Below are 57,671 nucleotides of genomic sequence, written 5' to 3' on the forward strand. Positions count from 1 at the left end.
CGACGCTCAGGTTGCTGGGCTTGGCGGACTGGCAGCCGAGCACCGTGAGGGTGCTACCGCCGCCGCCACCGCCGCCACCGCCGGTGGGGGTCTCCAGGGACTGCAGGTCGAGAAGGACCATGGGATTGCCTCACTTCTTTTGGGAACCGATATCGGAGAAACCGGGTTGCCTAGTGGCAGAGGACGACGCTCAGGTTGCTGGGCTTGGCGGACTGGCAGCCGAGCACCGTGAGGGTGCTGCCACCACCGCCACCGCCGTGACCACCGGTGGGGGCCTCCAGGGACTGCAGGTCGAGAAGAACCATGTCGTTACACCTCCTTCTGTGTGTCGTGACGGGGGCCAAACCGCCCGGCGGATCCGTGCGCGGACACCCCTTACGGGGCGTTCGTGCCGCCGGGCGGCTCGATGAAGGGGAGGAACACCGGCCGGTCGTGCAGCACGGCGCTCATCGCGAACAGGACTCCGGCCGTACCGGTCGCGAAGTCCATCGAAAGCCTGAGCAGCTGGTTGCCGGGGAAGGCCAGCCCGCCGCCGTGGGGCAGCGCGTGCCAGTCCAGCCCGCGGAGCTGCTCGGCCAGGTCTGTGTGGCCTGTGTGGTCGGCCCGTTGCTCGGGTCCCAGGCCCCAGCCGAGGCCGCCGATCATGCCGCTCCGGCCGGTGAACAGGCCGGACTGCACGAAGTAGCGCCCCCGGGTGACGCGCCGGCAGCCGTCGAGCGCGGCGCGGAAGTCCTCGTCCTCGCGGTGGGCCAGGTAGCGGGCGAGGACCAGGCCGATGCCCACCGACCCCTCGTCCAGGTAGGGCAGCGTGCGCCAGCCCTGGTCGACCTGGAGGGTCCCGTCCTCGCCGGTGACGCAGCGCCGCAGGTCCTGCCGGAGCGCCACGGCCGCCCTGTCGAGCATCGACGCGTCGCCGGTGCGCTCGTAGGCGTGCAGGAAGAGGAGAGCGGGCCCGGAGGAGCCGTACATCAGCCCGGCGCGGGGGTGGCTGCCGCCGCTGACCTCCGGTACGTCGTCGGGTCCGCCCAGCCTGTCGGAGCAGATGCCGGTGATCTGCAGTGCCACCTCGGTGAAGGTCCGCTCGCCGGTGGTCCCGCCAAGGTGGAGGAGGTTCAGGCCCATGCCGGCCAGGCCGCCGAACAGCCCGAGCTCCTGCGATTCCCACTCCTGGCGCAGGCACAGGTCGGCGGTGTCGATCGCGTCCTGGCGGTGCCCGAGCAGGTCGAGGACGTAGGCCACGCCGTGCAGGCCGTCGTAGAACCCGATCCCCGTCCCCGGGTCGGGGGCGAGCGCCTTCGCGCGCAGCCAGTCCTCGTACTCGGGGCGGCGCTCGGCCCCGGTCGCGGCCAGCGCGTAGAGCACGCCCGCCGCGCCGTACGCGAGGTTGACGCCCCCGCCGGGCTGGAACTGGGCGACGTCGCCGGGGAAGAGCCGGTCCTCGCGCTCGGGGGTGGCGCTCGCCAGGATGGCCCTGGTCATCGCCTCCCTGAGCCGGGGCCAGTCGTCGAGCCCCGGCTTCGGGTACGGGGTGGCCGCCTTGGGTTCGGGACCCGTGACGGTCAGGACCGCCTCGTCGAGCACCTCGCGCGGCACGGGGAAGGTCTCGCCGATCAGCCTGGCCAGGTCGGTCACCTTGGCGCGGTCGAGCGGCAGCATGATCGTGAGCTGGGGGGCGAACAGCCCGAGGCAGAGGCAGGCGAGGGCGTACAGGTCGACGTCGACACCCTGCCGGTCGGCCGGCGCGCCGAACGCCGGGTGGGCGAGCGCCGCGCGGCCCCGGTCCTCGGTGAGGGTCGCCACCTCGTAGTCGATCAGTGCCAGGCGGCCGTCCTCGGTCACGAGGATGTTGTTCGGGTGCAGGTCGCCGAAGACCACCCCGCGCTCGTGCAGGGACTCCACCGCCCGGCGCACCTTGGGGAGCGTGTCGAGCACCCAGGCGGTGTACTCGGCGAGGGCCTCGTCGTCGCAGGTCGCCCTGGTCAGCGGGTACCTGTGCACGAGCTGCCGCTGGAGCGGGTTGCCGTCGACGAACTCCTCGACCAGGAAGTGGTGCCCGCCCAGCGTGAAGTAGTCGATCAGCGCGGGCACCGCGTCCAGCCCGGCCAGGCGCTCCAGCATGTCGCGCTCATGCGCCAGCCGCGCCACCGCGTCCCGGCCGGCGGCGTCCAGGCCGGCGTGCGGGCGGGCCTCCTTCAGCACGACCCGCTCCCCGGTGCGCAGGTCCTCACCCAGATAGACGCCGCCGCCGTTGGAGAACTGCATGACGCTCTCGACCCGGTACGGCAGGCCCTCGGTGGTGACCGCGTTGCGGGCGGCCACGTGGGATTCGAGGAAGGCGGGCAGCGTCACCCAGGACGGCACGCCGAACGCGGGCTCCCGCACGTCGGGGACGAGCCGCCCCTCTCCGTCCTCGATGGCCAGCACCAGCTCGCCGTTGTCGGCCAGGCAGCGCCGCCCGGCGAAGCCGCCGTACCGCACGAAGAGCGGGCCCTGGCCGTAGCGGAGGTCGCTGAGGATGTACGGGCCCTCGACGCCCCTGAGCAGCTCGTCGAGCTCCTTGAGCGTGAGCTCCAGCTGCGCCTCGTCCACCGGGTAGATCGTCACGAGCTTCCCGCTGGCGCCACGGGGGGCGGCCTTGGAGTTCAGCATGGTCATGACCGGCAGGCTGCGCAGGAACTTGAACGCGATGTCGCGGGGGACGCAGTAGTCCCAGACCGCCTCTATGGCGCGGTCGGCGTCCTCGGCGCGGGCCGAGACGTGGATCTTCCAGCCCTGGGCGGGGGTGCGGCCGGCGAGCGGCGCGTAGTGCATCCAGGTGTCGGTCGCCTGGTGCTGCCAGCTCTCCGGGACATCCCGGGCAGCGAGCGCGAAATCGGGGTGATCTCCCCGGCGGCCGTCAAGCGTGTCATAAAAAAGCGGGTCCGCCAGGCAATAAAGCTCATACTGGTCATCCACGGCATTCTCCCCTGCTGTCTTCCATAAGAGAGAATTACGGATAACCCGAGAAACCACTAGTTACAAACTGAACCACTCGTATATGCGAAACTCACAACGCCAACCGTGACGGTGTGCGTTACCTGCGCTTTCGTGCCGGACATGAAGGTTATTCGGAAAAATTATCAGGAACCTCGGCGATCAGGGTGAACCACCCATCCGTACCGCCGACCACCCAAACCGTGCCACCCAGCTCACCTGCCCGGTGGTCCAGGTTGTCCACTCCGCTGCCGGTGGAGGGGGTCTCCCGCCGGGGGGCTCCGTCGTTGACGACGGTGAGGCGCAGCCGGCCGTCGTGCTCGACCAACTCGATCGCGCACCGCTTCACCTGGCTGTGCCGCAGCATGTTCGTCACGCCCTCGCGGACCACGGCGCCCAGTGTGGCGCTCACGGCCTCGGGAAGCTCGTCCACGTCCACCCGGACCGAGCAGTAGGCCCCGAAGCCCTCCATCAGGGCCCTGGCCCGCGCGGCCTCGCCGGGGAACGACAGCCGGCGGCGGGCCTCCGACACGTTCCGCACGGCGTGCGCGGCCTGCCGCACCGCCCGCAGCACCTCTTCCAGGTCCTCGCGCAGGCGCGCGTCGCCGTTCGCCCTCCGGTGGGCGAGCTCTCCCCTGATGGACGCGAGCCAGAGCCAGTGCCCCACGATGTCGTGCATGTCGCGGGCGAACCCCTCGTACGCCCTGGTGAGCGCCTTCTCCCGCTCGGCGCGAAGCCGCCTGAGCCGCAGGACGAGCACGAGCGTCACGCCCAGCGAGGCCAGCAGGACACCCGCCCCGGCCGCTCCTGCGAGGTAAGCGGGGTGGTACATGGAACGCCTCTCGCAGGAGAAATGATATTCTCAATAATAGACTCAAAAAAGTCGTTATATGTCAATAAAGAGGCGCGGCTTCGTGGCCTGATGCGGAAGGTCAAGGGGTGCCGCAAAGTCAGCACGAAATATCGTGATTGGCGCGTCTAATACTGTTGCCGTGAATCGTGACCGTTTTGTTGCGGGGTCTCTGGCCGGTGGTGGCGGCGGTCGCGGGACCTGACGCGACGGCGGTGCGGTGGCGGTGTGATGACGACGTGATGGCGGTGTGATAACGGCTTATCCGGCCTCTTCGGCGCCTCCGGCGCGAGAGCCGGCGGGCGGCGAATCGGCCGGGGCCTTTCAGCCGGAGCCTTTCCCGGCAGGCCCGAGTTCTCGGCAGGCCTGGGTTCTCGACAGGCTTGAGTTCTCGGCAGGCCCGAGTCCCCGACAAGCCCGAGTTTCCGGCAAGCCGGGGTTTCCGACGGGCCCGAGCCTCGAACAAGGCCGAGCTCCGAACGGGCCTCAGGTAAGCCCGGGCCTCAGATGAGCCTGAGCGCCGAGGGCAGCAGCAGGTAGGCCCCGGCCACCAGGCACGCGCCCGCCACCACCAGGAACAGGAACACCCAGAACCCGCCGGGCAGGAAGGTGAGCCTGGCGAGCTGGTCGGCGTCGGAGTCGGGCGCCTGGTGGCGGCGCCGCTTGCGCTGGAGCTCCACGATCGGCCGTACGCCTCCCAGCAGCAGGAACCACACGGCCAGGTAGGCCAGGACGGCGTCCATGTCGGGCGCCGCGTACCAGGTGAAGGCGAAGATGGCGCCCCCGGTGGCGAGCAGGCTCACCACGCCGAACAGGTTGCGGATCATCAGCAGCATGCAGAACAGCAGCCCGATCACGAGCGTGATCAGCACCGCCACGTAGCCGGAGGCGGTCAGCCACGCCCCGCCCAGCCCCAGCAGGGACGGGGTGACGTATCCGGCGGCGGCGGTCAGGATCATGCCGAACCCGCGAGGCTTTCCCCTGGTCAGGGTCACGCCGGAGGTGTCGGAGTGCAGTCGGATGCCCTCCAGCTTGCGCCGGGTGAGCAGCGCCACCAGCGCGTGCCCGCCCTCGTGGGCGATGGTGATCAGCCCCCGCGACAGCTGCCACGAGGTGGACCACGACACCACGCCCAGCGCGACCAGGGCGGACAGCAGCACGACCCACAGGGGCGGCCCGGAACGGGTCGTGGTCAGGGTCACCCAGAGGTCGGACAACGCTCGTTTCTCCTTCGCGGTGTGAGAGCAAAGCGTCCCACGACTGCCGGTGTGCTGGCGATAAAGTCGAAACCGTGCCGAACAGGATTCCGGAACTCGCGGACGCGGGCGTCCCCGCCTGGTGGCGAGGGCTGGGCCTGCCCGGTCTGGCGGACGTGCACGTCCACTTCCTGCCAGAGCGGATGGAACGCCGAGTCTGGCACCATTTCGAGCACGGCAGCCCCCTGATGGGGAAAGGGTGGCCGATCCACTACCGGTCGCCCCCGGAGGAGCGGATCGCCAGGCTGCGGGCACTCGGCGTGAAGGTCTTCCCCGCGCTGGCCTACGCGCACCGGCCGGGCATGGCCGGGAGCCTCAACGAATGGACGCTCGACTTCGCCGCCCGTACCCCGGGATGTCTTCCCTCGGCCACCTTCTACCCCGAACCTGGAGCCCTCGGCTACGTCCGGGACGCGCTCGGCCGAGGGGCGCGGATCTTCAAGGTCCACCTCCAGGTCGGCGACTTCGACCCCCGGTTCAAGGAGATCGACGACGTGTGGGGGCTGCTTGCCGAGCGGGGCGTGCCCGTCGTCGTGCACGCCAGCTCGATCCCGCTGCCCGGCCGCCACACGGGGCCGGGGCCGATCGGCGGGGTGCTGGACCGCCACCCGGCCCTGCCGGTGATCGTCGCGCACCTCGGCATGCCGGAGTACGACGCGTTCTTCGAGATGGCCGAGACCTTCCCGAACGTACGGCTCGACACCACGATGACCTTCACCGACTTCGCCGAGCGCGGCATGCCGTTCCCGGCGCGGCTCCTGCCGCGCCTGCGCGACCTCGGCCTGGCCGGAAAGGTCCTGCTCGGCAGCGACTTCCCGAACATCCCGCACCCGTACGCCCACCAGCTCCACGCGCTCGACCGGCTCGGCCTCGGCGACGAGTGGCTCCGCGCGGTGTGCTGGCACAACGCGGACAATCTCCTCGACCTGTCCGCGCACTACACTCGGTCCGCAGGACATTGATGACCGGGAGAAACTCGTGAACGATCGGAACGCCGAGCTCATCAAGACGTTCTACGACGCCTTCGCGCGCCGCGACGCCGACGCGATGGAGCTCTGCTACCACCCCGACGTCACCTTCGGTGACCCCGTCTTCCAGGACCTCGAAGGGCGCGACCGGGTGATGGGCATGTGGCGGATGCTGCTCGGCCGCAGCGCCGACCTCACCGTGACCGTCCGCGACGTCACCGCCCGCCCGCACGAGGGCACGGCGCACTGGACCGCCCGTTACACCTTCGGCAAGACGGGCAGGAAGGTCGTCAACGAGATCGACGCCCTCTTCCGTTTCGAGGACGGCCTGATCGTCCGCCACCACGACGACTTCGACCTCAGGCGCTGGTCCAAGATGGCGATGGGCCGGCCGGTCGGCATCGTCCTCGGCTGGACCCCGATGCTGAGGGCGAGGATCCGTACCACCGCGATGCGGTCGCTGCAGGAGTTCATGAGCGCCCGATGAAGTCCATGAGCGCCCGATGAGGAGAGACGTGTGACCGACCGGCGGATGCGGGGCCTGCGGAGCCTGGTGCGCGGGCGTCCCGGCACCGGCAGGGAGTCTCCCGAGCGGTCGATGGACCCCAGATACGCCGGTGACGGGCGGCCGGTCCCGCCCCGCTCGCGCGTCATCGACAACGCGATCTACGTCAACGGCCATCGCGCCGCCACCCCGGAGTCGCTGCCCGAGGCCTTCGAACGGCTGAAGAACACTCCCGACAGCATGGCCTGGATCGGCTTCTACCGGCCAGAGGACGGCGTCATCCTCAACGTCGCCGAGGAGTTCGACCTGCACGAGCTCGCGGTCGAGGACGCCATCGTCGCCCACCAGCGGCCCAAGGCCGACCGCTACGGCGACACCCTGTTCGTGGTCCTCCGCCCGGCCCGCTATCTCGACGAGGCCGAGGAGGTCGACTTCGGCGAGCTGCACGTCTTCGTCGGCCCGAACTTCGTGATCACCGTACGGCACAGCGAGGCGCCCGACCTGTCCCAGGTCCGCCGCCGCATGCAGCACGACCCCGAACTGCTCGGCCAGGGCCCGCAGGCGGTGCTCTACGCCATCCTCGACGCGGTCGTGGACGGCTACGCCCCCGTGGTCGCCGGGCTGCAGAACGACATCGACGAGATCGAGGTCCAGGTCTTCGGCAACGAGCCGGGCGTCTCCCGCCGCATCTACGAGCTGTCGCGCGAGGTGATCGAGTTCCAGCGGGCCACCCAGCCGCTCCTCGGCATGATCGAGGGCTTCATCGCGGGGGCCGCCAAGTACGGGGTGGACCAGGAGCTGCAGAGATACCTGCGGGACGTGGCCGACCACGCGATCACCGTCGCCGAGCGGGTGAGCGGCTTCCGCCAGATGCTCCACGACATCCTCGTGGTCAACTCGACCATGGTCGCCCAGGCCCAGAACGAGCACATGACCAACCTCACCGAGGCGAGCAACGCCCAGAACGAGGAGGTCAAGCGGATCTCCGCCTGGGCCGCGATCCTGTTCGCCCCCACCCTCGTCGGCACCATCTACGGCATGAACTTCGACGTGATGCCCGAGATCCACTGGCGGTGGGGCTACCCCTTCGCCGTCCTGCTCATGGCGGGCGTCTGCCTCACCCTCTATCTGGTGTTCAAACGCCGCGACTGGCTCTGACGCGGGCCCCGGACCACCGGCCCGGGGCCACCGACGAGGATCAGCCGAGCTTGGCCGGAATCAGATCCAGCTTGCCTTCCATGGAGTCCATCCGCCCTTCGAAGGAGTCCATCCGGGTGTCCGTCTTCACCTCAAGGCCGTCGACCTTGGCGTCAAGGTCGTCCACCTTGGTCTCCGGGCCGTCCACCTTGACGGAGAGGGCGGGGAGGTCCTCCTTGGTGGCCATCCTGTTCATGATCTCTTCGAACATCGGCGCGGTGCGGGTCATGACCTCCTCGCGGATGATCTTGGGGAGATCGTTCAGGGTCTCCTTGATGTCCGCCAGGTCCTCGCCGGTCCCGAAGGCCCAGGCCTCCAGGTCCACCACGCGCTGAACGGTGCTCTTGAACGCCACGCCGGGCATGGGCTACCTCCTGCTGCTCGGGGGAATGGAGGGTTGGGCCACCGGCAGGCCGGGGCCACGGCCCGTGACGGCGTGCGACCAATCGAACACGTTCCGATGGAGAGGTGAGACCGATTCCGGGATTCCGGACCGAGGGGCGGGTCAGCCGAGCAGCTTGCGGGCGGCCGCCTCGATCTCGGCCTCCGACAGCAGCACGTGCCTGGCCGCCTCGCCCAGCGGGATGAAGCTGTCGGAGGAGGTCACCCGGGCGATCCTGCCGGTGAAACCCGCGTCGAGCAGCTCGGCGACGATGCTCTCCGAGACACCCCCGGTGCGGCGGGTCTCGTCGGCGATCAGCACCTTGCCGGTCAGCTCGGCGGCCCGCATCAGATCCTCCACCGGGAGGGGGGAGAGCCAGCGCAGGTCCAGGACCCGGCAGCCGTGCCCCTCGGCGGTGAGCCGCACCGCGGCGCGCAGGCTCATCCGCAGGCCGTTGCCGAAGGTCACGATGGTCAGGTCTCGGCCGTCGCCGTAACTGCGGGCCCGCCCGATCGGGATGTGCGTCTCCGCCCATCGGGCCGGGGGGGCGTACGGGGCGAGCCAGCCGTTGTCGCCCTCCTCGAACATGTCGCGGGTGTTGTACAGGGCGATGGGTTCGAGGAAGACGCAGACGCTGCCGTCGACGCGGGCGGCGGCGAGGCAGGTGCGCAGCATCGAGACGGCGTCGTCGGGCCGGGCTGGGGAGGCCACGAGCAGGCCCGGGATGTCGCGCAGCGCGGCGACGGAGTTGTCGTTGTGGAAGTGGCCGCCGAAGCCCTTCTGGTAGGCGTAGGAGGCGACGCGCACCACCATCGGGTTGCGGAAGGCCCCCTGGGAGAAGAACTGGAGCGTCGCGGCCTCGCCCCGGATCTGGTCCAGGGCGTTGTGCAGGTACGCCAGATACTGGATCTCGGGCACCGGCAGCAGGCCGGAGACCCCGGAACCGAGCGCGAGGCCGAGCACGGACTGCTCGTCCAGGTGGGTGTCGAACACCCGGCCGGGGCCGAAGCGTTTCTGCAGGCCGCGCGTGATGCCGTAGACGCCGCCCTTGCGGGCCACGTCCTCGCCGAAGACCAGCGTGTCGGGGTGGGCGGCGAGGGAGTCGGCGAGGGTGCGGTTGACGGACTGGGAGAAGGTGAGCGGGCCCTCCTGCTCCGGGAGCCTGCCGGCGAAGGCCCTCGCCCTGACGTCCGGCGTCGCTACCCGGGCGCTGGCGGCGGCGACGGCGGCGGGGGTGCGCGGGGCCAGCGGCTCCACGATGTCGAAGGCGGAGACCAGCCGTGGCCGCCGGGAGCTCTCCATCGCCATCTTCAGCAGGTGCTCGCGCGTCGTCTCGTACCGGAGCAGCAGCTCGTCGGGGGTGGTGAGGCCGGCCTCGACGAGCAGCCTGGCGGTCGCCACGAGCGGGTCGCGCGCCAGGTCGGCGTCGATCTCCCGCTTGGTCCGGTAGGACAGCTCCACGTCCGAGCCCGCGTGGCCCATCAGCCGGACGGTGCCGAGGCGCAGCAGGGCGGGGGCGCGGTGCTCGCGGACGTGGTCGGCGGCGGCCAGCGCCACGTCGTGGACGTCGGCGAGATCGCAGCCGTCGGCCTCGAAATACCTCATCAGGGGGTGGCGGGCCGCGCTGACCCAGCCGTCGGGGGTGCGCACGCTGATGCCCAGCCCGTTGTCCTCGCAGACGAACAGGATCGGCAGCGGCAGCTTCTGGTACGAGCCGTAGGCGGCCGTGTTGAGGCCCGACAGGGCGCTGGCGTGGTTCATCGAGGCGTCGCCGAAGCTGCACGTCGCGATCGCGTCGGCGGGCCACGGCCCCGGCAGGCCGAGCTGGCGGGCGCGCTCGATCGCGAAGGCCACGCCCACCGCGCGGGGCAGGTGGCTGGAGATCGTGGAGGTCTGCGGGATCACCGCCAGGTCGGGGTGGCCGAAGACCTTGTGCCGCCCGCCCGCCATCGGCTCCTCGACCGAGGCGGTCAGGCCGAGCAGCACGTCGCGCAGCCCCTCCTCGGGCAGCCGTCCCGCCATCGCCGACCGGGTCAGGTAGAAGGCGCCGGACCGGTAGTGCAGGAGGGCGGGGTCGGTGGCGCGCAGCGCGGCGGCGACCGCGGCGTTGCCCTCGTGCCCGGCCGAGCCGATGGTGTAGAAGCCCTCGCCCTGCTCGCGCAGCCAGCGGGCGGTGACGTCCAGCAGCCTGCTGCCGAGCTGGAACTCGAACAGCTCGCTGCAGCGGGCGCCCGTCAGGGTCGTGCCCTCCCGCACGGGCAGGCCGGGATCGCGCGGCGCCCCCGGGGAAAGGGCGGTCACGGCCTCGGTGAAATGGGTCTCAACAGTGTCGCGCGCCACAGCCCGATTATGTCCCCCGTGGGCGGACGCCGTCCTCAACCTTGACATCTTTGATGTGTACGGGTTCGCGGGCCGATCGCGTTTAACCATTGTTCATGACGGCTTGTCAGGGCTGTTTTCGCCGGTCTGCCCGATGAATGAACCGGAACCCCCGCGCCGGGGCTGACCAGCAGAAGGGGCGGAAGCCTCGAATGGTCGGAGCGTATTCGTTTCCGGGTCCTGTGTTGCGATCCCCGGGCATCTCGCTTCCCTGTTGCCACAAGCCGTTCCTCCCGCTGACTTCCCGAAGAGGACGTCTTTGCCATCGGCGGATACTGCGGCTGCCAGCATCTTCGGAGTTCACGTCCATCACACCAGTCACATCGGTCACATCAGTGGAGGCGCACATGCTTGGAAAACTGATTCTCACCGGGGCGGTGGGGGCGGCCGTCATGCTGCCGGCCACGGCCCACGCCGCCGTGTCGTTTCCGGATACGGCGTCATCCGTCCCGGCGCTTTCCGGTGACACGCCGGTACCCGGGATACCGGCCCCCGCCGCACCGGCCACCTGGGGCGCATCGGCGCCCGGAGGCGCACCGGTGCCGGGGGCCGCACCGATGTCCGCGCTGTCACCCTCGGCCGCGACGCCGCCCCCGCCTCCGGTGCCAGGGACCGCTCCGGCGGCCGCGGTGCCCGGGACCCCGCCGCCGCTCGACGGCTCGGTGCCGCCGGGCGCCGTCCCGCCTGGCACCGTCTCGCCCGGTACCCCTCCGCCGTCCGACGGCGTCCCGCCCGGCGCCACCCCGCCCGGTACCACCCCGCCGTCCGACGGCGTCCCGCCCGGCGCCACCCCGCCCGGTACCACCCCGCCGTCCGATGGCGTCCCGCCGGGCACCGTCCCGCCGGGTACCACCCCGCCCGGTACCACCCCGCCCGGAGCCGTCCCGCCGCCCGGCACCACTCCGCCGTCCGACGTCGTGCCGCCCGTGACCGTGCCGCCCGAGGTCGTGCCGCCAGTGGCCGTCGCCCCGGTCGTGCCGACGCCGGTGATCTTCGCCGCGCCGGGCACCCCGCTCGCGGTCACGTCGGCCGTCGCCGCCTGGGCGAGCACGCTCTGCACGCCGGCCGGCGTCGTGACGGTGGCAGGCTCCTGTCTGTGACCGGCTCGTGCCTGTGACCGGCTCGTGCCTGTGGGCGGCTCGTGCCTGTGGGCGGCTCATGCCTGTGGGCGGCTCGCGCCCATGAGCGGTTCGCGCCCATGAGGGGCTTGCACCCATGAAAGGCTTGCACCCATGAGTGGCTCGTGTCCGTGACCGGCTCGTGCCGGTGACCGGCGATCCATGCCCGTGATCGCCCCGTACCGACGACCCGCCGGTGACCGTGCCGGCGACACGACCGGTGCCGGTGACCGGCCGCCGTGCCGCTCCGGCGGCCCGTGCGGCCCGGGTTCCGGCCCCGGCCTGTCATGAGCGCCCTCCCGCCGCCCCCGGGCGGGAGCAGGCGTCCTCGCCGATACGGGCCTTTGCCGAGACGAGCCGCAAAACACGAAGAGTCTTGTAATTGCGCACCCTTCCCGGCGGGCGGATCGGAGAAGGATGGAAAGGAGTGACGGGGAACGGGGAGAGGAGCCGTGATGCCGGTACAGGACGACGGGCGGCCGGTGGTCGTCGGATACGACGGCTCGGCGGAGAGCCGGCTGGCCCTGCGGTGGGCCGTCGAGGAGGCCCGCCTGAGATTTCTCCCGCTGCTCGTCTGCCACGCCTGGCAGTGGCCCTACCCCAGGCTCTCCCTCGCCCCCGAGACCACCGAGGTCGTACGCCGCATGGGCAGGCGCGTCCTCGACAACGGGCTGACGGCGGCGCGCGAACTGGCGCCCAGGGTGCCGGTGCGCGGGCAGCTGGTGGAGGGGACCCCGGCCGCGGCCCTGGTGGGCCTGTCGGGCGCCGCGGAGCTGATCGCGATCGGCCCGCGCGGCGCGGGCGGTCCCGACGAGCTGCGGATCGGCTCGACCGTCGAGGTCGCCGCGCACGCCCGCTGCCCGGTGGCCGTCGTCAGGCGATCCGGCCACCCGCGCGCCGGCCGGGTGGCGATCGCGGCGGAGAACGCGGGCCCCGACTCGGCGGAGCTGGGCATCGCCTTCGAGGAGGCGATGCTGCGCAGGTCGGAGCTGCTGGTCATCTGCCTCTGTCCCGAGAACACCCGCGACATCAGGCAGGCGGCCGTCCGCTTCAACACCGACGTCGCGGTGTGGGAGGAGAAGTATCCCGCGGTCGAGGTGGAGAGCCTGGTCGAGACGCGGCCGCACGTCGAGGTGCTGCGCCACGCGGCCGGCCGGTCCGACCTGCTGGTGGTCGCCGACCGGGAGCGCGACGACCCGATGGATCCCGCCATCGGCCCGGTCTGCCAGGTGATGCTGCGCGAGGCGCCGTGCACGGTCGTGGTGACCCCCTCGCAGGCGTGGCACTCGTCCCCGCGGCGGAAGCGCCTCGTCAGGAGTTAGCGATCCTTAACCTTGGGTGCCCTGGGTGGCGGCCAGCGCCGCACGGGCCATGCCGCGCAGCAGCTCGGCCATCGCCGCGGGCGGCAGCTCGCCCGCGCTGTGCGGGGTGGAGTTGAGCAGCCCGAAGACGGCGTGGGTCGCGGCGCGCAGCCCGGCCTGCGGGCGTCCCGGGTAGAGCTCGCTCAGCACGGTGACCCACTCCTCGACGTACAGCCGCTGGAGCCGGCGGATCCGCCGCCGGGCGGGCTCGGGGACGTTGCCCAGCTCCCTGTCGTGCACGGTGATCAGCGCCGGATGGCCGAGCGCGAACTCGATCTGGCAGCCGAGCAGGGCGTCCAGTGCCTGTTCGGCGTCGGCGGCCTCGGTCACGCGGCGCGCGCCCGAGGTGTGCAGGCGCTCGCTGACGTCCAGCAGCATCTCCGCGAGCAGGGCCTCCTTGCCGCTGAAGTGCCGGTAGAGGGCCGGGCCCGAGGTGCCGACCGCGCTGCCGATGTCCTCGATCGAGACGCCGTGGAAGCCGCGCGCGGCGAACAGCTCCGCCGCGGCGTCCAGGATCTCCACGCGTCGTGAGCCGCGGTTGCGTGCGGAAGGCTGAACAGTCGTCACCCCTCGCATGGTAGACGGTAACGTTAATAATGACTAACATCTGCGGTGGAGTTGACGACCGGTGACCCAGCGGCGAAGCCGGACGGATCAGACAGGCGCGGATCAGACAGGCCGGGCAGGCCGGACGGGGAGGCTCGGATGAGTGGCTGGCCGGTGCTGCGCAGCGCCTGCGACCCGGGGGGCGAGGGTTTCAAGCGCAACGCCGAGGTCAACGAGCGCCTCGTCGCCGATCTCGGTGAGCGCGTCGCCGTGGCGGGCCTGGGCGGCCCGGAGAGGTCGCGGGCCCGGCACGTCTCCCGGGGCAAGCTGCTGCCCCGCGACCGCGTCGACTCCCTCCTCGACCCGGGCTCGCGCTTCCTGGAGCTCTCCCAGCTGGCCGCCAACGGGATGTACGGCGACGCCGCCCCCGCCGCCGGGATCATCACCGGGGTGGGCCGCGTCTCGGGGCGCGAGTGCGTGGTCGTCGCCAACGACGCCACCGTCAAGGGCGGCACCTACTACCCGATCACCGTCAAGAAGCACCTGCGGGCCCAGGAGGTCGCCCTCCACAACAACCTGCCGTGCGTCTACCTCGTCGACTCGGGGGGCGCGTTCCTGCCCAGGCAGGACGAGGTCTTCCCCGACCGCGAGCACTTCGGCCGGATCTTCTACAACCAGGCGACCATGTCGGCGCGCGGCATCCCGCAGATCGCCGCGGTCCTCGGCTCCTGCACGGCGGGCGGCGCGTACGTCCCGGCGATGAGCGACGAGGCGGTGATCGTCCGCAACCAGGGCACGATCTTCCTCGGCGGCCCGCCGCTGGTGAAGGCCGCCACCGGCGAGGAGGTGAGCGCCGAGGAGCTGGGCGGCGGCGACCTGCACGCCCGTGTCAGCGGCGTCACCGACCACCTCGCCGACGACGACCGCCACGCGCTGCGGATCGTCCGCGACATCGTCTCCACCCTCGCGCCGCGCACGCCCTCCCCCTGGGAGCGCGTGCCCTCCGAGGAGCCCGCGCACGACCCCCGCGACCTGTACGGCATCGTCCCCGCCGACACCCGCACGCCGTACGACGTCCGCGAGCTCATCGCCAGGATCGTCGACGGCAGCAGGTTCGGCGAGTTCAAGGCCGAGTACGGCGCCACGCTCGTCACCGGGTTCGCCCACCTCCACGGCCACCCCGTCGGGATCGTCGCCAACAACGGCATCCTGTTCGGCGAGTCGGCCCTCAAGGGCGCCCACTTCATCGAGCTGTGCGACCGGCGCGACATCCCGCTGGTGTTCCTGCAGAACATCAGCGGCTTCATGGTCGGCAGGGCGTACGAGGCGGGCGGCATCGCCAAGCACGGCGCGAAGATGGTCACCGCCGTCGCCTGCGCCCGGGTGCCCAAGTTCACCGTGGTCGTCGGCGGCTCGTTCGGGGCGGGCAACTACGCGATGGCCGGGCGCGCCTACTCGCCCCGGTTCCTGTGGATGTGGCCGGGAGCGCGCATCTCGGTGATGGGCGGCGAGCAGGCCGCCAACGTCCTGTCCACGGTGGGCGACGCCGACCCCGACGCCATCCGCGCGCAGTACGAGGAGCAGGGCAACCCCTACTACTCCACCGCCCGCCTCTGGGACGACGGGGTCATCGACCCCCTCGACACCCGCACCGTCCTGGGCCTGGCCCTGTCCGCCTCGGCCAACGCCCCCCTCGAACCCGTCGGCTACGGCGTCTTCCGGATGTGACCGCACCCATGACCCTCTCACCGCCACCCCGTCGGATGTTCGACACCGTCCTCGTCGCCAACCGCGGCGAGATCGCCCTGCGGATCACCCGCACCCTCAGGAGGCTGGGCATCCGCTCCGTCGCCGTCCACAGCGACGCCGACGCCGGGGCGCGGCACGTCCGCGAGGCCGACGTCGCGGTGCGGCTCCCCGGCGGCTACCTCGACGCCGACGGCATCCTCGCCGCCGCCGAGGCGACCGGCGCCCAGGCGGTGCACCCCGGATACGGCTTCCTCGCCGAGAACGCGGCCTTCGCCCGGCGCTGCGCGGAGGCCGGGCTCGTCTTCGTCGGCCCGCCGCCGGAGGCCGTGGAGGCGATGGGCGACAAGATCCGCGCCAAGGCCACCGTCTCCGCGGCCGGCGTCCCCGTCGTCCCCGGCGGCGCCGAGCCCGGCGACGACCTGGCCGAGGCGGCCGTACGGGTCGGCTTCCCCGCGCTGATCAAGCCCTCGGCGGGCGGCGGTGGCAAGGGCATGGTGCTCGTGCGCTCCGAGGCGGAGCTGCCCGAGGCACTGGCCTCCGCCCGGCGCACGGCCGCCGCCGCGTTCGGCGACGCGACCCTGCTGATCGAGCGGTTCGTGGAGAACCCCCGGCACATCGAGATCCAGGTGATGGCCGACGCGTACGGCGGCGTCATCCACCTGGGCGAGCGCGAGTGCAGCCTCCAGCGCCGGCACCAGAAGATCGTCGAGGAGGCGCCGTCCCCGCTGCTCGACGCCGAGGCCAGGGCCGCGATGGGCGCGGCCGCGGTCGAGGCCGCCAGGTCCGTCGGCTACACCGGCGCCGGGACGGTCGAGTTCATCGTCCAGGGCGAGACCGGCGACTACTACTTCATGGAGATGAACACCCGCCTGCAGGTCGAGCACCCCGTCACCGAGCTGGTCACCGGCCTGGACCTGGTCGAGCTCCAGCTCAGGGTCGCCGCCGGGGAGCCCCTCCCGCTCACCCAGGACGAGGTGCGCCTCGACGGTCACGCCGTCGAGGCCCGCGTCTACGCCGAAGACCCCTCCAGGGGCTTCCTGCCGACCGGCGGCCGGGTCCTCGCGCTGCGCGAGCCGCCGGGGGTGCGGGTCGACTCCGGCCTGATGGCCGGGGGAGTGGTCGGCAGCGACTACGACCCGATGCTGTCGAAGGTGATCGCCTGGGGTCCCGACCGGGCGTCGGCCCTGCGGCGGCTCGGCGGCGCGCTCGCGGCCACGGCGGTGCTCGGGGTGCCCACCAACATCGCCTTCCTGCGGGCCTTGATCGGCCACCCGGCCGTGGTCGCCGGAGACCTCGACACCGGCCTTGTCGAGCGTCACCTCGGCGAGCTGGTCTCCCAGGAGGGTGTTCCCGCCGACGTCCTGGCCGCCGCCGCCCTGGTCCTGCACCGCGAGCACGTCCCGTCCGGGGCGGCCGATCCGTGGGACGTCCCCGACGGCTGGCGGCTGGGCGAGGCGGCCTGGACCGTCTACCGGCTGGAGACCCGCGACGGTGTCTCCGAGCTCAGGGTCCGCGGCCTGCCCGCCTCGGGGGCCGAGGTCCGCCTGCCCGGGGCCGGCGCCGTACGGGCGCTGCTGGCCGACGAGGGCGGCGACGTGCTCGTCACCCTCGGCGGGACCGCGAGGCGCTACGCCGTCGCCAGGGACGGCGACGGCGGCGACACCGTCTGGCTCGGCCGCGACGGCGACGCCTGGGCGCTCACCCGCCGCCACCTGGGCGACCCCGGCGACCGTACCGGCGCGGGCGGCCCGGGGGACGGGCAGGTCCGCAGCCCGATGCCGGGCACCGTCCTCGTGGTGAAGGCGAGCCAGGGGGAGCGGGTCGCCGAGGGGCAGCCGCTGCTCATCGTGGAGGCGATGAAGATGGAGCACACCGTGACCGCGCCGATCGGCGGGGTCGTCACCGAGCTGCGGGTCCGGGCCGGCCAGGCGGTCGCGATGGACGCCGTGCTCGCCGTGGTCCTCGGGGAGGAGCCGTCATGACGCGCGAGCCGTTGAGGAGGGCGTGATGCGCGAGCCGCAGCGGGTCCGGGCGGCGGGGCTGCCCGAACGGGTCACGATCTACGAGGTCGGGCCGCGCGACGGGCTGCAGAACGAGGCCGCGGTGGTCCCCGTCGAGGTCAAGGCCGAGTTCGTCGCCCGGCTGGCCGCCGCGGGGCACCGCGTGATCGAGGCCACCAGCTTCGTGCACCCTAAATGGGTGCCCCAGCTCGCCGACGCCGCGGAGCTGCTGACGGTGATGGAACGGGTGCCCGGGGTGCGCTACCCGGTCCTCGTCCCCAACGAGCGCGGCCTCGACCGCGCGCTCGAACACGGCGTCGAGGAGATCGCGATCTTCGCCAGCGCCACCGAGACCTTCGCGGGCCGCAACCTCAACCGGACGCTGGAATCGCAGTTCGAGATGTTCGAGCCGGTCGTCGCGCGGGCGCTGGCGCACGGCCTGAAGGTCAGGGCGTACGTCTCGATGTGCTTCGGCGACCCGTGGGAGGGCCCGACGCCGGTCGCCCAGGTCGTCTCCGTCGGGCGCGGGCTCCTCGACCTGGGCTGCTTCGAACTGTCGCTCGGCGACACCATCGGCGTCGGCACCCCCGGCCACGTCGCCGCGCTGATCGAGGCCTTCGGCGGCCCCGCCCGGCTCGCGGTGCACTTCCACGACACCTACGGCCAGGCCCTGGCCAACACCCTCACCGCCCTGCGTGAGGGGGTGACCGTCGTCGACGCCTCCACCGGCGGCATCGGCGGCTGCCCGTACGCCGAGAGCGCCACCGGCAACCTCGCCACCGAGGACCTGGTCTGGATGCTGCACGGCCTCGGCGTCGAGACCGGGCTGGACCTCCCCTCGCTGGTGGAGACCAGCACCTGGCTCGCCGCGAGGCTCGGCCGCCCCAGCCCGTCGCGGGTCGTTCAGGCCCTGGGCGAGAACCCGTCCCGCACCACCGCAGCGAACGTCGAGGAGTGACCATGCCCAAGCTGACCGAGGAGTACGAGGAGCTTCGCAAGACCGTCGAGGCGTTCGCCCGTGACGTGGTGGCCCCGGTGATCGGGGACCTCTACGAGCGCGAGCAGTTCCCCTACGACATCGTGCGGCAGATGGGCGCGATGGGCCTGTTCGGGCTGCCGATCCCCGAGGAGCACGGCGGCATGGGCGGCGACTACTTCGCGCTCTGCCTCGCCCTGGAGGAGCTGGCCAGGGTCGACTCCAGCGTGTCGATCACCGTCGAGGCCGCGGTGTCGCTGGGCGCGATGCCGATCTACCGGTTCGGCACGCCCGAGCAGCGCGCCGAGTGGCTGCCCCGGCTGACGTCGGGCGAGATGCTCGGCGCCTTCGGCCTCACCGAGCCCGGCGGCGGCTCCGACGTGCCCGGCGGCATGCGGACCACCGCCGTGCTGGACGGCGACGAGTGGGTGATCAACGGCACGAAGGCGTTCATCACCAACTCCGGCACCGACATCACCGGCGTCATCGGCGTCGCCGCGATCACCGGCGAGCGGGCCGGGGGCAAGAAGGAGATCTCCACCATCCTGGTGCCGTCCGGCACCCCGGGCCTCACCGTGTCGAAGAAGTACTCCAAGGTGGGCTGGAACTGCTCCGACACCCGCGAACTCTCCTTCGACGGCTGCCGCGTCCCGTCCGGGAACCTGCTCGGCGAGCGCGGGCGCGGCTACGCGCAGTTCCTGCAGACCCTCGACGAGGGCCGCGTCGCCATCGCCGCCCTGTCGACCGGCCTGGCCCAGGGCTGCGTGGACGAGTCGCTGCGCTACGTCCGCGAGCGCCACGCCTTCGGCCACCCTATCGGCCACTACCAGGCCATCCAGTTCAAGATCGCCGACATGGAGGTACGCACCCACACCGCCCGCCTGGCCTACCACCACGCGGCCGAGAAGATGCTCGCGGGTGAGCCGTTCAAGAAGGAGGCCGCCATCGCCAAGCTCGTCGCCGGCGACGCCGCCATGGACAACGCCCGCGACGCCACCCAGATCTTCGGCGGGTACGGGTTCATGAACGAGTACCCGGTCGGCCGCTTCTACCGCGACGCCAAGATCCTGGAGATCGGCGAGGGCACGAGCGAGGTCCAGCGGATGCTGATCGCCCGGGAGCTGGGGCTCTCCGGCCTCTGACCTGCTTAAATCCCGCTCGCATCGAAGGCCATCCAGTGGTTTGACTATCAACCGATGATCTTTCGGTGAGAGCTCAGTTCTGTCTCAGTCATGTCCGACCGCGAGACGAAGATGGCTGTGCGCTTGTCGATCGCCGAAGCCGGTGACGCCTGCGGTGGTGTGGCGGCCGGGTGATCCGCTGGTGTGCGGGCTCTGCCGGGCGTTGACGCGGTCGGCTTTGCTGGAGGTGGGCATGCTGGCGTCGAAGACGGCGAGGGAGGTCGATGGTCATCAGCCGCCGTAGAAGTGGTCGCGCCTGTCGGAGTCGAGGCCGAAGCCTGCGGTGTCGCCGATGGCGGAGATGCTGGGTGACCTGGTGGGGATCTCCTGGTGTTCGAGGATGGGCATCGCCGCGCTGTGCGGTGGCTTGCTCGGTCGGCATTGGGCCGGGGCGCTGATGTGGGGTCGCGGTCGGTGTCGTATCTAGTGGATCACCTGGAAGACGGAGCTGAGACTAGCAAAGAGGCCAGCGATTGAGTACAAGGGGGACCACGAGTCATACACGCCGCTGTCGCGAAGGTTTGAAGTCATAAGCAATCCAAAGGCCAACGCAAGAAGAAGTAGGGCGAGGGCTCGGCGAAATTTGAGACCCACCCGCCCATTTGATCGTGTCGAGCTGGGTGCGCGTCGGCCCGTGATCGGATCGCTACCTTGTCGCTCGTGCTCTGGAACCACGTTCGGTTTGATCGCGCATTCATGATCCAAAAAGTAGGAAAATAATCCAGGTTGTGTTCCCCTTTGTCTGTCACCCTCGCGAGTGATCATTTGCCTTCGCGAAAGAAGATCAACATGAGCGACCCTCGCGCCAACGAGGCAAGCCAGTGACCGCCGAGCTTGTCGCCCCCACGGGCGGCACCGTCGCGCGTCCCCTCGGCCTCCCACCCCTCGTCATCGAGATCACCGTGATGTGGCCGGAGAGCCGCAAGTCGCCGAACACCCGGGCGGCCTACCGGCGAGACATCCGGAAGTGGTTCCGCTACTGCGAGCGGACCGGCCTGGATCCGCTGGAGATGAAGGTCCGGCACGCCGAGCTGTTCGGGCGGTGGCTGGTCGAGCAGGCGATCGAGGACGAGGAAGATCCGCCTCCGACGCCCGGGCCCACGCGGTCGAGTCCTTGTGGATCAACCGATGACGGCCCTCAATCAATAAGCTGCCCGGGCAGCAAAGAAAATCCTGAATATACCGAATTCTAACGGAAGTAAATCAATGATTGCTGCTAATGATAGGGGTAGTGTAATACTCCGAACTCGCCGGACATCGCCATACAGCTACTTCATTGATATTGTCAGCGCTTAAAGGATGTGTATGTCCTGGACATGCGGGAAGGGGGCTACCCCACGACTCCTCAATCAAATGATCTTGAATCTGAGAAGCGAGTGTTACGATTGCGTCTGGCTCTGAAACAACTAATGGATAGGTTGCGAAATAAGTATTTTTGGCCCTAGTTGCGCCTACTTCGACTTTTACGCCTGGTGGTAAATCTCCAGAAGAGAAGAATGAGTTATTCCCGTAAGTCGACCGAAGGTCCAGTATTAACGGTTCCGGTTGATCGAGTTGGGAATCGTTCTCTATATTTAATACACGCCATTCAAACACCTCATCGCTCAGACGGTCTAGGATCGTCTGAGCGATGAAGTGAATGCGATCAAACAATTGATTCTGATCCATTATCCTTCTAGTCTTTAAGTGTGACGTCCCCGACTACCGTGAGTGAGGCAGTCCCGGTACCGCTACCGGGGATGTTCACGCGGAAGGTCATGTAGTCATTGTAGTGGATGTTGTTTCCCTTGGCTACAGGGTTGAAGTTCCCGTGGAAGTGATAGTCCTTAGGTACGACATGCGAAGCATTCTTCGGCATGCTTACATTATTCTTCCACCAGTACATCCCATTTTCGGTGACGTTGCTGACGATTACCCACTGAAGCTGCGGGTCGATAACGTATCCCCAAGGCAGTGATCGCTTGCTGCTCAAGCACTGGTAGCCGATTGTGAATGTTCCGTTGGAATCCCAATGAGAATACTCGCCTCCGCAGTAGATGGGCATGCCGGCCGCCAAGGGGACGGCATTTACGCTTTCACCGCTTAGCGATTCACGGATTTCTTCTGCCTCGGACGGCGAAACACCTGCTCCGTCGAGAGTGATGACGAGCTTGGTACTCAATCCGGGATTGTGGCCTTCGATGACGATGGTCTTGACGTTATCGTCATTTACATCGGCGATAGCTGCAGTAGCCGGAGCCAGGGTAGGAGTAATAAAAAGAACAGCGACGAAAATCTTACCGATACGCATGGCACCCTCATCTTGAAGGAGACTGATTGGAATATGTTGATTTCTAAAAAGATCAACAGTGAGTAAACTTATACAGATAGGTCAAATTTGGGAAGTTTTTCCTTAAGTGATACAGATCACAACGCAAAAAGCTGCCAATAGATCACTCCCCGTGCTCTTTTGTGGCCGGTTTGTAGAAACCCGAGTAGCGACTGGGGATGTCAAGACCTCAAAGAGATTCATCTTGGTGGCCAAGTGGCTTGGTGCAGCTACCACTCGAAAAAGAAGACGGAGGATAAGTGACCAAGATCGTTTCGCGGATCTATCGCATGGTCGCTGTTAGTGACCTGCGGCCGCACCCGGACAACCCGCACAAGGGTGAGCTTGATGTGATTCGCGAGTCGGTGCGGGAGAACGGGTTCTACGGCGTTGTACTGGCTCAGGCGAATCGAATGCGGATCATCGCGGGCGAGCACCGATGGCACTCCGTCCGCGAGGAAGGTCTAACCGAGCTGCCCGCCGTGCTGCTCGACGTCACCGACGAGCAGGCCAAACGCATCATGCTGGCCGACAACCGCTCGGCCGAGTTGGGCGGCTACGACGATCAGGTGCTCGCCAACCTCCTCCAGGGCCTGCCTGACCTGAGCGGCACCGGCTGGTCCGACGACGACCTCACCGACCTGCTCGACGACCTCGGCGGCGTCGAGATCGTCACCGACGAGCCCGCAGACCCTCGGCGCCCCGCCCCGCCCCGCCGCCCGCTCCCGAACCGGAGACCGCGAGCAGCAGCCGGCCGAGCCCGCTGCCCCCCGTTAAGGAGCACGACCTCAGGGACGAGGAACACGACGACGCCGACCGGGCGGACGCCTCCCCGCCGCCCCGCCCGGAGGCGGGCACCACCGCGGACCTGATCCTCACGGTGACGGCCGCCGAGCACGACGAACTGACCGACCTCCTCGGGAAGGTCCGGGCCCGCGACGGCGAGGCCACGACGGCGAGGCCACGACGGCGAGGTCGTGTCGCTGTCGCCGAAGCAGGAACGCTCGATCGCCGAGTTCACCGCGCGCCTGAACATCCGGAGCGGGGCCATCCGATCGGGAAAAACGATCGCGTCCCTGCTCAGGTGGCTGATGTACGTGGCGAACGCTCCTCGGGGCGGCGCCCTGGTGGTCGTCGGCAAGACGGCCGACACGATCGCCCGAAACATCTTCGATCCGCTGATGGACCCGGCGATCACCGGCCCGCTGTCGCGCAGGATTCTCTACACCAGGGGCGCGCCGACGGCCAACATCCTCGGCCGCCGCGTGGAGATCATCAGCTCCAACGACGCCCGCGCGGAGAACCGGCCGCGCGGCATGACGTGCGCCGGGGCCTACGTCGACGAGGCGACGCTGATCGAGCGGTCTTTCTGGGACCAGCTCCTCGCCAGGTTGAGCGTCAAGGGCGCGAAGCTGTTCGCCTCGACGAACCCGGACTCGCCGACGCACTGGTTGAAGAAGCACTTCCTCGACCGGGCCGCCGAGCTCGACCTGGCCCACTGGCACTTCACCTTGGACGACAACCCCGCCTTGGACCCGCTCTACGTTGCGAACCTCAAGCTGGAGTACACGGGCCTCTGGTACAAGCGGTTCATCCTGGGCCTGTGGGTCGTCGCCGAAGGCGCGATCTACGACATGTGGGATCCGGACAAGATGGTCGTGGACTCGCTGCCGTCCATGGAGCGCTGGCTGAGCCTGGGCATCGACTATGGGACGGTCAACCCCTTCGACGCGGTTCTCGTGGGCGTCTCCACCCCTGATCTGCCTGGGCAGCGCCGCGTCTACCTCGCGTCGGAGTTCCGATGGGATTCCCGCGTGGAGCGCCGACAGCTCACCGACGATGAATACTCCAGGCGGCTCACCCGGTGGCTGGAGGACCTGCCCGACACCTACGGGCCGGGTACGCGCGGAGTTGTCCCCGAGTGGATGATTGTCGACCCGTCCGCCGCGAGCTTTCGTTGAACAGATGAAGTTTTTTCTCCCATATGAATCAATCGGCTGATTTGAGTGTTTTTCGGTGACGATTAAATATCTTTGTTCTCAGGAAAGGCGTTCATGGAGTGATGTAGGCAAATACAGTGTTCTCCATGTGAGTCACCATAGATCATCTTCATGTCGCTGCACTGTCAGGTCGACTTGCCGGGCGGTCCGGCGAATCGAAGAAGCCGGGCGTGCCCAGTTGGCGCGAGAGGAAGATCTTGTGACACATCCAGTTCCCCCGTCTCCGAACGAGGAACGACCTGCGTCGCCTTCCCGGGTTCTCGCGATAGCCGGGAAAGTCGGCCTCTACCTCGCGGTGCGAGGGATCATTGAGGCTCTCCGCTGGCTGTGGCGACGGGTGAGTGAGGGTGGACCCTGGGATGACTTCCTCTAGGAAGTCATCCCAGGAAATGCATCACCTCTGAGGCCTCCCGGCTGACCATGTCCAACGGTCGCACACCAAGACATGAGACGCCGAAAGGTCCTCTCTATGTGCATAATCATGCTAAATGCCTGTCAACTCCTTCGCTACTGTACAGAGTTTCGCGGACTTTCGGCCCACTTTTGGCACGACGCAAAAGTGTGTCAAAAGTCAGAAGATCAGAAACCTTCCGTGGCTGTGCTTGTGGCCTCTACCTAGCACTATGCATAACCAGTCATCGAGCCGCTACGCACGGTCCCTGTCTGACTTTTCCCAATAGACGAAAGTCAGCCCTTGTAGTTGGAGATCTGCCGCAGCGTGTGCTGCACGGTGACGAGGTCCTGCTGGTCGGCCATCACCTGGTCGATGTCCTTGTACGCCAGCGGGTGTTCGTTGACCAGGACGCCCGCCCGGTCAGCGTTCCACGTCCGGTCGCGCATCTCCTCCGTCAGCGACTCGGCCGACAACTCACGCCGGGCCTGGCCACGCGACATGCGGCGGCCGGCCCCGTGCGATGACGAGTTGCAGGAGGAGGCGTTGCCCAGGCCCGTCACGATGTACGAGCGGGTGCCCATCGAGCCGGGGATGACCCCCTCGTCGCCCTGGTCGCCTTGATGGCGCCCTTCCGGGTGATCCACAGGCTCTTGCCGTAGTGGTTCTCGCGCTGCGTGAAGTTGTGGTGAGCGTTGATCGTCCGTACGGCCTCACCCTGGCCGACGACCTCGAACAGCGACGCTACCAGGACCTCGGCCATGCGGGCGCGGGACGCCAGCGCGTACCGCTGCGCCCACGGTATGTCTTCGAGGTACGCGCCGAACTCCGGGGTGCCCTGCGCGAGGTAGGCCAGGTCCGGGCAACGTTCGATCTTGCCTCCAGTTCTGCCGGAGGGCGGCTACCAATGGCAAGTGATCGCAAGTAACAGCAAGAGATTTCCCAGCTCAGAGGGAAAGTGGCGACGAAGCCGCACGGTAGCGAACTTCGTCGCCAAGATCCTGGAGATCGGCGAGGGCACGAGCGAGGTGCGGCGGATGCTGATCGCCCGGGAGCCGGGGCTCTCCGGCCTCTGACGCCGCGCGGGCCTACGGGGTGGCCGCCGAGGGGATCGCGCCTTCATGAGGGACGCGTGGTCGGTGTCCAGGACGTGCTCGCCTCCGACGTCCCGGTCACCCGTGAGGTGCGTACCGGCTCGTGGCCGGGCTGCGCTCGTCAGGGCGACGTGCCCGGCACCGAGACGCGTGCCGCCGAGCCCGGCCTTCACCGGGCTCGGCGCCTTTCCGGACGATCCGGCTTCGCCGGCCGTCTCCGGCAGGCTCGGCCACCGGCCGGACGGCCTGTCGGTGCACCAGGCGTGTGGTCGGCGGGCCGTTCGGCAAGGCCCGCGCCTGGGTCGGGACGGCTTCACCGGTCCGCTGCCGGTGAGGATTCACGACCTGCGGCCACCCCCGCCCCGCTTCGGTCCGCGATGACCGTGTCGGAGGTGTCGGAGGTGTCGGCGGCCTCGGCGATTTCGGTGATGGCGTGCAGGGTGGTCAAGATGGTCAGGATCCGCTCGGCGTCGGTGAGCAGGCTTCCGGTCACGGCCCAGCCGTGCGGCTGGTCCAGCCGGCCGGTGCTGACCTCTTCGGTCATCTGTTCCTGGATCGCGCCGGCCCGCTCCAGCGCGGCGGAGATCACCGCGTTCAGCCTCGCGGGCTCGTCGGCGGTGCGCATCTGCGCCTGGAGCGCCTGGGCGAGCAGGTCCAGCAGCGCGGCGTAGTCGCGGGCGAACTCGTCGCCGATCCACGGCGGACCGTCGGCGTGGCGGCGCTGGCGCTGGGCGGCATAGGCCAGCGCCCGCACCAGGGCGTGGATGTGCACGCCGATCTCGCTCATCGCCTCCAGCAGCCCCTCGTGATCGTCACTCGTCTCGGGGACGCGGTTGCGGCGCAGGTTGTAGCGGCGGCTTTCCGCGCCGTCGGCGATGGCCGTACTCGCCCGGGCCAGGTGGGCGTCCAGCCGGGCGGCGTGGCGCTGCCAGCCCGGCAGGTCCGACAGGTCACAGCCATCGCGCAACCCGCCCGCCACGGCCTCCAGCAGCGCGGCGGCCTCCTTGCTCAGCCGACGCACCGCCTCATCGGGGCGGCGTTGGTACAGCGGCGGAAACACCATCGCGTTGATCATCGCTCCGGACAGCGCGCCGATGCCGGTGGCCACCACGTAGGCCAGCAGGTAGCGTTCCTGGGAGCCGGCGCCGAACGACAGCATCAACACCGCGGTGGTCGCCACGTCCGTGCCGTGCCGGCCCATCCGCCGCCAGCGCGCGGCGATCAGCGCCGGTGGCACGACCAGTACCAGGCTGAGGGCGTTGAGGCCGATCAGGTGGCCGACGCTGCCGGCCAGGATGACACCGGCGGCCACCGCGCACACCCGCCGCACCCCGTTGGTCAGCGTCTGGTACACCGTCGCGTGCACCATGATCACAGCGGTGGCCGGGGCGATCCACACCGTCTCGTGCGGCAGCAGCCGATCGGCCAGAAACCAGGCCAGCGCCGCGGCCAGGGTCGCCTTGGCGATCTGACGCACCTCGAAGCGCTGCTCGGAACCTCGCTGGCCCAGGCCGGCCACCTGGCCGCGTAGATACCGCACCTCGCGGCGAATTGTCGTCCGCATTCCGCTCATGTACCGATTAATCACCATGTGGCATTTACCTGATGTGATGACTGGAAACCTGCGCCGGGCTCGTGACGAACGGAGGCCGGGAGGATCACCGCCCGTACGACGGCCCGGCCCCCGTCGGGCCGTCGTACGGGCGGGCCGGGGTGTCAGTGCGCGGGGATCGTCGCGGTGAAGGCGCGGCCCGCGAAGGTGCCGGAGACGGCGGTGTCGTCCTCGGCGAGGAACGCCTTCCAGGCCAGCTCCACCGCGTGGGATCCGCCGTCGCCGTCGGTGACGGTCAGCCGGGCCGTGGCGGCGGTGCCCAGGCGGACCTCGCCGTTCACCGTGAGGTCGCCGACGAAGCGGACGTCCCGCAGCCGGACGGCGCCCGCCTTGTCGTCGAACGTCAGCTCACCGCCGCGCAGGCCCTCCCGCGTCGCCGGCAGCCAGAACGGGTACCCGAGGGGATTGCGCCCGGCGGTCGCGTCGGCGGCGGTGGCGAAGGCCGCCGCGAGGACCCGCCGCTCCTTCGCGCCCAGGGCGGTGTCACGCGCCGGGGGCACCTGCGCCACGGTCCGGGGGAAGGAGCCGAGGGCGCGGTAGTTCGACTCGTCGCAGCGGGGCCTGCCGTCGAAGGCGGCCGGGTCGGCGAGGAAGGCGCGCATCGCGTCGTGGACGCACTCGTTCGCCTGGGCGCCTTGGGTGACGCTGTGACCGGCGAAGCGGACCCGGGAGAAGGTGGAGCCCGGGAAGCGCCGGGTCACCGCGGTGGCCTCCGCCGGGGTGGTCGAGTCGAAGTCCCCTCCCATGGCCAGGACCGGCACCCGGGGGTACTCGGCACCCGGCGGTACGGGCGGGCTGACGCGGGGAGCCGGCCAGTCGACGCAGACGTCCTGCATGCCGAGCGTCGGTCTTCCCGCGGCCGGTCCGGTCAGGTCGGTGACGGTGAACGGCCTGAACGGGCGCTCCCTGTCGTAGTAGCGGTCCAGCCGACGGCGCCGCTCTTCCGCCGGGGCGGCGCGCTCGAACGGGAAGGTGGTGTCGGCGCACACGTAGGAGAGCAGGCCCGCCAGCTCCGCCGCGCGCAGCGACTGGGACGGTGCTCCGTCGATCACCCGCGTGAGGCGGCGCAGCGGGAGCGGATCGCCGTCCAGGTAGGCGGCGACGGCCGCGCTTCCCTCACGGCCGATCATCGGCAGAGGGACGTTGTTCGTCAGGTGTGAGAGGGAGGGGAGCCGCACTTCCGGATCGGGGTGGGCGCGCAGGTGCCGCACCAGCTTGGAGACGAGACCGGAGGGATCACCCGGCAGGCGCCGGCAGGCGCGTGAGGGGTCGCAGGCCACGTCGAGCAGGTCGGCGCGGAACCGGATCGGCTTGGTGACGTAGCCGTCCTCGCCCGTGGGCACGATGCTGTCGAGCAGCACCCCGGAGAGGGTGCCCGGGTGGTGGGTGGCGTACGCCTGGGCGAACAGGGTGCCGTACGAGATGCCGTAGAACGTCACCTTCGGCACGCCCAGGGCGTCGCGGACGGCGTCCATGTCGGTGACGGCCTGGTCGGCGGTGAAGAACCGGCTGCGGGGGCCCAGGTGCGCGGCGCAGGCGCTGACGGTCTCCGGGCGCTCCAGATCGAGTCCCGGGCAGAGCAGCGGGCTGGACTTGCCCAGCCCGCGCGGCTCCACCACCAGGAGGTTGTGCCGGTCGAGCACCGGCCCCAGACTCTCGGCCAGGGACGGTACGGCGGGGAGCGCAGGTGACGGCCCGCCCGGATTGGCCAGCACGGTCCCGGAGGCCGGGCGGGAGGTGTCCTTCCCGGGCAGCCAGGCGAAAACCACCGTGATCCGCTCCGAGGCCGGATCGCCCCAGTCGAGCGGAACCCGTATCTCCCCGTCGCAGCGGGTCTTCGCGGCGGCGCACGGATGCCGGAACCCGCTCACGCCCTTCCCGGGCCCTCCGGTCGCCTCGTCGGTGGTGGTGGTCGTGGGCCGCGCGGCGGCGTTCGGGGCGGTGAGGAGCGAGAGGAGGAGCGTCCCGCAGGTTCCCGCCGCGACGAGCGCCGTCGCGGCCCGGAGTGTGATGGATCGCTGGTTTCCGTTCATGGTTCCAGGCTCGTCCACGATCGGATCCCGCCCCTCGCCGCGAGGGACGGTTTCCCATCTGGGAGCCGGGCACCGGTCGCGCTCCCGTCTGGGAGCACGGTCCCAGACGGGACTTCGGAAAGAGCTCGAAGGGGTCGGCCGGGTGGGTGCCCGGGGAGGCGCCGAAGAGGTGGTCCGTGATGTCCGGGGGTGACGGCGCGGGGAGGGTCAGCCGGTGGTGCCCGGGGTGACGAAGCCCGCCTCGTAGGCGATGACCACGGCCTGGGCGCGGTCACGGACGCCGAGTTTGGCGAACAGGCTGGTCACGTGGTTCTTCACGGTGGAGGCCGCCACGTCGAGCGTTTCGGCGATCTCCGGGTTCGACCGCCCGCGCGCGATGAGCACCAGCACCTCCCGCTCGCGGTCGGTCAGGCCGGCGAGCTCGGGCGGCATCGTCGCGGGCCGGGGTCGTACGGCGCGGACGAAGGTGCCGATCAGCCGGGTCAGCAGCCGTGGTGCGACGACCGAGTCGCCGCGATGCACCACCCGCACCCCCTCCAGCAGCTCCTCGGGGGAGATGTCCTTGGGCAGGAAGCCCGAGGCGCCGGCGCGCAGGGCCTCGACGACGTACTCGTCCAGGTCGAAGGTGCTCAGCGCGAGCACGCGCACGCCGGGCAGCTCGGCGGTGATCCACCCGGTGGCGGTGACGCCGTCGGTCTCCGGCATGTGCAGGTCCATCAGCACCACGTCGGGGAGCAGGTCGCGGGCGAGGGCGAGCGCCTCCTCGCCGTCGCCCGCCTCTCCCACCACGGAGAGGTCGTCCTGGGCGTTCAGGATCATCCGGAAGCCGGATCGCACCACCGCGTGGTCGTCGACGACCAGCACCCTGATCATTTCTCTCCCTCCCGCTCCGCGGATTCCCCTCCGGCGCGTTCCCGCCCGGACGTATGCCGGCCGGTCGCTTCCTGGTCCGCCGTTTCCCGCCCGACCGGCCCGTCCGCTGCCGGTGGTCGCCCGGTCGTCTCCCGCTCGACCGGCCCGCCCGTGGCCGGTGGGTGGTCGGCCGGTTCCCGTCCGGGCGGTCCCTCGCCGGTGTCCCGCCGCGCGCCCGTTCCCAGGACCGGGAGGGGCAGCCACGCGTGGACCCGGAAACCCCCGCCGGGCAGCGGACCCGTCTCCAGCCGCCCACCGCAGAGTGCCACACGTTCGGCCATGCCGCCCAGCCCGAAACCTCCGCTTGAGTGGCCTTCGTACCTCTTCCCGGCAGGGGCCGTACCGGGCCCGTCGTCGACCACCTCCACCTCGACCGCGGTGGGCTCGTACCCGATCCGCACCCTCACCGGGACGTTCCCCGCGTGCTTGCGCGCGTTGGTCAGCGACTCCTGGACGATCCGGTAGATCGCGTGGTCGACCGCGGCGGGCAGCCGGCCGGGGGTGCCGGTCACCTCCAGGACGGCGGGCTGATCCGCCTCGCGGGCCCGGCTCACCAGCGACGGCAGCGCGGCGGCCCTGCGGACGGAGGAACCCGTCCCATCGGAGGAGCCCGCCCTGCCGGAGAGACCCGCCTGCCCGGGGAAGCCGGGCCCCGGGCCGGTGGGGGAGCCCGCATCGGCCGGGTCGCTCACCCGGTCGGCGCGCAGCACGTGCAGCAACTGTCGCATCTCCGCCATCGCCTCCCGCCCGGCGCGCTCGGCGCTGAGCAGGGCGGCCTCGGCCCCGGCGGGATCGCGGGCCATGGTCGTGCGCGCCGCCCCCATCAGGACCTGCATCGTGCTGATGTGGTGGGCGACCACGTCGTGCAGCTCGCGGGAGATGTGGCGCCGCTCGGCCCGTACGACCTCCTCGGCTAGCTCGGCCTGCCTCCTGCGGGCGTTCTCCCGGCGCAGCCGAACCAGCCTGCCCAGCCCGACGAGCAGCAGCGGGACGAACACCCCGAGGGAGCCGGAGTCCTGGCGTTCGGTGCCGGTGGCGAGCTGGACGGCCGTCGACACCGACGGGTAGAACAACCCCACCGCCACGGCCGCGATCCAGGCGCGCCGGGCCACGCCGTGCCTGCCTGCCGCGTACAGGGCCAGCATCGCCTGCAGGCCGTACCCCTGCCAGCCCGTCGCCACGACGATCACGCAGTCGCAGACCACGGTGACGGCCACCGCGGCGACCGGCCTGGTCCGCCGCCACAGCAGCGCCGCCGACGAGACGGTGAAGAACGCGAACGTCACGAGGGGAAGCTCTCGCGTGCCGAACCTGCCCTGCAGGATGCCCAGGGCGACGTACGCCGCCCACACGCCCAGCGCGAGAAGCACGTCGGCGGCGCGCGAACGGCTCGCCGCCGGCCATCTCCCCCTGAGCGCGGAGAGCCTGCCCGCGAACCACGCCCCCACCGCCGTCCGCGTCTCGCCGAGCGTGGTCCGTGCCCCGCCGAGCACGGTCCGTGCCGTCCTGGGAACCCTCACCGTCGCGGTCGTCCGCGGCGTGGCCAGGCCCGGAGCGGGGCCGGGCGGCACGCGGGAGGGAGAGGGAGTCCGGCGCGCGACCGGCCGGGGGCGTCGCGAGGACGGGGGGAGGTCTCAGGGGCGCGGGCCATAGGAGACCAGGGTTCCAGACCACGGGCCTCCAGGCCATGGCCTCCGCGACGGAAGGGGCCGGGGACCGCGGGGTTCCAGACCATGGCCTCCGGGACGCGAGGGGCCGGGGAGCGAGAGGCTTCAAGACCGCTCAGACCGGGACGTCGTCGTCCCGCGGGCTCTTCCCCGCCGAGGGAACAGGACGCCCCGCCCACACCGGAAGGAGCCTGACGTGGTGAAACTTTCAGCGGGCGCCAGGGGTGTTCGCACAGGTCAGCGTGTCCCGGTGTGAGGCGGCGCCGGTGCCGACTACGTCCGGGAGGGGGGCGCCGCCTATGGTGGGAGCGCTCCCACACCTCCTTTAAGGAGCCGATCCATGCCAAGAAGATCGATCCTGGCCACGCTCTGCGCGGCTCTGGTGATCATGTCAGGTGCCGCGGTCGCCGTCGCCTCAGGCGCGTCCGCCGCCGACTCACCCTTCTACGTCGATCCGGAGACCAGCGCCGCCAAGTGGGTCGCGGCCAACCCCGGAGACTCCAGGGCGCCGGTCATCCGCGACCGGATCGCCGCCGTGCCGCAGGCCCGGTGGTTCACCACCACCAACACCTCCGCCGTACGCGGCCAGGTGTCGGCGTTCGTCGGGGCGGCGGCGGGAGCGGGCAAGATCCCGATCCTCGTCGTCTACAACATCCCCAACCGCGACTGCAGCGGCGCCAGCACGGGCGGCGCGCCCAACCACACCGCCTACCGGCAGTGGATCGACGAGCTGGCGGCCGGCCTCCAGGGACGTCCGGCGTCGATCATCCTGGAGCCCGACGTGCTCCCGATCATGACCAACTGCATGAACTCCTCCCAGCAGCAGGAGACCAACGCCTCCATGGCGTACGCGGGCAAGAAGCTGAGGGCCGCCTCGTCCTCGGCCAAGGTCTACTTCGACATCGGCCACTCGGGATGGCTGTCGGCGTCGGAGGCCGCCAACCGCCTGAGGGCCGCGGACGTGGCGAACAGCGCGGACGGCATCGCCCTGAACGTCTCCAACTACCGGTGGAGCTCCACCGAGATCGCGTACGCCAAGAACATCATCTCCGCCACCGGTGTCTCCCGGCTCCGCGCGGTGATCGACACCAGCCGCAACGGCAACGGCCCGCAGGGCAGCGAGTGGTGCGACCCGGGCGGCCGGGCGATCGGCACGCCGAGCACCAACGCCACCGGTGACGCGGCGATCGACGCCTTCCTGTGGATCAAGCTGCCGGGCGAGGCCGACGGCTGCATCGCCGGGGCCGGGCAGTTCGTCCCGCAGCGCGCCTACGACCTGGCCATGGCGGCCCCGCCCGTCACCCCGAACCCCACGCCCACCCCCACCGTGACCCCGACCCCCACCCCGACCCCGACGCCGGGTGTGGGCAGGGCCTGCACGGCCGCCTACAAGCTGGTCGGCTCCTGGCAGGGCGGCTTCCAGGCCGAGGTGACCGTGCGGAGCAGCGGCAGCGCGGCCGTCGCGGGCTGGACGGTGAACTGGTCCTTCCCCGGCAACCAGACCATCACCCAGCTCTGGAACGGACAGCACACCCAGAGCGGCGCGAGCGTCTCGGTGCGGAACGTGTCCCACAACGGCAACCTCTCCCCGGGCGCCTCGGCGACCTTCGGGTTCACCGGCAACTGGTCGGGGAGCAACGGCACGCCCTCCTCGGTCGGCTGTACCGCCGCCTGAGGAGGCGGTGCGGCCGTGATCCGGTACGGCTCGCGCGGTATGCCCCCCGCGCGAGCCGTACCGGATTCTTCCGCCTTCTCCGCGACCGCGTGGCGGAAGGGGAGAACCGGTCCCTCGGGCCCGTCCCGCGCGTTACCCTGGGCTTTTGCCCGGCGGGCGGGCCCGCAGCGGGCCCGCCGGTGCCGCCTCCATGGCCGTGGTGGCCTTCGTCATGATCTGCCGCATCGTCTCGATCTCCTCGGGGGTGAGCCGGTCGATCAGGAAGGCGCGCACGACGGCCACGTGCCCCGGCGCGGTCCGCTCCAGGCAGCGCGTGCCCTCCTCGGTGAGCACGGCCAGCACGCCCCGCTCGTCCGACGGGCACGCCGCCCGCGTGACGAGCCCCCTCCGCTCCAGCTGCCCGATCTGGTAGGTGAGGCCGCTCTTCGAAACGATCAACCGGTTGGCCAGTTCCGTCATCCGCAGCTGCCCGCCGGGCTGCTGGGAGAGCTTCGCCAGGATCTCGTACTGGGCGTGGGTCAGGCCCGAGTCGGTTTTCAGCTGGTCCTCGACACGGCGCTCCAGGAGGTGCGTCGCGGCCACATAGGCCACCCACGCGGCCATCTCGCTCTCATTGAGCCATCTCGCGTCGCTCACCGGAACATTGTACTGCTTGTTCAAATTTGAACTAAACGCTATGGTTTTGTACAAATTCGAATGACAAGAGGAGTCATCATGCTTGACCAGGCACGGCCATACGCCCTGTTGCTGGCGCGGATCGCCCTCGGTGTGATCTTCCTGATCCACGGCGCGCAGAAGTTCCTGACGGGAGTGGACAAGACCGCCGCCTTCTTCGAATCCTCGGGAATCCCGCTCGCGGGCGTCGCCGCCCCCGCGGTCGCCACCCTGGAGGTCGTCGGCGGCATCGCGCTCATCCTGGGCGCCGCGCTGCCGGTGTTCGGCGTCCTGCTCGCGCTCGTCATGCTCGGCGCGATCGTCTTCGTCCACCTCGCCAACGGCTTCTCGGTGGGGGAGGGCGGCTACGAGTTCGTCCTCGCGCTCGCCGCCGGCACCCTGGCCGTCGCCTTCAGCGGCGGCGGTGCGCTCGCCGTCGACACCCTCTGGCAGCGCCGCCGCCAGCCGGCCACCGTCTAGCGACCATCGGTCCGAGCGGCCGGGCCGGCCACCGGGACCGCGGAGGCCGGGCCCTTCCGAATTTCCGAAAGGGCGGGCCCGGCCGACCGGAATTCACGATGTCGAGCATCACGAGATTCCACCCCGGACAATGGGCATAGCTGTTTTCGACAGCGCTCAAAGAGCTGGGGGTCGGTGTGCGTTGGCTACGAAGAATCGGCAGGGATCTCAAGGCCCGGCAGCATATCGACGCGTACGCGCTCACGGTCGTCGTCTTCGCCTTCGCCTTTCTCTCGATTTTCAGCGACAAACTGGACGAGAACCTCAGATGGGCCGTCCTGTTCTCCGGGCTCGGGCTGCTCCTCTACCGGCTCACCCTGCCCGAGGAGCTCGCCGAGTCACACGCCGGCCTGCTGCACGACCGTTCCGTGTACGACGTGGTGCCGCTGTCCTCGCTGCTCGCGCAGGCGCGTGACGTGCGCGTGTTCGCGCCTTCCGCGGTCAACCTGCTGTCGGCGCAGACCTGCGAGCTCATACGCAACACCGTGCTCGCCCGGGAAAAGGGAAACGTCAGGATCGTCATTCTCGACCCCCTGGAGAAGGCGGCGGTGCGGCAGACCGCGAAGCAGCTGGACGATTCGGTCGAGTTTCCCGTCCAGCGGCTCCCCGCCGCACTGGACAGCACGATGGAACGCCTCCGGCTGATGAGCGACTGGCAAACGGCGGGTGAGTTCGAATACCGCCTGCTTTCCTACAGCCCGGGATTCAGTCTCGTGCTCGTCGACCCGGAAACCCCCAGGGGCCGCGTCATCGTGGAGATCCACGGTTTTCACAACGCGTCGACCTCGTCGCGCATGCACCTGGAGCTGACCCGGGGGCGCGACGAGCGCTGGTTCGCCTACTGGCTGAACCAGTTCGACCACATGTGGGAGGCGGCGAGGCGCGACGACGTCACGCCGTCCTCCGCAGGAGCTCCTCGGCCTGCTTCCGCAGATGCGGCGGAAGCCCGGGAGTGACCGCGCCGAGCGCCCGCGAGGCGAGCCCCTCCGACGTCGCGGCCCCTCCGAGCAGGGCGTGGACGCGCGCGGCCCGCACCAGGACGGGACCGCTGTCGGACTCGTCGGCGAGCGCGTCGAGGATCTCCTGCCGGGCGGCGTCGAACCGCCGCTCCAGGGCGAGGGCCAGCGCCCTGGCGGCGATCGTGCCCGGCCGCTGATGCCTGCGTACGAGGTCCAGGTCGCGCAGGGCCTCCGCCGCCTTGCCGAGGTCGGCCAGGATCTCGCCGCGCAGCGCGAGCGCCTCGGCGGGAGGCTCGTCCGCGAGCGCCACGGCCCCGTTGAGCAGGGCGAGGGCGGCGCGCGGCTGCCCCAGGTGCCACAGGGCCTGCCCGAGCGCCAGATGCGCGGGCAGGTCGTTGGGAACCCAGGAGAGGGCGGCGCGCAGCCGCTCGACCGCCCTGTCGTGGTGTCCCTGCGAGAGCCAGAGCCGTCCCTCCCCGGTGAGCGCGGAGGCCACCCCGTTGAACCGCTGGAGCGTCGCGAACATGCCGGCCGCCTCCTCGAACCGGCCCAGCGCGGTCTCCGCCTCACCCTCCGCCGTCGCGACCTCCCCCAGGATCAGCAGGGCCTCGGCGCTCACCCAGGTCTCGCCGCTTCCCGAGGCGCGGACGGCCTCCTCCGCGAGCCCGCGGGCCGTCTCCCAGTTGTGCCTGGCCAGGGCGAGCCGCGCGTCGCCGAGGTAGGCGGCCGGGTGCCGCGCCTGGCGCACCGAGCCGATGAGGCGATCGTGCTGCAGCTCGTACCAGCGGATCCCGAGCCGGTGCTCGCCCCGCAGGATGTGGGAGTCCTCCAGCGCCTTGGCGACGGCGTTCGGCATGCCGGCCGTCTCGTGCAGGCCCTCGTAGACGGTGTTGCGGGTCCCGTGCTCGGTGACGAAGGTCCTGCGCAGCCAGGAGCGGATCTCGCTCGACGTGACACCGGACTCGGCCGAGACGCGCGCGAGCATCCGGTCGCAGAAGCCGGTCAGGAACCGGTCGACGTTCACGTGCAGGTTCACGTGCTCCACGCTGATCTCCCTGAGCCCGGAGGGCAGCGACTCCCACAGCGCGGAGCAGACGACCTGCAGCTGGACGGGCTCCACCGTGTTCAGGGTCAGCGTGGTGGTCTGCCCCTCGTCGTTGGAGATCGGGACGGTGCGCAGGTCGTCGACGAGCCGTTCGGCGGCACCGGGGGCGAAGGACCGTCCGGTGCCGCCGAGCGGCCTCGTGGTGGCGTCGAGCGCCGCGGCGCGGGTGAGCGGCGGCAGCTGGAACCGCGCCCGCGAGCCCCGGCCCAGCGGGCGCTCGTGCGGCAGGACGGAGGCCAGATACTCCTCGCGCAGCGACAGCAGCAGATGGAGGCCGTCGTGGTCCTCCACCGCCGCGGCCAGCTGGCGCAGGAGCCCGTGGCGTTCCTCCTCCCGGTCGAGCGGGCCGCCGAACAGCTCCTCCGCCTGGTCGACGGCGACCAGGACGGGCACGGGGTCGCCGTACCTGTCGAGGCGTTCCGGGCGCTCCGCCAGGAACTCCGAGACCGTCATCCCGGCCAGCGCGGGCAGCGGCCGCTCCGGCGCCCAGGCCGACAGCAGCGCCAGCACGTAGGGGTTGCCGGTCACCCTCGGGCGCAGCGAGGTGATGCCCCGGGGCGACACGCGGGCGATGGGCAGGACGTCGGCGCGCTCGGGCTCGACGCGCGGCAGGACACCCGCGTGCAGAAGGGACGTCTTGCCGACCCCCGACGCCCCGAACAGCACGGTGAGGCCCGTGGCCTGCCAGATGGTGGCGATGTCGCGGGCCTCGCGCTCCCGCCCGAAGAACAGCGCGTGCTCGCTCCGGTCGTAGGGGCGCAGCCCCACGTACGGCCTGATGGCCTCCTCGCCGTCGCGAGTCGCGGTCGTCATGACGTCCGTCCCATTCTCCGCCGGAGCTCCGAGCAGAACTCCGCGGCGGTACCCAGGAAGATCGAGATGTTCCAGCGGTCGAGGTAGTGGGTGATGTAGCGCCTGGCCTTGTCCCCGGCGTCCCCGGCGTCCCCGGCGTCCCCGGCGTCCCCGGCGTCCCGGCGCTCCCGGCGCCACCGCCACCGGCGTTACCCGCCGGCCCGTTGACCTCGGGCATGAGCTGCACGCCCACGTGCCGCCGTTTGTTGCTGCGGGGGGTGTTGCGCACCAGGCCGTGGAACAGGACCCGGAACGTCCAGTCCTGCAGGCCGTAGCCCACGAACAGCGGCGGCCGGGTGGTCATCGCCCGCAGGATCGGTGTCGGCAGCGGATGCCGCCCGTCGGCCGCGACGGCGTCGACCATGTCGACGAGGTACGTCAGATAGTCGGCCTCGGTGAGCACCAGCGACGCGGGCTCCGCCCAGCTGCCGTGCAGGTGGTAGACGACGGGCCGCTCCACCGTCGGCTCCTGCAGGAGGGGGGCCGCGGCCGGGTCGGTGTCCCACCGGGGGGAGACGGCCACGTGGGGCTCCTTGCCCTCCGCCCGCAACGCCTCGGCCAGGAAGTCGTCGTAGTTCGTCGTGAGGAAGGTCGTCACCGGGAAACCGGCCAGCAGCCGGTGCGGCTCCCCGGGATCGCCCACCGGAGGCCGCCCGAGCGAGCGCAGGTGGCCGCAGACCGTCTCCTTGAGGTCGACCGGATCGCGCACCACGGCCTCGCCGTACTGCATCACGCGGGCCAGGTCGCCGACGCCGGCGAACGGGTAGCCGTAGCGGAGGGCGTACCGGTTGCTGAGGACGGTGCCGGTGGGAAGGGTGCCGGCACAGGCTCCCGCTCCGAGGAAAGGGGCGCGGTCACCCCTGCCGAGCTGGTCGATCGGACGTTCCCAGTCGACATCGTCCATGGGCCACCCTGGTCATCGGGAAACAGTCCCTTATAGGACTCTATTTCCCGTCATGACTGCGCGAAAGTCAAGATCTTTCATATGGACGATGTGAATCCCGCGGCCGGTCCGGCGCTATCGTCTTCAAGTATCCGCCTTAACGCACGTTTAAGGTGGGGATTATCTATGTGATCAAGGTCGCTCAAACTCAGCCCGGTGACGTCGATGAGATTGCTCCCGATGGAATCGACCTCGTCTGCGACGACTTCCTCGCCCATGCGGACTCCCCTGCCCGTGGCCCGGTTCACGCGAGCCACTCGCGCCGCGCGCACCACTTACACCATCATCTTTCCACCTTCACCGAGCACTTCTAACCCAGCGTATCCGGTTATCTTGGCATCACAAAGATAGAAAATCATTCACGTCTTATCCTTCGTTTGGCATGTCGCCATGAGAGTCTGACTTCCCCGTACATGCAACCGCTCCGGCCGGGAGTCTAGGCTGGACGACAATCGGGCGAGTGGAGGCGGTCGCGTGTCCATTTCAGGGCCTTCGGGAATTCCCCGGCCACCGGGACGCCAGCCCCGGATCTGGGGCAAGGTCCCGCAGCAGAACAAGAATTTCACCGGTCGCGAAGATCTCCTCGACAAGCTGCACACCGGGGTCACCTCCGAGGTCACCGCGGTGGTGCCGCACGCCCTCCACGGTTTCGGCGGCGTCGGCAAGACCCACGTCGCGATCGAGTACGCCCACCGCTTCCGGCACGAGTACGACCTGGTCTGGTGGATCCCCGCCGACCAGCCGATCCTGGTGCGCTCGTCGCTGGCCGCGCTCGCCCCGCACCTGGGCGTGGCCTCCTCCGCCGCGATGGGGGTGGAGGAGGCCTCCAGGGCCGTGCTCGACGCCCTGCGCCGCGGCGAGCCGTACTCCCGGTGGCTGCTCGTCTTCGACAACGCCGAGCAGCCGGAGGACATCAACGAGATCGTCCCGCGCGGCCCGGGACACGTTCTGATCACCTCGCGCAACCACGCCTGGCAGAGCGTGGTCGACACCCTGCCCGTCGACGTCTTCACCCGGGCGGAGAGCATCGCGTTCCTCAGCAAGCGCGTGCCGAGGTCGACCACCCCCGACGACAGGAACCGGCTGGCCGAGCAGCTCGGCGACCTCCCGCTCGCGCTGGAGCAGGCGGGGGCCCTGCAGACGGAGACGGGCATGTCCGTCGGCCAATACCTCCACCTGCTCGAAGAGCAGACCGTCCAGCTGCTCGACGCCAACAAGGCGTCCGACTACCCGCTGTCCATGACCGCCGCGTGGTCGCTGTCGGTCTCCCAGCTCAAGTCGAAGCTGCCCGAGGCCGTGAGGCTCCTGCGCTGCTGCGCCTTCTTCGGCCCCGACCCGATCCCTCGCGACGTCTTCGGGATCCTGCCCGCGGAGTTCGTGCCGGAGTCGCGCCTCGGCCCGCTCCTCGCCGACCCGATCCTGCTGAGCAAGGCCATCAGGGAGCTGGGGCGTTACGCCCTCGTGCGGATCGACTCGGAGAACCGGACCATCCAGGTGCACCGGCTGGTCCAGGCGCTCCTGCGTGACGAGCTGAGCGACGAGGAGCACCTGTCCTTCCGAGGGGAGGTCCATCTCCTGCTGGCGGCCGCGACGCCCGGCCTGCCCGACGACAACGGCTCCTGGCCGCGCTACGGGGAGCTACTCAGTCACGTGCGGCCCTCCCAGGTGGAGGAGAGCCGGGATCCCCGCATCCGCCAGTTCGCCCTCGACGTCGTCCGCTACCTCTACTCGTCGGGCAACTACCGGTCGGCCGTCGATCTCGTGGAGAGCTTCATCCGCAGGTGGCGGGGCGACAGCGGCCTCGACGACCGGGACGTGCTCTCCGCGCAGCGGCACCTCGGCATCGTCCTGCGGGAGTTCGGCGACTACCGGGCCTCCTTCGAGCTCAACCGCGACACCCTGGCCCGCATGCGGGCGGTCCTCGGGCCCGACCACGAGGAGACCCTCCTCCTCGTCAACAGCCACGGCGCCGACATGCGGATGCGCGGCGACTTCGCGGCCGCGCTGGAGCACGACAGGGAGTCGCTGCGCCGGCACGAGGAGGCGTTCGGCCCCGACCACCGCCGGACGCTGCGCGCCATGAACAACCTCTCCGTCGACTACATGCTGCTCGGCGACTACCGGCAGGCGTTCGAGCTGCAGAAGGTGCTCTACACGAAGCAGCACTCCTCGATCTCCAGGTCGAGCTCGCTGGTCATGCTGGCGTCACGAAACGGCCTGGCCCGCATCGTCAGGCTCAGGGGCGACTACTCCGAGGCCTGCGACCTCGGCGAGGACGCGTACGAGTTCGGGGTGCAGGAGCTGGGGCCCGACCACCCGTGGACGCTGCGGGTGGCCAAGGACCTGTCCATCGCCAAACGCAGGGCGGGCCTCGTCGACGAGGCGTTCGAGATCGCCCAGCGGACGTACGAGCGCCAGGACCGCATCTTCGGCCGTGACCACCACGACACGCTCGCCGCGGCCCTGTGCCTGGCCAACGCCCAGCGCACCAGGGGGGAGATCGCCGAGGCGCTGGAGCTGCTCCGCGACACCGCGGCCCGATACCCCCGCAGGTACGGGGACGAGCACCCCTTCACCTTCGGCTGTGACATGAACCTGGCGTTGCTCCTGCGGGTCAACGGGGAGATCGAGGACGCGAACCGGTTCGACCTGAGGTCCCTGGCGGGCTTCGACCGCACGCTCGGCCGCGAGCACCACTACTCGCTCACCTGCGCGATCAACCTCGCCAGCGACCTCGCCGCCAGGGGAGACGTCCTGCGGGCCAGGGAGCTGGGCCAGGAGACCCTCGGCCAGCTGCGGGAACTCCTGGGGATCGACCACCCCCTCACCCTGGCCGGCGCGAACAACCTGGTCATCGACCTGCGCGCGGAGGGCGCCGACGAGGAGGCGGGGCTGCTGGAGGCCGACACCTTCGAGCGCTACCAGCGGGTGCTCGGCAACGACCATCCCGACACGAAGGTCGCCCTGAGGAGCGAGCGGCTCGACTTCGACTTCGACCCGCCCGCCCTGTGAACGGCGCGAACGGCGCGAACGGCGCGTTCCCGAGGAGGCGCCGCGGCGCCCGCGCTCCGCGTCCCGCCCGGTCGTTCCCCGGGCCGGACGCTTCGCGGCGCCCGCGCTCGGGGCGCTAGCCGTTGCGTTCCAGCCAGCGCGCGCGGTGCTCGTCCGCGCGCTCCCGGCCCAGGGCCCGCGCGCGGGCGGGCACGCTCTCCAGCGCCCAGTCGTCGAGGCGCCGCGCCATCCCGGCCGTGAAACTCTCACCGGCGGGGGTGAGCCGCCCGCTGCCGAGGAGGGTGCCGGTGACGAGGCGCGAGGCCTCGCGCCACCGGAAGAACTCCGCGCTCGCGCGCAGGGCGGCCTCCCCCGACTCCAGGGCGCGCTGGCGCCTCCAGAAGCCCGTCACGCCCAGGAAGGCGTACGCCCCCTGGAGCAGCCCGGGCACGGGGCGGGGGTCGTCGCGCCAGGGGGCGTAGTGGCGGGCACCGTCGTCGGGAAGGGTGAGCGGGACGAGGTCGATCAGCGCGGAGAGCTTCGCGTGTTGTGTCTCGTGCGTCAGGGTGACCGCGAGCGAGGACGCGTCCGGCGGGGTCGACAGGGCCACGCAGCCGAAGGTCTCCCGTGACGACGAGCTCGCCAGGCCCATGGGGGGCGCGACCAGCGGGGTGAGGACCGTGATCGCGGTGGACACCTCCTCGGCCACGGTCCGGTGGTGGCGCACCAGCAGGTCCCAGGCCGTGCGCAGAGTCGACTGCCACCGCTCGATCTCGGCCCCGCCGAGCCTGCCGCCGATGTTGGCCGTCTCCGGCATCCGGTAGGGGTCGAGGTCGTCGACGACCAGGCGGAGCGGCATGCCGCCCGCCTCGGCGGACAGCGAGCGCAGGCCCCGCCAGCCCGGCGCGTCCAGGCGCGGGTCGCCGGGGATCCGGACGACCGTCCGGTCCGCGGTGACCTCGGCGCCCTCGGCGGCGCACTCGACGGTGGCCCAGGAGACGGTCGGCGACAGGATCGCCTGCCCCAGCGACGGCAGCGTGACCACCCCGTCCGTCGCGGGCACGTCGACGTCGCAGGCCGTACGGGAGTGGATCGCCGCCGCGGCGGCGAGCGCCGAGAGCTGTCCCGGCGCCGCGCGGGTGTCGCCCGCGCGGAGCATCCTGATCGTCCGGCGCGCCCAGGCGCCCACCGACGAGTGCCGCAGCACGGTGTCGACGGCGCCGGGGTGACGGCGCTGGACGGTGGCGAGCAGGTCGTAGGCGCGGCGCGCGGCGGCCGCCTCCGCGTGGCCGGACGCGCGGGCCGTCTCCAGCACCCCGCGTACGAGAAGCACGTGCTTGCTGTACTGGGCGGCGGAGAGGCGGCCGACCGCTGGGGCGCCCCCGCCGCCGCGGGCCAGTTCCGAGAACACCTTCACCGGAATCCGGTGCTCGCGCAGATTCATCGCGCCCCCTTCAGTCGGGTGGTTCTCCGCCGTGCGGCGGGATCTCGACGCCGTCGAGGCCGTGAACGCGTCCGGCGATTCTCACGGCCGTGGCGGGTCTCCCGCGACACGCGCTCCGGATGGCTCCGCCGGCCGGAGCCGGCCATTTCGTTGATACAGCAATATTCGCACGAGAGATCGTGTCCGCTGGAGATCCTCACAACGAACCGGCGAAAAGGGGCGGGTCTCCGGCCGGCGGCGACGAGCCCGCCGGTGACCGGGTCCGGAGGCCGATCACGCACCGTCGATCAGCCTCCACCTTGGCGCGGTGTTATGTGGGATACCCGAAAGCCTGCTACAGGGTAGATGGAGGGTGAGCCCTCCCGCAGTGGAAGAACTCATCGCACTGTACGACTGTGACGCGCGACTGAAGCAAGCTTTACGAGTTTTAATCTTGACTAACGGCACAAAGTGGTGCGAGATGGGAATGGCGCAAGAGAGGCGTGCCGCATTTGTCAGAGAAGTCGGAACTAAAAATTCTGTCGGCCGAAAACGTGTTTCCGGCCACACTCGATGTGGCCGCACTGCTGGCTTCAGGATGGAGACCGTTCGCCTTCCGGCAGTTCATCCTGAAGATCCACAGCAGATGTGACCTCGCCTGCCGCCACTGCTACATCTACGAGATGGCGGACCAGTCCTGGAAGGCCCAGCCCCGGCGCATGTCCGAGGCGATCGTCCAGCGGACGGCACAGCGCATCGCGGAGCACGCCCTCGCCCACGAGCTGGCCGAGGTGGAGGTCATCCTGCACGGCGGAGAACCGCTCCTGGCCGGGCCGGAACTCATCTCCCACGCCGTGCGCGCGATCAGGGGGGCGGCCGCCGACGTCGGGACCCGCGTCCACGTCGGCGTGCAGACCAACGGCCTGCGCCTGGACGAGACCTACCTGCGGCTCTTCGACAGCCTGGAGATCCGGGTCGGGGTGAGCCTGGACGGCTACGAGGCGGCCCACGACCGGCACAGGCTCTTCGCCGGCGGGCAGGGGAGCCACGCCAAGGTCGCCGCCTCGCTGCGGAGGCTGACGGCCGGGCCCTTCCACCATCTCTTCAGCGGCCTGCTGTGCACGATCGACGTCCGCAACGACCCGCTGGCCACCTACGAGGCGCTCCTGGAGTTCGACCCGCCCGCGGTCGACTTCCTGCTGCCGCACGGCAACTGGCTCACCCCGCCACCCTTCCGCGACCCCGGCTCGGCCGCCACGCCGTACGCCGACTGGATGCTGCCGATCTTCGAGCGCTGGTACGGCGCGGCGGTCGAGGAGACCGAGATCAGGTTCTTCAACGAGATCGTCCGCCTGCTCACCGGCCGCGCCTCCCGTACCGAGGCCATCGGGCTCTCCCCGGCGCGGATGGTCGTCGTCGAGACGGACGGCAGCATCGAGCAGTCGGACATCCTCAAGTCCAGCTACCACGGCGCCCCCGCGACCCTGCTGCACGTCCTGCGCGACTCCTTCGACACCGTGCTCGGGCACCCGTCCATCGTGGCCCGGCAGATCGGCGAGCTCGCGCTGGCGCCCGTGTGCCGGGCCTGCGACATCCGTTCCGTCTGCGGCGGCGGCCTCTACCCGCACCGCTACAGCGAGACCGGCGGATTCCTCGGCCCCTCGGTCTACTGCCCCGACCTCTACCGGCTCATCGATCACATTCGCGCGCGGCTCGTACGCGACGTCGCCCGGCTGAAGGGAAGCGGATGAGGCTCACCTCGCGTCCGGTGTCCGACGAGACGTTCTCCGCGCTCGCGAAGGGCGGGGGCGGGGCCGGGGCCATGGGCGAGCTGCGCGCGATGCAGGGTCTCAAGAACAGGCTCCTCGTCCGCGCGCTCGTCCTGGAGGCGGAGGAGGCCGGTCACCCGCACGCCGCCCTCGCGGCGCGCGCCTACGACCTCCTGGCCGAGATGGAGACCCACGAGAGGGAGCGGGTCGAGTCGGAGCTGTGCCACCCGGCCGTGGGCGCGTGGGCGCTGAGGACGTACCTCTCGCTCAGGGCCGGCACGGGCGCGAAGGACGATCCCGGCCGGCTGGCCGCCCTCGTCGTCGCCATCGCGGTCAGGGCCCGGATCGCCTGCCGCGTCCGCCTCGCCGTCGAGGAGGACACCGTCGTCCTGCCGGCCCTCGGCAGCCTCGCCGTGCCGGCCGGCGCGCGCGGGGTGCTCGACGTCACCGTGCGGCCGGACGAGGACGGGGCCGACCTCGACCTCGGCCGCTCGACGGTCCGCGTCGACCCGCTTCGCGACGGGACCGGCTGGCAGGTCCTGCGCAGGCTGCCTGTGGGGCCCGGCCTCAGCCTCGTCGTCGACGACGCGGACCCCTACCGGTGGCCCGCCGGGCACGTCACCGAGCCCCGGCTGAGCGAGGAGAAGCTGGAGCACTGGGCGTCGTGCCTGCGTGACGCGTGGCGCGTCCTGGCCGAACGCCACCGGACCGTCGCCGCGGAGCTGACCTCCGGCATCTCGGTGCTCACCCCCATCCACGCGCCGGCCTTCGGGCAGAACAGCGCCACCTCCCGCGAGACGTTCGGGACCGTCGCCCTGTCGGAGCCGCAGCACGGCCTTGGGATGGCCGCGACGTTCGCCCACGAGATCCAGCACGCGAAGCTGACCGCGCTGACCGACATGGTCGACCTGACCCGGCCCGAGGACGGGCGGCGGCACTACGCGCCGTGGCGGGGCGACCCCCGCCCCGTCAACGGGCTGCTGCAGGGAGCGTACGCGTACCTCGGGGTGGCGGGGTTCTGGAGACGCCAGCACGACCGCGAGCAGGGCGCCCGCGCCTTTCGCGGGCAGGTCGAGTTCGCGCGCTGGAGGGAGGCCGCGTACCGCGTCACCGGCACGCTCATGGGCAGCGGGGGCCTGAACGAGCGCGGCGAGGAGTTCGTGAAGGCGATGAGGGGCACGCTGGAACGCTGGCTGGACGAGCCGGTGGACCTCGCGGTGGCGGCACAGGCACGCCGCGAGGCCGACCAGCACCTCACCACCTGGCGGCGCCGGAACTCCTGAGCGGGGAGCGCTGGTACGCCGTCTCACCGCCCTGAGGCGCCGGAGATCCCGGGCGGGGAGCGGTCAGATCGGCGGGGGGTCGAAGTCGCAGTCGATGCGACGGCCCTCGTTCGCGCAGAGGGCGTCGGGGTGGCCGATCTCCAGCGGCCGTTCGTACCGCCGCATCGTGTCGGCGTACAGGATCTCGGCCTCCCGCTCGGCGCCCGCCGCCCGCAGGTCGAGGGCGAGGTTGGCGGCGCAGGCCAGGCTCAGGAAGTGGTTCTCGCCGAGGAGGCTCCGCAGCCTCCGGAGGGTGTCCTCGCCGAGCGCGCGGGCCTCTTCGCTCTCTCCCAGGGCCGCGAGGTCGCTCTGGAGGCTGACGGCGCAGCTCAGCGAGTAGTGGTGGTCGCGGCTCACCTTCGTGACCAGGCCCGCCCTGACCTGCTCGTTCAGGTCGCGGGCCTTCTCGACGTCTCCTCGCAGGCGGTGCAGGATCGCCAGGTTGCCGAGGCAGGCGTTGGTGTAGGGGTGGTCGAGGCCGTACACCTCCGGATAGCGGGCGACGGCCTTCTCCGCGATCGCGAACGCCTCGTCGAGGTTGCCGGTGGTCCGCAGGGCGTTGGAGAGGTTGACCGCGGCCGCCATGGTGTCGGGGTGCCCGTCCCCGAACAGCCGCTGGAAGCGGGTGTGCGTGTCGTGCGCGAGCTCCAGGGCCTCGGAGAGCTCCCCGGCCCGCCGCTTCGCGATGGAGAGGTCCTTCGCGGCGAGCAGGGTGTAGTGGTGGTCGAGGGTCAGCTCCTGGACGCCATAGGCGTAGGCCTCCTCGCCCAGGTCACAGGCCTCTGTGTAGTCGCCGCAGAGCCGCACGGCCCTGGCCAGGCTGTTCCACGACAGCAGCAGGGTGCCCTTGCTGATCCCGTCGGTCGCGTCGCTCTGCGCGAGGTAGGTCTCCTGGTGCAGCCTGCGCGCCTCCGCGTAGTCGCTGGTCAGCGCGTAGTCGAGGGCCAGGTTGTACACCACGCGCAGGGCGGGGGCGGAGGTCGGGTCCGGGCCGTTCATGTAGGTGATCCGCGACTCCTGGTCCAGCGTGCGCGCGGCGAGGAAGTCGCCCCGGGCGCGCAGCGAGGCCGCGTAGCCGTTGATCGTCGAGAGGGTCTCCGCGTGCTCGGGGCCGAGGATCTCCTTCATCTTGTCGAGGGTGTCGTGGTCGACCTCGTACGCCGTGGCGTACTGCCCGAGACCTCGCAGGATGTTGCCGAGGTGCCGGTGCGCGACGAGCACGTCCGGGTGGTCGGGACCGCTGATCTCGGTCCATCTCCCGATGAAGCTCGTGACGAACGTGTGGGCCGACTGGTAGTTGCCCGACCGGTAGAGGTATCGGACCATTCTCATCGCGAACGACCTGGCCCGCGGGTCGGTGCACTCCTCCAGGCCGGAGGGGGCGACGTGGGCGACCAGCTCCTCGAAACCGCGCCACCTGTCGGTGTCGTCGGGGTCGTGCGGGGCGCTGCCGGCGAGCAGCACGTGGACCTCGTGCCGGATCTCCCGCTGGTCCTTCTCCGGCAGGTCGTCGCGCAGGAGCGCCTGGACCAGGCGGTGGACCTGGATGGTGCGGGTCGCCGGCTCGATCCTGGCCAGGGCGAACCGCCTGAGCTCGCTCAGCGCCGTGGCGAGCAGGATGGGGTCGGACAGGATCGCGCTCAGGCGGGGGACGACGGCCTTGTTGCCCTTGCGGAACACGTCGCGCGGGATCGGCTCCGGCCCGAAGAAGGCGCAGCACCGCAGGACCGTGATCGCCTCCGGGAGGCGGTCCTCCAGGAGCGACACCGACACCTTCCAGGCCGCGGTCATCGACAGCGGGTATCCCGGCGCCCGGTTCGCCCCCAGCAGCCGGCTCGCCTGCTCGTCGAGCTGCTCCAGGTATTCGTCGACCGACATGCCGGTCTCGTACTGCAGCGCGCCGGCCTGCTCCAGGGCGAGCGGAAGGTCGCCGAGCTGCTCGGCCAGCCGCGAGGCGTCCTCGTCGGGCACCTCCCTGCGCAGGCGCTTCTTCAGGAACGCGACGCTCTCCTCGCGGGTGAAGACGTCGACCTGGAGGGTCTCGAAGTGGTCCTCCCACTTGGGGTTGCGCGAGGTGATCAGGACGTGGCCGGGCCCGCGCGGGATGAACTCCTGGACCTGCCCCGGCTCCTCGGCGTTGTCGAAGATCAGCAGCCAGCGGCGGTAGGGGGTGCCGCTCTGCAGCGTCCTGCGCACGGCCTCGGCGGCCTCCTCCACACCGGTGGCCGACGCCGACGGCAGGCCCAGGTGGGGCGCCATCGCCGCCAGGGCGGAGGGCACCAGCACGCGCTGGTCGGCGGGGATCCACCAGACGAGGTCGTAGTGCGAGCGGTAGCGGTGGGCGTACTCGATGGCGAGGTGGGTCTTGCCGACGCCGCCCCATCCCTGCAGGGCCTGGGGCTGGGGGACCACGGCGGTGACGGTGCTGATGCCCTGGCGGAGCTTGAGGAGCAGGTCGTCCCGCCCCGTGAAGTTCCTGTTGCGGGGCGGCACTTTCTCCCAGATCTCGGGCTGCCGTTCGGGAACGGTGTGCGCGGCGTGTGAAAGCTCCACCACCTATGGCCTCCACCCTGTTCAATCCGAAGGATTCTGTCGCCATCCTAGAGCTTGATTCGAGAAGCCGGGCATAACAGAATCAAATAAGTGGCGGGCGCATCTTGAATTTCGCGGGTACGGCGGAACCTCGCCGCACCGTGTTTGGGATGACCGAAAACAGGCCGATGGCAGGGTCGCCGAGTAGGGAGCGCAAATGCATTATGACGGTGCGGCGTCGACGGTCTCCATCGACATCACCGATCTGTCGTTCAGGGACCTGGAGAAGGTCGGCAGCGCCTCTCTCAGAAGGGTGCTGAAGGAGCTTTTCGAGCACGGTGCCGACCTGGAGCCGAGCGCGGGTTTCGACAGCTCGATATGAGAGATCGCCTTGCGGTTCCGGGCAGACTGCGACAGAAAGATAACTGTGAAGCATTCGCCCGTTTCCCGGCGATCGGTGAGTCAGGCGCTCGGGTCCGGCCCACCGGGGGTTGACCGCGGCAATAGAGTCGTTCGGCATCGGGTCCGCTTTCCGGACGGGCCTTCGGCCTGTGAGGTGGTGCCCCGCGTGCACAATATGGGGGAGGCCGAGTGGGAGCGCCTGCTCGACCAGTTGAACAGCGGGGACTGCACGCCTTTCCTGGGGTCCGGGGCGTGCGCGAGCACCCTGCCGACGGGGACGGCGCTGAGCCGTGACATGGCGCGCCGCTGGGACTATCCCTTCGACGACGACCACGACCTTCCCCGGGTGACGCAGTTCGCGGTGATGAGATACGGGGATTCGGTATATGTGAAGAGGCGGATCTGCGACGAGCTCGACGCCGGGGGCGCGCCCGACTTCCTGGACCCCCTCGAACCGCACGGCCTGCTCGCGAGCTTCCCGCTCCCGGTGTACCTGACGACGAACTACGACGACTTCATCCTGCGCTCGCTCGAAGCGGTGGGGAAGCGGCCCAACGTGGCCATCTGCCCGTGGAACAAGGGGCTCGCCTACGCCGAGGACCTGTTCAGCAGCGAGGCGGGCTGGAATCCCCGGCCGGAGGCCCCGCTCATCTACCACCTGCACGGCAGCCTGCAGGATCCGGCGTCGATCGTGCTGGCCGAGGACGACTACCTGGAGTTCCTCACCAACCTCGCGGTGGACGGCGTCGCGGGCGGCCAGCGCATGCTCCCCACCTCCATCCTCGCGGCGCTGACCAGGAGACCCCTGCTGTTCATCGGCTACAGCCTGCAGGACTGGACGTTTCGCGTGCTCTTCCACGGGCTGCTGAAGGCCGTTCCCGGGATCAACCGCCGCAGGCACGTGAGCGTCCAGCTCGCCCCCTCGCTCGCCAGCACGAAGGCGGACGTGCTGGAGGTCCAGCGCCAGCTGGCCAGATACTACGAAGACTGGCGGATCTCCATCTTCTGGGGGACGGCGGAGGAGTTCTGCCGTGAGCTGCGCCGGCGGATGGGACCGGTGCCGTGACCTCCGACGTGCCTCCTGACGCGACCCCCGGGATGACCCCCGGCGTGCCATCCGGCGTGACCCCCGGCGGGACGCCCGGCCGCGACCGGCCCGACGCGGCCGACCAGCCGTACGTCGGCCTGCGGGCCTTCCGCCGCGAGGACGGCTCCAGGTTCTTCGGCCGTGACAGGGAGGCCTGCGAGGTCTCCGACCTGTGGCAGGCCGGGCGCCTCACCGTGCTGTACGGGCCGTCCGGCGTGGGCAAGACCTCGCTGATCCAGGCCGGGGTGCTCCCGCTGCTGGACGCGGGCAGGACCGACGTCCTCCCGATCGGCCGGGTCTCGCACGGCTCGCCCTTCCCGTCCGCCGCGCTCTCGCGGCACAACCCGCACGTGTTCGCGCTGCTGTCGTCGTGGGCCCCCCTGGAGACGCCCACCCGGCTGGCGGGGCTGACGATCCGCGAGTTCCTGAGCCGGCGCCCGCCGCGCCAGGACCCGTACGGCGACCCGGTGCTCACCCTGGCGGCGATCGACCAGGCGGAGGAGCTCTTCGGGGACTTCGCCCACCGCCAGCCGTACTGTGAGTGGTTCATCGCCCAGCTCGTCGAGGCGCTGGACGAGGACCCGAACCTGCGCCTCCTCGTCTCGATCCGGGAGGACTACCTCGCCGCGATCCTTCCCCACGAGCCGAAGCTGGCGGGCATGGCCAGGAGCCGCTTCTCGCTGACCGCCCTCGGCACGGCCGCCGCGGTCCGGGCGACCGAGGGCCCGCTGGAGGGGACCGGCCGCTCGTTCGCCCCCGGCGCGGCGCGGGGCCTGGTCGACGACCTGCGCATGATCAGGGTCGGCAGGGTGCTCGGCGAGGAGGTCGTCGCCGACGCCAAGGTGGTCGAGCCCGTCCAGCTGCAGGTCGTGTGCTCGGCCATGTGGCGTTCCCTGCCCGACGACGTGCGGGTCATCTCCTCCGACCACGTCCACAGGTTCGCCAACGCCGACCGCTCGCTCACCACCTTCTCCGAGCGGATGATCGCCGAGGTGGCCCGCGACCACTTCGGGGACGACGTCGCCGAGCTCAGGAGCTGGCTGCGCCGCTGCTTCATCACGGAGCTGGGCACCCGCGAGGTCGTCTACCAGGGGGAGACCGTCACCGCGGGCATGCCGAACGCGGTGGTCAGGGCACTGGTCGACCGCCACATCCTGCGCGAGGACATCAAGGCGGGAACGCGATGGTGCGAGCTGTCGCACGAGCGCCTCATCCAGCCGATCCTCCAGAACGACCACCTCGTCCCGGCGGCCGAGACCCGCTCCTTCCCCGACGACTACCTGCGGGCCGCCGAGCTCTCGTTCCGCGACGGGGAGTTCGCGCTGGCCGGGAAGCAGGCCGAGGAGGCCCTGGAGCGCTGCGGCGACAACACCAGGATGCGGGCGGAGATCGAGTCCTTCCTCGGCAACGTCGCGCACCGGCGGGAGGACTTCGAGAAGGCCGTCTCCCACTACCGCACCGCCGCGGTCCTCTTCGAGACGCTGGGGGCGACCTCGGCGGTCGGCGGCCTGCTCGCCGGGATCGGCAGGCTGCGGCTGGCCCAGGCGCGTCCCTCGGCCGCGGTACGGGAGCTGTACTCGGCGATCCGCCGCCTGCCCAACGACATGCACATCCAGACCGAGCTCGCCTGGGCGCTCTGGTACGACGGCCATCCCGACGCGGCGCGCGACGTCCTCAACGACGTCCTGGGCCGGGAGGGGAACCTCACCGAGGCGTTGCGCGCCCGCGGTGAGATCCTCGCCGGGCTCGGCCGGGCGGAGGCGGCGCTGCGGGACCTCGACCGGGTACGGCCGCTGCAGTGGCCGTCCACCCGGGCCGCCCACGCGCTCGCGCTGGCCATGCTGGGCCGTTTTCCCGAGGCGGAGCGCGAGATCGGGGCGGTGTCGGCCGAGGCGGCGGACCACGGCCCGGTCCTGCTGTACGCCGCGAGGATCGAGGAGCTGGCCGGTGACGCGGCGGCGGCGGCCGCGCTGGCCGGGCGGGCCGCGGCGGCGAGGACGCCCGCGCTCCCCGCCCACCTGGCGACGGAGGCGGCGCGCCTGACCGGGCTCGCCTGATCGAGCGCAGCCGACCGAGGCTGATCGAGTTGAGCTGGGCTGACCGGGTGTCTCAGGGGTGGGCCTGTCTCTCCCCGCCCGGCATCAGGCCGCCGCGCAGGGCGGGAAAGGCCGTCACGACTATCGCGATCACGACCATGGTGACGAAGAGGAACACGGTCGCCCCGTCGCCGCCGAAGCAGGTGACGAGGAGGGCGCCGAGCGGTGCCGCCACCGATATCGCCACGCGGCTGGTGAGCCGGGACACGCTCGCCACCCTCGCGATCTTGTCCGAGCCGATCTCGTGGGCCTCGAACGTCCTGATGCTGATGTTGCTGAGGGCCCCGCTGCACCCGGTCAGCAGCGTCGCCAGGGCGAAGAAGGCGGGATGCCCGCCGAAGGCGGCGACGAAGAGCGCGAACGCCCAGATCCACACCTGCGCGAACAGCATGAAGGGCGGCGGCGTGACGCGCAGGACGACGAGGGACCCCAGGACCCCGCCCAGCCCGCCCCCCGCGAGCACCAGCCCGACGATCAGCGGAGACAGCTCCGTCGAACTCGCGAGAAAGACCATGGTCAGCGCGTTGACCATCAGATTGGTGAGGGCGGTCAGCGCCATCGCGGTGCGCAGGAAAGGCCGCTGGGCCACCTCGCGCAGCCCGTCGCCGACTTTGACCAGCGGCCGCGCGTCACGCCGGACGTCACTCGCGTCCATTCGCAGCAGCAAACCGAACGAGAGGAAGAAGAGCACGGTATTGACGGCCGATGGTATCGCCTGACCGATTCCCAGCAGGAATCCGCCGAGCGGCCTTCCCGCCAGCACGGCGGTGTGGAAACTCATCTCGCTTCGCGCGAGCGCGCGGCGGAGCCCGTCGCGGCCGACCAGTGAGGGGATCAGCGCGTTCTCCGCCAGCGAGTGCAGGACCCACAGCGCCCCCTCGGCGACGGCGGCCACGATCAGCTGGGTCAGCGAGGCCGCCCCGCAGAGCAGGGCCACGAACACGCTGGCCGCGGTGATCCCCCTGGCTGCCTCCGTCCACAGCATGACCTGGCGCGGGTTGAAGCGGTCGATCAGGGCGCCGGCCGGGATGTACAGCAGGAGGCCGGGGACGGTCGAGGCGAACCCCACCCATCCGGCGGCCATGGGGGAGCCGGTGAGCGCCAGGGCGATGAGCGGGTAGGAGACGCCGAGGGTCCGGAAAGCGGTCATGGAAAGCGCGGATCCGGCCCACGCCAACCTGAGGTCCTTCTTGTTGTTGCGTGTCCGGGTCGCTCGCGCCGGTCCGTCCCCCACAGCTTGCGTATTCCTGTTCTCGTGTCAGCCGTCGGACAACAGCTGACAACTGATTTGTGAGGTGTGTCGTCAAAATCGCCGACGGAAAAGGAGAAATGGGATTTTGTTGACATGAAAACGACCAATGGGACCCCTGTAGCTCGGGTCCCATTGTTAATTCCGGCCTCGGGAGGCCCAAGCATAGCGTCGATTCGGCTAAATGAATCAAGCTCGCCCGGCTCCGCCTGCCTTCACCGGATTCCTGTCCCCGCACCCGCCCCTTCCCCGATGGTGACTCCGGGGGAGGGGCGGCCGGAGGGTCAGGCCGGCAGCTGGGCGTCCAGGCGGTAGCCGTCCACGGTGACGTAGACCTGGTCGCCCGGACGGGCGTTCAGGCGCATCAGGACGGGCTGCAGGGAGTCGAAGACGGGGTGGTCCCGCCAGACCAGGACCACCGCGTTGTCGCCCGGACCGGTGACCGACAGCAGCGTGCCGGGACGCATGCCCAGCTGGGTGGCGTACCCCTCGGGAACGGCCACCGGGCCGCCCCGCAGGTGGTCGCTGGTCACCTCGATGCGCTGCCAGCGGGTCGGGTCGGACGTCGGGCTCGCGGGCGGGTGCATCGGGACCCGCTGGCTGGTGATCAGGTGCGGCCTGGAGTTGCCGCTCGCCAGGGCCGACAGCGTGGCCAGGGCGGCGCGGGGGTCGATGGCGCCGGTGTTCACCTGCGGGATCGGCTGCCCGCCGCGGTGGTGGTGGCCGTTCGCCCCCGGGGTGCGGCGCGGCAGCTGCCTGACCTCGGCGGTGGCCTCCTGGGGAGCCGCCTCCTGCGTCGCGCTCGCGGCGAGGGCGTCCAGCCAGGCCTGCACCGAGTGGGACCGGATGCCGAGCTGGTGCTCCATGAGCCTGAGCACGTCGCTGTCGATCGGCTTGCCCGACAGGAGCTGGCGGGTCCGGTCGCGCAGCCCGCCCAGGTCGCCCACGACGAGCCAGTCGTCCTGGAGCCGCCGGTCGGGCATGAGCGTGACCAGCACCCTCCAGAGCGGGGTCCGCAGGGTGGGGACCTCGATCGGGTGCGCCGGGTCGGCGCCGATGAGCTGGTCCTTGGTGGCGGCGGAGCCCAGCCACTCGGTCAGCCCGAACATGTGCCCGGTGAGCGGCGCGGACTCCGAGGAGCGCAGCCAGAGCAGGATGCGTTCCTCGGCGGAGCGCTGGGCCGCCGAGAGCGCGTCGCGGTCGGCGTTCAGCTTGTGCGCGAGCGCGCGCAGGCTGATCGGGTCGACCGCGAAGAGCCGCTCGACGGCGACCGCGCGCTCCAGCGGGCTCCAGTCGCGGAACATGTTGTCGACCAGGCGGACCAGCGGGTAGTCGCTGAGGAGGGCCTGGGGGCTGGGCGCGACCGGCTCGGGAACGGCGGGCTCGGGGACCGGGGCCTGCCGCTGCTCCTGCGGCGGCGGCGACGGCTGGGCGGGGACCTGCGGCGCGGGCGCCGGGTCCTGGACCCGCTCCTGGACCGGGACCTGCGCGTGGGCGGCGGCCGGCGCGGCGTGCTCGGCGATCCCCGGGACGTGGCCGAGCACCTCGCGGAACACGGCGGTGACCACGACCTCGGGGGAGGACGTGGCGGGCCCGATCGCGGGCCCGCTCAGGTCTCCCGCGGTCAGGCGGCGCAGGCGGTTCCAGCCGCCCAGTCCGGCGATGGCCGAGCGCGCGGGCTCCGGCCAGCCGGGCAGGGTCGGGTCGACCGTGTGGACGTGCAGCGCGGGCAGCACGTCGCTCAACGGCAGGTGGTCCCAGCGTGACAGCGAGAGCCTGGCCAGCCTGTCGCAGACCCAGTCGAGCCCCGCGGCGCCGAGGGCCTTTGGCAGGGTGACCGACGACCACCAGCCGGCGGGCAGCCGGGGGTCGGCCAGGGCTTCGGCGACCTGCTGGGGACGGCTCCAGCGCAGGGCCGGGACCAGATCACTCAGGCAGATCGATGACTCGGCATCCATCGGCGGACCGTAACCTCCCCAAAGTGACGCGTGTGGCTAATGGTGCAGCTTACGCCGCAAGCTATCAATTGGTGTTAAGAGGGTAAAGCTCCTTGGTACCCAAATCAGACGGAAGGACACGCGGACGGCCACCCAGGACCGTCACGGCCTCCGCCCCCGCGCGGCGTCCGGCGTCCAGCGCGACCTCGTCCGCGGCCCCGCCCAGCAGGGCCGTGAGCAGCCCGGCGGCGAACGCGTCCCCCGCTCCAATGGAGTCAACCACCTCGGTGGTGAGCGCGGGAACCCGGGCGGCCAACTTTCCGTCCCTGGCCATCAGCGCGCCGCGGGATCCGAGTTTCACCGCCGCCGCGCCGTAGCGGAGGCTCAGGCTCTCGGCCGCTCTCTCGGCGGTGGCCTCGCCGGTGAGCAGCAGCGCCTCGTCCAGGTTGGGGATGATCAGCTGGGCGGTCAGGGTCTCCTGGACGAACCGCTCGACGCCGAACGAGCGCAGGAAACCGGTCGAGGCGGGGTCCACGCTGATCGAGACGCCGCGCCGGGACGCCTCGGCCATGGCCAGCCGGGAAAGCTGGAGCCCCGGCTCCGCGAAGAGGGTGTAACCGGACAGATGGAGATGCCCCACCCCGTCGAGCAGGCTCTCGTCCCAGTCGCCCGTGCCGATGTGCCCGCCCGCGCCCCGGTTGGTGAGCATGGAACGCTCCCCGGTCACGTCGACCATCGCGATCACCACCGCGGTGGGCCGGTCGGGGTCGACCCGCAGGTGCGGCCGTACCCCGAACCGCCGCAGCTCGGCGGCGTGCCAGTCGGCGGTGTCGAAGCCCGCCCGGGTCAGGATCCGCGCGTCGGCGCCGAGCCGGGCGGCCCAGGACGCCGTGTTGGCCCCCGAGCCGCCGGGGCGCAGCACGATGTCGGCGGCGGTGTCCGTCCCGACGGCCAGACCGCTCCTGGCGGACCCGCCGTGAAGTGCGACGACGTCGGTCACCACGTCGCCGATGACCAGCAGACCCGTTCCGGTCACGGTGTCCTCAGTCTCCCCGGCTCCAGGAGGCCGCGATCCGCCCTGCGACGCCGGCGTTGCCCCGCACTGCGGCCAGGTTCGCCTCAAGTGAGGCGCCGCCGGTGCCGCGCACCAGGTAGCCCAGCAGGAACGGGGTGATGGCCTGGCCGGTGATCCGCCGCCGCTCCGCCTCGGCGAGGGCCTCGGCGAGGACCCGGTCGTGCAGCTCGGGGTCGAGCTGCTCGGGCAGCGGCACCGGGTTGGCGACGATCAGCGCGGTCTCCGGGCCGCCGAGCGCGTCCTGGGCCCGCATGATGCCCGCGGCCTCGTCCGGCGTCTCGATCCGCCAGTCGACCGGCTCGCCCGAGGTGTGCAGGTAGAAGCCGGGGAACTCGTCGGTGCGGAACCCCGCGATCGTGACGCCGCGCGTCTCCAGCCGCTGCAGGGTGGCCGGTACGTCCAGGATCGACTTCACGCCCGCGCAGACCACGGTGATGCGGGTCCGGCTCAGCATGTCGAGGTCGGCGGACTCGTCCTGGCTCTCGGTCCACCCTCGGTGCACGCCGCCGAGACCGCCGGTGGCGAAGACCCGGATGCCCGCCCTGGCGGCCAGGAACGAGGTGGCGGAGACCGTGGTCGCCCCGCTCGCGCCGAGCGCGGCGGCGGCGGGCAGGTCGCGGAAGCCCAGCTTGCGAAGCCCCGGCTCGCCGGCGACGCGCTCCAGCTCGCTCTTGTCGAGACCGATGCGCGCCACGCCGTCCAGCACCGCGATCGTCGCGGGCACCGCCCCGGCCTCCCTGACGATCCGCTCCAGCTCCACCGCGACCTCAAGGTTGCGGGGCTGGGGCAGGCCGTGGGAGATGATCGTGGACTCCAGCGCCACGATCGGGGCGCCCTGCTCCAGTGCTTCGGCCACCTCACCTGAGGGGCGGAGCACGTCGGAGAGGGGCTGTCGGGTGGTACGCATGAGCTGGTTCTGTCTCCTTGTCCGAGGTCGTAATCATTGCTTGCTTTTGGAACGGTGTAAACGACACCGTCTTCCCCAAAAAGAGCACGTTACGGCGGTTGCGAGGAGACGTCCACTCAAAGATCAGCCAATGACCAGCACTCCGAGCAGTGAGATCCCGCCGATGAGGGCCGTGGCGATCCCGCCCAGGAGCAGCGACCGCCCGCCCCGCGCGAGCCTTGGCACGTCGACGCCGGTGCCCAGGGCGAAGAGCGCCGCCGCGAGCAGCACCGCCGTCAGGTCGGGGACCGCCCGGGTGATCTCGGCCGGCACCAGGCCCAGGCTCCGCGCCGCCACGGCCGCGACGAACCCGGCGACGAACAGCGGCACCACCGGCGGACGCCGCACCGCCCGCCCGGCCTCGGGACCGTCCGTCGAGGGACTGCCCGTCTCGGGGCTGCCCGTCTTGGAACGGCCCGCCTCGGGACGGCTCGTTTCAGGGCGGCCCGTCGAGGTACGGCCCGCCTCGGGACGGCTCACTCCAGGACGGTCCGTCTTGGTACGGCGTGCCGAGGTCGCGGCGCGGCGCAGGGAGACGGAGGTGAGCGCGACGATCGGGGCCAGCAGGACGACCCGGGCCAGCTTGACGGCCACCGCGCTCACCAGCACCCCCGCTCCGGCCGCCGCGCCGATGGCCGCCACCTGCGCGACCTCGTGGACCGAGGCTCCGGCCCACA

The 57,671-nt window shown here is 70.6% G+C and carries 47 protein-coding genes and 2 pseudogenes (1 of these 49 running past the window's edge); 23 read left to right on the forward strand and 26 right to left on the reverse strand.

Annotation, left to right across the window (positions count from 1 at the left end; all coding sequences use genetic code 11):
* The 5 genes from ACSC1Q_RS03840 to ACSC1Q_RS03860 form a co-directional block, all read right to left on the reverse strand.
* A partial coding sequence (locus tag ACSC1Q_RS03840) for a SapB/AmfS family lanthipeptide (RefSeq protein ID WP_436757863.1) occupies positions 1-121 on the reverse strand: 121 nt, incomplete at its 3' end.
* Between the two features lie 49 nt (positions 122-170).
* Complete coding sequence (locus ACSC1Q_RS03845) at positions 171-305, reverse strand: SapB/AmfS family lanthipeptide (RefSeq protein WP_436757246.1); 135 nt, start codon at positions 303-305, stop codon at positions 171-173.
* Between the two features lie 70 nt (positions 306-375).
* Positions 376-2,955 carry a class III lanthionine synthetase LanKC gene (gene lanKC, locus ACSC1Q_RS03850; protein WP_436757247.1) on the reverse strand — a complete coding sequence of 860 codons (2,580 nt, stop codon included), beginning with the start codon at positions 2,953-2,955 and terminating at the stop codon, positions 376-378.
* Between the two features lie 148 nt (positions 2,956-3,103).
* Entirely contained in the window at positions 3,104-3,805 is a 702-nt protein-coding gene (locus ACSC1Q_RS03855; RefSeq protein ID WP_436757248.1) for a sensor histidine kinase, read from the reverse strand.
* Positions 3,806-4,326: 521 nt separating this feature from the next.
* Positions 4,327-5,040, reverse strand: coding sequence for a M50 family metallopeptidase (locus ACSC1Q_RS03860; protein WP_436757249.1), 714 nt, complete (start codon positions 5,038-5,040; stop codon positions 4,327-4,329).
* 74 nt (positions 5,041-5,114) lie between these two features.
* On the opposite strand from ACSC1Q_RS03860, the gene ACSC1Q_RS03865 reads away from it, so the two are divergent.
* Genes ACSC1Q_RS03865 through ACSC1Q_RS03875 form a run of 3 tightly spaced genes read left to right on the forward strand, consistent with a single transcriptional unit; the run spans position 5,115 to position 7,710 of the window.
* The gene (locus tag ACSC1Q_RS03865; protein WP_436757250.1) at positions 5,115-6,041 is read left to right on the forward strand and encodes an amidohydrolase family protein; all 927 of its coding nucleotides are present in this window, start codon (positions 5,115-5,117) and stop codon (positions 6,039-6,041) included.
* Positions 6,042-6,057: 16 nt separating this feature from the next.
* Entirely contained in the window at positions 6,058-6,534 is a 477-nt protein-coding gene (locus ACSC1Q_RS03870; protein ID WP_436757251.1) for a nuclear transport factor 2 family protein, read from the forward strand.
* Positions 6,535-6,564: 30 nt separating this feature from the next.
* Positions 6,565-7,710 (forward strand): magnesium and cobalt transport protein CorA, encoded by a 1,146-nt coding sequence (locus ACSC1Q_RS03875; RefSeq protein WP_436757252.1) that lies wholly within the window; start codon positions 6,565-6,567, stop codon positions 7,708-7,710.
* A 40-nt stretch (positions 7,711-7,750) separates the two neighbouring features.
* On the opposite strand, the gene ACSC1Q_RS03880 is transcribed toward ACSC1Q_RS03875, so the two are convergent.
* The gene (locus ACSC1Q_RS03880) at positions 7,751-8,113 is read right to left on the reverse strand and encodes a hypothetical protein (RefSeq protein WP_436757253.1); all 363 of its coding nucleotides are present in this window, start codon (positions 8,111-8,113) and stop codon (positions 7,751-7,753) included.
* 141 nt (positions 8,114-8,254) lie between these two features.
* A complete protein-coding gene (locus tag ACSC1Q_RS03885) occupies positions 8,255-10,471 on the reverse strand; it encodes a thiamine pyrophosphate-dependent enzyme (RefSeq protein WP_436757254.1) in 2,217 nt (738 codons plus the stop codon).
* A 596-nt stretch (positions 10,472-11,067) separates the two neighbouring features.
* On the opposite strand from ACSC1Q_RS03885, the gene ACSC1Q_RS03890 reads away from it, so the two are divergent.
* Complete coding sequence (locus tag ACSC1Q_RS03890; RefSeq protein ID WP_436757255.1) at positions 11,068-11,610, forward strand: hypothetical protein; 543 nt, start codon at positions 11,068-11,070, stop codon at positions 11,608-11,610.
* Between the two features lie 473 nt (positions 11,611-12,083).
* Positions 12,084-12,950 (forward strand): universal stress protein, encoded by an 867-nt coding sequence (locus ACSC1Q_RS03895; RefSeq protein WP_436757256.1) that lies wholly within the window; start codon positions 12,084-12,086, stop codon positions 12,948-12,950.
* Between the two features lie 6 nt (positions 12,951-12,956).
* Here ACSC1Q_RS03895 and ACSC1Q_RS03900 read toward each other — a convergent pair whose 3' ends face one another.
* A complete protein-coding gene (locus ACSC1Q_RS03900; RefSeq protein WP_436757257.1) occupies positions 12,957-13,565 on the reverse strand; it encodes an SACE_7040 family transcriptional regulator in 609 nt (202 codons plus the stop codon).
* A gap of 129 nt (positions 13,566-13,694) precedes the next feature.
* On the opposite strand from ACSC1Q_RS03900, the gene ACSC1Q_RS03905 reads away from it, so the two are divergent.
* The 5 genes from ACSC1Q_RS03905 (at position 13,695) to ACSC1Q_RS03925 (ending at position 20,634) form a co-directional block, all read left to right on the forward strand.
* Positions 13,695-15,263, forward strand: coding sequence for a carboxyl transferase domain-containing protein (locus tag ACSC1Q_RS03905; RefSeq protein ID WP_436757258.1), 1,569 nt, complete (start codon positions 13,695-13,697; stop codon positions 15,261-15,263).
* 35 nt (positions 15,264-15,298) lie between these two features.
* The gene (locus tag ACSC1Q_RS03910) at positions 15,299-17,266 is read left to right on the forward strand and encodes an acetyl/propionyl/methylcrotonyl-CoA carboxylase subunit alpha (RefSeq protein WP_436757259.1); all 1,968 of its coding nucleotides are present in this window, start codon (positions 15,299-15,301) and stop codon (positions 17,264-17,266) included.
* 25 nt (positions 17,267-17,291) lie between these two features.
* Entirely contained in the window at positions 17,292-18,242 is a 951-nt protein-coding gene (locus tag ACSC1Q_RS03915) for a hydroxymethylglutaryl-CoA lyase (protein ID WP_436757260.1), read from the forward strand.
* Between the two features lie 2 nt (positions 18,243-18,244).
* Complete coding sequence (locus tag ACSC1Q_RS03920; RefSeq protein WP_436757261.1) at positions 18,245-19,402, forward strand: acyl-CoA dehydrogenase family protein; 1,158 nt, start codon at positions 18,245-18,247, stop codon at positions 19,400-19,402.
* Positions 19,403-20,262: 860 nt separating this feature from the next.
* Positions 20,263-20,634, forward strand: coding sequence for a hypothetical protein (locus ACSC1Q_RS03925; RefSeq protein ID WP_436757262.1), 372 nt, complete (start codon positions 20,263-20,265; stop codon positions 20,632-20,634).
* A 10-nt stretch (positions 20,635-20,644) separates the two neighbouring features.
* On the opposite strand, the gene ACSC1Q_RS03930 is transcribed toward ACSC1Q_RS03925, so the two are convergent.
* The gene (locus ACSC1Q_RS03930; RefSeq protein ID WP_436757263.1) at positions 20,645-21,109 is read right to left on the reverse strand and encodes a hypothetical protein; all 465 of its coding nucleotides are present in this window, start codon (positions 21,107-21,109) and stop codon (positions 20,645-20,647) included.
* A gap of 7 nt (positions 21,110-21,116) precedes the next feature.
* Positions 21,117-21,731 (reverse strand): hypothetical protein, encoded by a 615-nt coding sequence (locus ACSC1Q_RS03935; RefSeq protein WP_436757264.1) that lies wholly within the window; start codon positions 21,729-21,731, stop codon positions 21,117-21,119.
* 278 nt (positions 21,732-22,009) lie between these two features.
* Here ACSC1Q_RS03935 and ACSC1Q_RS03940 point away from each other — a divergent pair, with 278 nt between their 5' ends.
* On the forward strand, positions 22,010-22,621 hold the full coding sequence (locus ACSC1Q_RS03940) for a ParB/RepB/Spo0J family partition protein (protein ID WP_436757265.1): 612 nt from the start codon (positions 22,010-22,012) through the stop codon (positions 22,619-22,621).
* 105 nt (positions 22,622-22,726) lie between these two features.
* On the forward strand, positions 22,727-23,710 hold the full coding sequence (locus ACSC1Q_RS03945; protein WP_436757266.1) for a phage terminase large subunit: 984 nt from the start codon (positions 22,727-22,729) through the stop codon (positions 23,708-23,710).
* Positions 23,711-24,436: 726 nt separating this feature from the next.
* On the opposite strand, the pseudogene ACSC1Q_RS03950 reads toward ACSC1Q_RS03945, so the two are convergent.
* Positions 24,437-25,014, reverse strand: a pseudogene (locus tag ACSC1Q_RS03950) (RtcB family protein).
* Positions 25,015-25,054: 40 nt separating this feature from the next.
* Here ACSC1Q_RS03950 and ACSC1Q_RS03955 point away from each other — a divergent pair.
* A complete protein-coding gene (locus tag ACSC1Q_RS03955) occupies positions 25,055-25,216 on the forward strand; it encodes a hypothetical protein (RefSeq protein WP_436757878.1) in 162 nt (53 codons plus the stop codon).
* Between the two features lie 331 nt (positions 25,217-25,547).
* On the opposite strand, the gene ACSC1Q_RS03960 is transcribed toward ACSC1Q_RS03955, so the two are convergent.
* The 4 genes from ACSC1Q_RS03960 to ACSC1Q_RS03975 all read right to left on the reverse strand — a co-directional run bounded on the left by ACSC1Q_RS03960 (position 25,548) and on the right by ACSC1Q_RS03975 (position 31,311).
* Positions 25,548-26,798, reverse strand: coding sequence for an FUSC family protein (locus ACSC1Q_RS03960; protein WP_436757267.1), 1,251 nt, complete (start codon positions 26,796-26,798; stop codon positions 25,548-25,550).
* Between the two features lie 152 nt (positions 26,799-26,950).
* Entirely contained in the window at positions 26,951-28,879 is a 1,929-nt protein-coding gene (locus ACSC1Q_RS03965; protein ID WP_436757268.1) for an alpha/beta fold hydrolase, read from the reverse strand.
* 207 nt (positions 28,880-29,086) lie between these two features.
* Positions 29,087-29,752, reverse strand: coding sequence for a response regulator (locus ACSC1Q_RS03970; protein WP_436757269.1), 666 nt, complete (start codon positions 29,750-29,752; stop codon positions 29,087-29,089).
* Entirely contained in the window at positions 29,749-31,311 is a 1,563-nt protein-coding gene (locus tag ACSC1Q_RS03975) for a sensor histidine kinase (protein ID WP_436757270.1), read from the reverse strand. Before ACSC1Q_RS03975 ends, ACSC1Q_RS03970 begins: the two co-directional genes overlap by 4 nt.
* A gap of 487 nt (positions 31,312-31,798) precedes the next feature.
* Between ACSC1Q_RS03975 and ACSC1Q_RS03980 the strand changes: the two genes are divergently transcribed.
* A complete protein-coding gene (locus tag ACSC1Q_RS03980; protein ID WP_436757271.1) occupies positions 31,799-33,133 on the forward strand; it encodes a glycoside hydrolase family 6 protein in 1,335 nt (444 codons plus the stop codon).
* 132 nt (positions 33,134-33,265) lie between these two features.
* Here the strand turns inward: ACSC1Q_RS03980 and ACSC1Q_RS03985 are convergent, their stop codons facing one another.
* Entirely contained in the window at positions 33,266-33,769 is a 504-nt protein-coding gene (locus ACSC1Q_RS03985) for a MarR family winged helix-turn-helix transcriptional regulator (RefSeq protein WP_436757272.1), read from the reverse strand.
* A 78-nt stretch (positions 33,770-33,847) separates the two neighbouring features.
* Here ACSC1Q_RS03985 and ACSC1Q_RS03990 point away from each other — a divergent pair, with 78 nt between their 5' ends.
* A complete protein-coding gene (locus ACSC1Q_RS03990) occupies positions 33,848-34,267 on the forward strand; it encodes a DoxX family protein (RefSeq protein ID WP_436757273.1) in 420 nt (139 codons plus the stop codon).
* Positions 34,268-34,443: 176 nt separating this feature from the next.
* The gene (locus tag ACSC1Q_RS03995; RefSeq protein WP_436757274.1) at positions 34,444-35,262 is read left to right on the forward strand and encodes a hypothetical protein; all 819 of its coding nucleotides are present in this window, start codon (positions 34,444-34,446) and stop codon (positions 35,260-35,262) included.
* On the opposite strand, the gene ACSC1Q_RS04000 is transcribed toward ACSC1Q_RS03995, so the two are convergent.
* The 3 genes and pseudogenes from ACSC1Q_RS04000 to fxsA form a co-directional block, all read right to left on the reverse strand.
* The gene (locus ACSC1Q_RS04000; RefSeq protein ID WP_436757275.1) at positions 35,198-37,183 is read right to left on the reverse strand and encodes an nSTAND1 domain-containing NTPase; all 1,986 of its coding nucleotides are present in this window, start codon (positions 37,181-37,183) and stop codon (positions 35,198-35,200) included. The two genes, ACSC1Q_RS03995 and ACSC1Q_RS04000, sit on opposite strands and share 65 nt — an antisense overlap.
* 235 nt (positions 37,184-37,418) lie before the next feature.
* Positions 37,419-38,126, reverse strand: a pseudogene (locus ACSC1Q_RS04005) (SIR2 family NAD-dependent protein deacylase); the annotation flags it as partial.
* A gap of 77 nt (positions 38,127-38,203) precedes the next feature.
* The gene (gene fxsA / locus ACSC1Q_RS04010) at positions 38,204-38,383 is read right to left on the reverse strand and encodes an FxSxx-COOH cyclophane-containing RiPP peptide (protein ID WP_436757276.1); all 180 of its coding nucleotides are present in this window, start codon (positions 38,381-38,383) and stop codon (positions 38,204-38,206) included.
* Between fxsA and ACSC1Q_RS04015 the strand changes: the two genes are divergently transcribed.
* A complete protein-coding gene (locus tag ACSC1Q_RS04015) occupies positions 38,294-38,479 on the forward strand; it encodes a hypothetical protein (protein WP_436757879.1) in 186 nt (61 codons plus the stop codon). The two genes, fxsA and ACSC1Q_RS04015, sit on opposite strands and share 90 nt — an antisense overlap.
* 160 nt (positions 38,480-38,639) lie before the next feature.
* Positions 38,640-41,177: an FxSxx-COOH system tetratricopeptide repeat protein gene (gene fxsT / locus ACSC1Q_RS04020; RefSeq protein WP_436757277.1), complete on the forward strand. Its 2,538-nt coding sequence runs from the start codon at positions 38,640-38,642 to the stop codon at positions 41,175-41,177.
* Between the two features lie 115 nt (positions 41,178-41,292).
* On the opposite strand, the gene ACSC1Q_RS04025 is transcribed toward fxsT (ACSC1Q_RS04020), so the two are convergent.
* Positions 41,293-42,600, reverse strand: coding sequence for an HEXXH motif domain-containing protein (locus ACSC1Q_RS04025; RefSeq protein ID WP_436757278.1), 1,308 nt, complete (start codon positions 42,598-42,600; stop codon positions 41,293-41,295).
* Positions 42,601-43,154: 554 nt separating this feature from the next.
* Between ACSC1Q_RS04025 and ACSC1Q_RS04030 the strand changes: the two genes are divergently transcribed.
* Together ACSC1Q_RS04030 and ACSC1Q_RS04035 are read left to right on the forward strand one after the other, a co-directional pair.
* On the forward strand, positions 43,155-44,330 hold the full coding sequence (locus ACSC1Q_RS04030; RefSeq protein WP_436757279.1) for an FxsB family cyclophane-forming radical SAM/SPASM peptide maturase: 1,176 nt from the start codon (positions 43,155-43,157) through the stop codon (positions 44,328-44,330).
* Positions 44,327-45,631, forward strand: a complete 1,305-nt coding sequence (locus ACSC1Q_RS04035; RefSeq protein WP_436757280.1) for an HEXXH motif domain-containing protein — start codon at positions 44,327-44,329, stop codon at positions 45,629-45,631. Before ACSC1Q_RS04030 ends, ACSC1Q_RS04035 begins: the two co-directional genes overlap by 4 nt.
* 63 nt (positions 45,632-45,694) lie before the next feature.
* Here the strand turns inward: ACSC1Q_RS04035 and fxsT (ACSC1Q_RS04040) are convergent, their stop codons facing one another.
* A complete protein-coding gene (gene fxsT / locus ACSC1Q_RS04040) occupies positions 45,695-48,226 on the reverse strand; it encodes an FxSxx-COOH system tetratricopeptide repeat protein (protein WP_436757281.1) in 2,532 nt (843 codons plus the stop codon).
* A 193-nt stretch (positions 48,227-48,419) separates the two neighbouring features.
* Between fxsT (ACSC1Q_RS04040) and ACSC1Q_RS04045 the strand changes: the two genes are divergently transcribed.
* The 3 genes from ACSC1Q_RS04045 (at position 48,420) to ACSC1Q_RS04055 (ending at position 51,748) form a co-directional block, all read left to right on the forward strand.
* Positions 48,420-48,584 (forward strand): FxSxx-COOH-like cyclophane-containing RiPP peptide, encoded by a 165-nt coding sequence (locus tag ACSC1Q_RS04045; RefSeq protein WP_386159935.1) that lies wholly within the window; start codon positions 48,420-48,422, stop codon positions 48,582-48,584.
* Between the two features lie 195 nt (positions 48,585-48,779).
* Positions 48,780-49,670, forward strand: a complete 891-nt coding sequence (locus tag ACSC1Q_RS04050) for an SIR2 family NAD-dependent protein deacylase (RefSeq protein WP_436757864.1) — start codon at positions 48,780-48,782, stop codon at positions 49,668-49,670.
* 44 nt (positions 49,671-49,714) lie between these two features.
* On the forward strand, positions 49,715-51,748 hold the full coding sequence (locus ACSC1Q_RS04055; protein WP_436757282.1) for a tetratricopeptide repeat protein: 2,034 nt from the start codon (positions 49,715-49,717) through the stop codon (positions 51,746-51,748).
* Between the two features lie 52 nt (positions 51,749-51,800).
* Here ACSC1Q_RS04055 and ACSC1Q_RS04060 read toward each other — a convergent pair whose 3' ends face one another.
* The 5 genes from ACSC1Q_RS04060 to ACSC1Q_RS04080 form a co-directional block, all read right to left on the reverse strand.
* A complete protein-coding gene (locus ACSC1Q_RS04060) occupies positions 51,801-53,021 on the reverse strand; it encodes an MFS transporter (RefSeq protein ID WP_436757283.1) in 1,221 nt (406 codons plus the stop codon).
* Positions 53,022-53,320: 299 nt separating this feature from the next.
* On the reverse strand, positions 53,321-54,994 hold the full coding sequence (locus tag ACSC1Q_RS04065; RefSeq protein ID WP_436757284.1) for a hypothetical protein: 1,674 nt from the start codon (positions 54,992-54,994) through the stop codon (positions 53,321-53,323).
* Between the two features lie 64 nt (positions 54,995-55,058).
* Positions 55,059-56,009 carry a carbohydrate kinase family protein gene (locus tag ACSC1Q_RS04070; RefSeq protein WP_436757285.1) on the reverse strand — a complete coding sequence of 317 codons (951 nt, stop codon included), beginning with the start codon at positions 56,007-56,009 and terminating at the stop codon, positions 55,059-55,061.
* A gap of 7 nt (positions 56,010-56,016) precedes the next feature.
* Positions 56,017-56,955 (reverse strand): pseudouridine-5'-phosphate glycosidase, encoded by a 939-nt coding sequence (locus tag ACSC1Q_RS04075; RefSeq protein WP_436757286.1) that lies wholly within the window; start codon positions 56,953-56,955, stop codon positions 56,017-56,019.
* 123 nt (positions 56,956-57,078) lie between these two features.
* Positions 57,079-57,671, reverse strand: partial view of a YeiH family protein gene (locus ACSC1Q_RS04080; protein ID WP_436757287.1) — the 3' end only. The gene runs 631 nt beyond the window's last position; the window shows 593 of its 1,224 coding nt (coding positions 632-1,224); its start codon lies off the right edge, out of view; it ends in the stop codon at positions 57,079-57,081.

The organism is Streptosporangium heterodermiicola, from assembly GCF_051390675.1.
In the GTDB taxonomy this organism is placed as follows: domain Bacteria; phylum Actinomycetota; class Actinomycetes; order Streptosporangiales; family Streptosporangiaceae; genus Streptosporangium.

Bases quoted from the DNA above. Each gene is read 5' to 3' on its own strand.
- ACSC1Q_RS03990 (WP_436757273.1), top strand. From the start codon at position 33,848: ATGCTTGACCAGGCACGGCCATACGCCCTGTTGCTGGCGCGGATCGCC.
- ACSC1Q_RS03915 (WP_436757260.1), top strand. From the start codon at position 17,292: ATGCGCGAGCCGCAGCGGGTCCGGGCGGCGGGGCTGCCCGAACGGGTC.
- ACSC1Q_RS04000 (WP_436757275.1), bottom strand. From the start codon at position 37,183: ATGACGACCGCGACTCGCGACGGCGAGGAGGCCATCAGGCCGTACGTG.
- ACSC1Q_RS03855 (WP_436757248.1), bottom strand. From the start codon at position 3,805: ATGTACCACCCCGCTTACCTCGCAGGAGCGGCCGGGGCGGGTGTCCTG.
- ACSC1Q_RS04050 (WP_436757864.1), top strand. From the start codon at position 48,780: ATGGGGGAGGCCGAGTGGGAGCGCCTGCTCGACCAGTTGAACAGCGGG.
- ACSC1Q_RS03900 (WP_436757257.1), bottom strand. From the start codon at position 13,565: ATGCGAGGGGTGACGACTGTTCAGCCTTCCGCACGCAACCGCGGCTCA.
- ACSC1Q_RS03980 (WP_436757271.1), top strand. From the start codon at position 31,799: ATGCCAAGAAGATCGATCCTGGCCACGCTCTGCGCGGCTCTGGTGATC.
- ACSC1Q_RS03935 (WP_436757264.1), bottom strand. From the start codon at position 21,731: ATGCGTATCGGTAAGATTTTCGTCGCTGTTCTTTTTATTACTCCTACC.
- ACSC1Q_RS03890 (WP_436757255.1), top strand. From the start codon at position 11,068: ATGTCCGCGCTGTCACCCTCGGCCGCGACGCCGCCCCCGCCTCCGGTG.
- ACSC1Q_RS03910 (WP_436757259.1), top strand. From the start codon at position 15,299: ATGTTCGACACCGTCCTCGTCGCCAACCGCGGCGAGATCGCCCTGCGG.
- ACSC1Q_RS03965 (WP_436757268.1), bottom strand. From the start codon at position 28,879: ATGAACGGAAACCAGCGATCCATCACACTCCGGGCCGCGACGGCGCTC.
- ACSC1Q_RS03880 (WP_436757253.1), bottom strand. From the start codon at position 8,113: ATGCCCGGCGTGGCGTTCAAGAGCACCGTTCAGCGCGTGGTGGACCTG.
- ACSC1Q_RS04035 (WP_436757280.1), top strand. From the start codon at position 44,327: ATGAGGCTCACCTCGCGTCCGGTGTCCGACGAGACGTTCTCCGCGCTC.
- ACSC1Q_RS03960 (WP_436757267.1), bottom strand. From the start codon at position 26,798: ATGCGGACGACAATTCGCCGCGAGGTGCGGTATCTACGCGGCCAGGTG.
- ACSC1Q_RS04025 (WP_436757278.1), bottom strand. From the start codon at position 42,600: ATGAATCTGCGCGAGCACCGGATTCCGGTGAAGGTGTTCTCGGAACTG.
- ACSC1Q_RS03930 (WP_436757263.1), bottom strand. From the start codon at position 21,109: ATGGATCAGAATCAATTGTTTGATCGCATTCACTTCATCGCTCAGACG.
- ACSC1Q_RS03895 (WP_436757256.1), top strand. From the start codon at position 12,084: ATGCCGGTACAGGACGACGGGCGGCCGGTGGTCGTCGGATACGACGGC.
- ACSC1Q_RS03845 (WP_436757246.1), bottom strand. From the start codon at position 305: ATGGTTCTTCTCGACCTGCAGTCCCTGGAGGCCCCCACCGGTGGTCAC.
- ACSC1Q_RS03920 (WP_436757261.1), top strand. From the start codon at position 18,245: ATGCCCAAGCTGACCGAGGAGTACGAGGAGCTTCGCAAGACCGTCGAG.
- ACSC1Q_RS03905 (WP_436757258.1), top strand. From the start codon at position 13,695: ATGAGTGGCTGGCCGGTGCTGCGCAGCGCCTGCGACCCGGGGGGCGAG.
- fxsA (WP_436757276.1), bottom strand. From the start codon at position 38,383: ATGGGCGAGGAAGTCGTCGCAGACGAGGTCGATTCCATCGGGAGCAAT.
- ACSC1Q_RS04075 (WP_436757286.1), bottom strand. From the start codon at position 56,955: ATGCGTACCACCCGACAGCCCCTCTCCGACGTGCTCCGCCCCTCAGGT.
- ACSC1Q_RS03970 (WP_436757269.1), bottom strand. From the start codon at position 29,752: ATGATCAGGGTGCTGGTCGTCGACGACCACGCGGTGGTGCGATCCGGC.
- ACSC1Q_RS04065 (WP_436757284.1), bottom strand. From the start codon at position 54,994: ATGGATGCCGAGTCATCGATCTGCCTGAGTGATCTGGTCCCGGCCCTG.
- ACSC1Q_RS04045 (WP_386159935.1), top strand. From the start codon at position 48,420: ATGCATTATGACGGTGCGGCGTCGACGGTCTCCATCGACATCACCGAT.